This is a genomic window from Halomonas getboli, from assembly GCF_023094245.1.
GTDB classification, from domain to species: domain Bacteria; phylum Pseudomonadota; class Gammaproteobacteria; order Pseudomonadales; family Halomonadaceae; genus Halomonas; species Halomonas getboli.
This window is the reverse complement of record NZ_JALMEW010000002.1, coordinates 393,367-449,467: the sequence shown is the minus strand read 5'-3', so window position 1 is coordinate 449,467 and position 56,101 is coordinate 393,367. Positions and strand designations below refer to the sequence as shown.

Below are 56,101 nucleotides of genomic sequence, written 5' to 3'. Positions count from 1 at the left end.
GCGCTGCAGCTCGATCGGGCCTTCCATGCCGGCCTGGCGAAGCTGACCGCGGGCATTTCGCCGGCGGGGCTCGCCAGCCTCCAGGCGGAGTGGTGGATGCATCTGGCGCTGTCGCCGGGCAAGCAGCTCGAGCTCGCCGAGAAGGCCGGGCGCCAGGCCTGGCGATGGGGCAGCTACCTGCAGCACCTGAGCGTCGATCCCGGTACGCCGCCGTGCATCGAGCCGCTGCCTCACGACCGGCGCTTCAGCGCCGCCGGCTGGCGGCTGTGGCCCTACAGCCTGCACTACCAGGGCTTCCTGCTGACCCAGCAGTGGTGGCACAAGGCCACCACCGATGTCACCGGCCTGCCGGCGCATCGCGAGCGGGTGATCAACTTCGTGGCCCGCCAGTGGTTGGATCGCTGGTCGCCCTCCAACCTGCCGTGGCTCAATCCCGAGGTCGCCTCCCTGACACTGACCACCGGCGGCCAGAATCTCATGCAGGGCTGGGGCAACCTGGTCGAGGACTGGCATCGTGCCCTGGCCGGGCGGCCGCCGGTGGGCGCCGAGGCCTACCGGGTGGGACATGAGCTGGCCACCACGCCGGGCAAGGTCGTCTATCGCAATCATCTGATCGAGCTGATCCAGTACGCGCCGACCACCGAGCGCGTCCATGCCGAGCCGGTGCTGATCGTTCCGGCCTGGATCATGAAGTACTACATCCTCGACCTGCACGCCGGGGCCTCGCTGGTCGAGTACCTGGTCGGCCGCGGCCACACGGTGTTCATGATCTCCTGGCGTAACCCGGATTCCGACGACCGGGACCTGGGCATGGCGGACTATCGCCGCGAGGGGCCGATGGCGGCGTTGGACGTCATCACCGAGATCACCGGCGCCGAGCGCGTGCACGGCGTGGGCTACTGCCTGGGCGGCACCCTGATGTCGATCGTGGCGGCGGCCATGGCCCGGGACGGCGACGCGCGCCTGGCCAGCCTGACGACGCTGGCCACCCAGGTGGACTTCACCGAGGCCGGCGAGCTCTCGCTGTTCATCGGCGAGAGCCAGGTCTCCTACCTGGAGAGCATGATGTGGGAGCGCGGCTATCTGGACGGCTACCAGATGGCCGGCGCCTTCCAGATCCTGCGCTCCAACGACCTGATCTGGTCACGGGTGGTGCACCGCTATCTGCAGGGGCAGCGTCAGCCGATGAACGCCCTGATGGCCTGGAACGCCGACCTGACGCGGATGCCGTATCGCATGCACTCCGAGTACCTGCGCTGGCTGTTCCTCGACAACGACCTGGCCACCGGGCGCTATCACGTGGCGGGCCGGCCGATTGCGATCAGCGACATCCGCGTGCCGCTGTTCAGCGTGGCGACGTCGCAGGACCACGTGGCGCCCTGGCGCTCGGTGTACAAGATCCATCTGCTGGCCGACACCGACGAGGTCACCTTCCTGCTCACCAACGGCGGCCACAACGCCGGCATCATCAGCGAGCCGGGGCATCCGCACCGGCACTATCAGCGCTGCACCCGTCGCGGCAGCGACCGCTATATCGATCCTGACGCCTGGCGCGAGACGGCGCCGAGGGAGGAGGGCTCCTGGTGGCCCGCCTGGCAGGCCTGGCTGGTCGAGCATTCCGGCGGCGAGATCGCGCCGCCGCCGATGGGCAGCGCGACGCACCCGCCGCTGGAGGAGGCCCCGGGGCGCTTCGTGCTGATGCCCTGAGCGCTCGCCGCCGTCAGTGCGACGGGTCCACCAGTCCTCCCAGCGAGGCATTGCGCCGGAACCAGCCGGCGATGCTGGCGCGGGGATAGCGGGTCGGCAGCACCTCGTGGGGCACGCGGTCGGAGAGAAAGCAGACGAAGGTGCCGGCCTCGGGCCGGACCCGGATCAGCTCGCGCTCGGGGTCGTGCTCGTCGAAGATCACCATCTCGCCCTCGCCGTCGTCCGGCCAGTCGGGGTTGAGGTAGCCCACGGTGGAGATCACCCGGTTGGCGCGGCCGCGGAAGCTGTCGAGATGGCGGCGGTAGAAGGCGCCGGGCGGGTACTGGGCGAAGTGTGCCTCGTACTCGAACAGGCCCAGGAACAGCGCCTGGTTGAGCGCCTGCTGCAGCTCGCCCATGGCCTCGAGATAGCGGCGCTGGGCCAGGCTCTCGCGGTCCAGCCAGTGGATGGCGTCGCCGCGGATGTCTCGGCGCAGGTGATGCTCGCTGCCGCGGCCGACGCCGGCGGCCTCCAGGGCCTCGCGGGCGGCCATCGTCTCGAGCTCGGCGAGCAGCGGGGCGTGCAGGGCCTCGGGCAGGAAGTCTTCGCCCAGGTACCAGCCCTGCTCGACCAGGGCGTCGACCAGCTCGGTCAGGCGGGCGGCGGGCAGGTGCGGTCGGATCATGATGGCGTCAGTCGGCGTTCGGGGTGGAAGTGCAGCTTGCCCTCGGGGCGCTGGAAGAGATCGATCGGCATGGCGAAGCCCTCGGCCAGCAGCTCCACCAGCATCATCGAGGACAGGCCCCAGATCACGTGGTCGTCGTGGCGATAGCTCGGCACGTAGTAGTCGCGGCCGTCGACGCGGATCACGTCGGTGTGGGTGCGCCTGTCGTCGAGGAATGCCGCCAGCGGCACCTCGAAGATGGCGTCGAGCTCGCCGGGATCGGGCACGAGCGGCAGGCCCGGGGGAATCAGGCCGACGAAGGGCGTGACCCGGATGCCGTGCAGCGAGATCACGTCGGACAGCCGGCCGAGAACTTCTACTCTCCCGGGCGGCAGGGCGATTTCCTCCTCGGCCTCGCGCAGGGCGGTGGCCAGCAGGCTGTCGTCGCCGTCCTCGCGCTTGCCGCCGGGAAAGGCGACCTGGCCGCTGTGGGTGGAGAGGTGGGCGGCGCGGCGGGTGAACAGCAGCGTCGGTTCGGGGTGGGCCACCAGGGGGAGGAGCACCGCCGCCTGGGGCAGGTCGAGCGTCAGGCGGCGCGGCGCATGCGCTTGCAGGCGCTCGCGAAGTTTCTCTAACATGATGATTCCATCGAGTTTCACCTCTTTTACCCAGTCGCCGCGCGCGGCGTCAAGCCCGGGGCACTCCCGGTGCCAGCCAGTCAGGGAGCGCCATGAACTTTTGCAGTCATTGTGGGCAGCCGGTCCGTTTCGCGATTCCCGAGGGCGACGATCGGCCGCGATTCCTGTGCGACGCCTGCGGCACCATCCACTACCAGAATCCTCGCATCGTCGCCGGGACCCTGCCGGTGTCGGGCTCGCGGGTGCTGCTGTGCCGCCGCGCCATCGCCCCGCGCAAGGGCTTCTGGACCCTGCCGGCGGGCTTCATGGAGAACGGCGAGACCACCCCGGAGGCGGCCGCCCGCGAGACCCGAGAGGAGGCCATGGCCGAGGTGGCCCTGCACGGCCTCTACACGATGATCAACCTGCCGCACATCGACCAGGTGTTCATGATCTTTCGCGGCGAGCTCGACGGCGACTTCGGCGCGGGGCCGGAGAGCCTCGAGGTGGCGCTGTTCGAGGAGCACGAGATTCCCTGGGGCGAACTGGCCTTTCCCACCATCGAGCGCACCCTGCATCACTTCTTCGCCGATCGCCGCGGCGGCGATTTTCCGCTGCACGTCAGCGATATCACGCCCGAGGATCGCGAGCGCTACTTTGGTTCCGCATGACGATGGGCTCGGCCTGATGGTGCTTGCTGGCGGATGAGACAACGCCACGGGCTTCGGCCCGTGGCGTTGTCGTTGCCCGCGTTACAGGTCGGCCAGCTGCCAGACGTCGTAGGCCGGTTCCTCGTAGGGATGGGCGCGCTTCAGGGCGGCCAGGGCCTCGCGGATCAGGGCATCCTCGCACACCAGCTCCACCTTGAGCTCTTCCACGCGCTCCAGGTCGCCGACGCGGCCGATATGCGGGTCGGCGCCGGCCAGCGGGCGGAACTGCCCGGTGCCCGGCGTCTGAAAGCAGCAGGCCTCGTAGTCGCCGATGCGCCCGGCGCCGGTGGCGAAGACGGCGTCCTTGACGGCGTCGGCATCCTCCACGGGCACGAAGAAGGCAAGCTTGTACATGATGGGCTCCAGGCTGGGGGTTCGCCACCGTTGTGCCATAGCGCGGGCCGTTCGTCAGCTGCCAGACGGTCGCGCAGAAAAAACTTGTCCAATTTCTATACAGGGTATATTTTTTTGTATAGGTCGAGTTGAGGCATGTCTCGACCCAGGACATTTCTCGCATCGAGTGCCAGCCGGGATGACCCGGAGGAGCCATCACATGAATGTCATGACGTCACGAATTCCCCATTTCATCGGTGCCGGCCTGGTCGGCCTGGGGTTGAGCCTCAGCGCCACCGTCCAGGCCGACGATCACGCCATGAAGGCGGACATCGTCGATACTGCCGTCGAGGCCGGCCAGTTCGAGACGCTGGTGGCTGCGGTGAAGGCCGCAGGCCTGGTCGAGACCCTCAAGGGTGAAGGCCCGTTCACCGTCTTCGCCCCCACCGACGAGGCGTTCGCGGCACTGCCGGAGGGTACCGTTGACGAGCTGCTCAAGCCGGAGAACCGCGACACCCTGACCGCGGTGCTGACCTACCACGTGGTGCCGGGCAGAATCATGGCCGAAGACGCCATGGCCGCCGACAGCGCTTCCACGGTGCAGGGCCAGGACATCAGCATTACCACCATGGACGGCCAGGTGATGGTGAACGATGCCACCGTGATTCAGCCCGACATCGAGGCCAGCAACGGCGTCATTCATGTCATCGACGGTGTGCTGATGCCCGAGTGACGCCGACGATTTCCCCCGCGATTGCCTCGTGCAATCCCCCTGTTTGCCGCCCACCCCCCGGGCGGCCTTTTTTTGTTGGCCGGTACCGTGTTTGGCCGATACAGCGCACGCGGTTAGGTGACAGGTCGGGGCGCTTTGACAGCGGCTCCCTGCGGGGCGAGGCTCGTCGGACACGATGACGTACGGAGTGCAGCGGATGTTCGATGAGGCTCTCGAAGCACTGCTGAATCGCCTCGGCCTCAGGCCTCGCGGCTCGCTGGAGCCGCTTTCCGGCGGTGATATCGCTGCCGTCTATCGGCTGGAGACCGATCGCGGCGAGGTGGTGCTCAAGCGCGACGACCCGGCGCGGCTGGCCGGCGAGGCCGAGGGGTTGCAGGCCCTGAAGGCGGCGACAGCGATGTTGACGGTGCCCGAGGTCTGGGGCGAGGGCGATGGCTGGCTGGTGATGGAGGCGCTGACCCCGGCCCGGCGCACGGCGGCCGGCGAGCGCACCCTGGCCGAGGGGCTGCGCGAGCTGCATGGGGCGGAACCCGCTTCGGGCGAGGCCCCGCACGGCTGGGCGCGAGACAACGCCTGCGGCGCCACGCCTCAGCCCAACGCGCCGCTCGACGACGGCCGTGCCTTCCAGCGCGAGCGACGGCTGCTGCCTCTGACCCGCGCCTGTCACGACCGTGGACTGCTGGACGCACGTCTTCGAGAGCGGCTGGAGGTCGTGGCCCACGGGCTCGAGGACTGGCTGCCGGATGCGCCGTCGCGGCTGGTGCACGGCGACCTTTGGTCGGGCAACGTGCTCCATACGACTCGTGGGCCGGCGCTGATCGACCCGGCGGTCTATCGTCACTACCCGGAAGTCGATCTGGCCATGCTGACGCTGTTCGGTGCCCCGTCCGAGGCCTGCCTCGAGGCCTACTGGAACGGCGCGGCGCCGGCAGACTGGCCGCGTCGCGAGGCGCTGTTCCAGCTCTACCCGCTGCTCAATCACCTGCTGCTGTTCGGCGGCGTTTATCGCGATGGTGTGGCGCGGACGCTGACACGGGTGGAGCAGGGCGGCTGAGGCCTTCGCATGCCGCGCCCGGGACTTGCTCAACGTTGTCAACTGGCTCAGCCCCGACGCAGTCGGGCCAGGGCGCGTCGCCACCAGGGGATTCCGTCACCGGGGCACTCGACGGCGGGGAAGTCCCGTGTCAGGCAGTCGCCGACCGGGCCCGCCTGCTCGGGGCGGTCGAGCATCGGCGCATGGCCGCAGTCGGCCGCTTCGAGGCTGATCAGGTCCGGCTGGGCCTGGCGCATGCGTTCGACGCTCTCGGCCTCGAGCAATGGCGACTCGGCGCCGCGCACCACCATCAGCGGACAGCGGATCGCTCGCCAGTCGGCCCAAGTGTCGCGCGGCGTGTCGTGGATGAATTGCTCGCCGATGCGCGGATCGTAGTGGTAGGTCCAGCCGCCGTCCGGCAGCCGGCGGGCGCTGCCCAGGGCCAGACGACGCCAGGCGTCGTCGCTGCGCGGGCCGAAGCCGGCATAGTGACGGCGCAGCTCCGCGGCCAGATCGCGGAAGTGGTTGAAGCGATGGGGTACGCCGAAATAGGTGCCCAGGGCGACCAGGGCGTCCGGGTTCAGCTCCGGACCCACGTCGTTGAGCACCAGCCGCTCGATGCGCGCGGCGGTGTCGGCCTTGGCGGCCAGCAGCATGCCCAGCAGTCCGCCCATGGAGGTGCCGACCCAGGGCACCCGCTCGAGAGCGAAGTGATCGAGCACCGCGACTGCTATGGTCATATAGTGCGCATACACATAGTCGTGGGCGGGGTAGAGCGACCAGCTCGACAGGCCGCGCCCCGGCGTGTCCGGCGCCAGGACGCGCCAGTCCGGGCCCAGCAGACGCGCGAAGTCGGCGAAGTCGCCGCCGTGGCGGGCCAGCCCGTGCCAGGCGATCAGGGTGCGGGGCGCGTCGGGATGCCAGACGCGTACGGCGACGTCCAGCTGCCTGACGCGTACGAAGGTCAGGTCGTCCATGGTGGCATGTCCTGAGTGGGTTTATGCTGCCTTGCAGCATAGTCGCTCGGAGGCGATAGCTAGGTAGCGCGATAATTTTCTTGCTAATTACACCAGCGTTGATGGATTGACGCGATAAACATGCGACAATGAATGTATAGTCCATAGCCACTTTGAGAAGGAACTTGCCGATGAAACCGTATCGTCCGGTGCCGTCGGGGCGGTTTGCCCTGTTGCCCTGCCTGCTGGCCGTCTCGCTGGCCGGCCAGGCCCAGGCCGCCGATCTGCTGACCATCACCCGGGATGCCATCGACAACAACGCCAGCCTGGCCTCGGCGCGCGCCCAGCGGAGCAGCGTGGAGGAAGGCCGCAACGTCGAGCGTGGCGATCTGCTGCCCCAGGTCTCGGCTACGGGCCAGGTGGCACATAACCGCCTGTACGACAGCGTTGCTTCGACCCGCACGGCCGGCACCGGCAACGGTGATGACAGCTACAACAGCGCCAGCCTGAGCCTGGAGGCGACCCAGGCGCTGTTCGATGCCGCCAACAGTGCCGAGGTCGATCGGGCCGAGAGCCGGATCGACCAGCAGACCTATCAGCTGGCGGCCACCGAGCAGCAGGTGCTGATCGATGTCTCTTCGGCCTATTTCGATATCCTGCGGGCACACGCCATCCTCGAGGCGCGCCGCGCCCAGGAACGGGCCATCGGCCGTCAGCTCGAGCAGGCTCAGGAGCAGTTCAACGTCGGCCTGATTGCGGTGACCGAGGTGGAGGAAGCCCGGGCCAGCTACGACCAGTCCCGTGCCGATCGCATCGCCGCCGAGAACGAGCTGCAGGTCAGCTTCGAGGCCCTGGAACGCCTCACCGGCCAGCGCTACGAGAGCATCGACGCCCTCCAGGACGCCATGCCGGTGATCCCGCCGCAGCCCACCGGCCGCGACGCCTGGATCGATCTGGCGATGGATAACAGCCCGCTGGTGCTGGCCAGCCAGGCCGGCGTCGAGGTTTCCGAGGACGCGGTGGACATCGCCCAGGCCCAGCGCCTGCCGGTGGTCGAGGCCTTCGCCAACTACGACTACTCCGACAGCGACCAGGACCACATGGAGGGGCACAACTCCCAGAGTCAGCTCGGTGCCCGGGTGAGCCTGCCGATCTATACCGGCGGCCGTACCAGCGCCAGCATCCGCCAGTCGACCTATGACCTGGAGTCCAGCCAGTACGACTTCGAGGACCAGCGTCGCCAGACCGTCCAGCAAGTGCGCTCGCTGTACACCCAGGTCACCAACGACGTGGCCACCGTCGAGGCGCGGGCCCAGGCCATCGTCTCCAATCAGAGCGCGCTGGACGCCACCCGTGCCGGCTACGAGGTCGGTACCCGCAACATCGTCGACGTGCTCAACGCCGAGCAGAGCCTCTACGATGCCATCGCCGACCACGCCGATGCGCGCTTCAGCTACGTGATCGACCTGCTTACTCTGCGCCAGCAGTCGGGCACCCTGAACGTCGAGGCCATCGAGTCGCTCAACGACTGGCTGTCGGCAGAGCAGGGCGTGTCTCTGGCGCTGCCGGACACCCGGGAAGACAGTCGCTACGACGAGGCGATGGACATCGGTCAGCCGCCGCAGCCGGAGTCGTGATCTTTCACTTACGTACAGACGCGAATGTATGTTTATATTCGCGTCTGTCGTGCGATATCCCCTTCTACGTTCGATCCCCTAACGAGATTCAGGCATGAACATAACACTTCAACGCAGCCGCGCAGGGCTGCTGGCCCTGACGGCAGGGCTGCTGCTGTCCGCCTGTGGCCAGGACGAAGCGGCCCAGTCGCAGGGCGGTGGCGCCGAGACGCCGGCACAGCCGAAGCCGGTGGCGACGATGGCGCCCCAGGACATACCGCTGGACAAGTCCTATCCCGCCAAGCTGAGCAGCGACACCGAGGTGACGCTGGTGGCCCGCGTCAGCGGCGTCCTCGAGGAGCGCCTCTTCGAGCCCGGCGATATCGTGGAGAAGGGCGATAGCCTCTATGCCATCGAGCCGGACGTCTATCAGGCGACCGTGGATGAGCGCAAGGCCGACCTGGCCAGCGCCCAGGCGGAAGAGGCCCGCGCCCAGCGCGACGCCAGCCGCTACCAGCGGCTGCTCAACCAGAACTCCGTGAGCCGCCAGGAAGCCGACCAGGCCCAGGCCGACCTCAACGTCGCGCGCGCCAGCGTGGCCCAGGCCGAGGCGGCGCTGGCCAATGCCCGGATCGACCTGGGCTATACCGACGTCACCGCGCCGGTCAGCGGGGCGATCGGCCTCAGCCAGGTCAATGTGGGCAATCTGGTCAGCTCGGGCACCGAGCTGGCCACCATCACCCCGCTGGACCCGCTCGAGGTACGCTTCCAGTTGCCCCAGCGCGACGCCTTCGTGCTGCGTCAGCAGCTGGGCGGTCAGTCGCCCGAGACCATCGCGGCCACCCTGTCGCTGCCGAGCGTCGGGACGACGCTGGAGGGACACCTGGAATTTCTCGGGTCGCGCGTGGACAACGACACCAGCACGGTGCAGGCCAAGGCATCCTTCGCCAATCCCGACGGCGCGGTGCTGCCCGGCCAGTTCGTGCGGATCCAGCTGGCGGGGCTGAAGCGCTTCGACGTGCTGGCGGTGCCGGAGATCGCCATCGGCCAGGGCCTGATGGGGCCGCAGGTGTTCGTGCTCGACGAGGACGACGTGGCGCGCGCCCGCACCGTGGAGCTCGGCGAGCTGGCCGGCCCGTGGCAGATTCTGACCGGCGGCGTGGAGCCGGGCGATCGCGTGATGGTCGGCGACCCGGCGGGCGTCGAGCCGGGCACGCCGATCGAACCGCAGCCGTTCGACGGCGACGCCCAGGCGCTGATCGCCCAGGCCACCGGCCAGCGCCAGGGACAGGCATCCGGCCAGGCTCAGGGGGCGGCGCAGGGCAGCGATAGCGCGCCCGCCGCCGAACGCGCCTCGCCGGCCGAAGAGGACGCGGCGGAATGAATTTTTCCAACTTTTTCATCAAGCGACCGATCTTCGCGTCGGTGCTGGCGATCATCCTGACGGTGGTCGGCCTGATGAGCATGCGGGTGCTGCCGATCGAGCAGTACCCGAGCGTGGTGCCGCCCACGGTCTCGGTCAACGCCACCTTCCCGGGGGCGGATGCCGAGACCGTGGCCCAGACGGTGGCGGCACCGCTGGCGGAGGCCATCAACGGCGTCGAGGACATGCTCTACATGAACTCGACCAGCTCCGACAACGGCACGATGAGCCTGAGCGTGGCCTTCAATATCGGCTCCGACGGCGACATCAACACCATCAACGTCAACAACCGCGTGCAGGGTGCGCTCTCGCAGCTGCCCCAGGCAGTGCAGGACCAGGGCGTGACGGTGGAGCTGCGTTCCAGCTCGATCCTGATGCTGGTCTCGCTGATCTCGCCCGAGGGCGATTACGGCAAGACCTTCATGCAGAACTACGCCTCCCTCAACATCCTCGACGAGCTGCGCCAGGTGCCCGGCGTCGGCGAGGCCGAGGTGCTGGGCGGCGGCGACTTCGCCATGCGCATCTGGATGGATCCGGACAAGCTGGCGCAGTACGACCTGACGCCGTCCGAGGTGGCCAGCGCGATCCGCGCCCAGAACACCGAGGTGCCGGCGGGTAGTCTGGCGTCTGCGCCGCAGTCGGATCCGCGCGCCTTCACCTATACCATCACCGCCGGCGGTCGCCTGACCAACGTCGACGACTTTCGCGACATCTTCCTGCGCACCAATCCCGACGGCTCGGCGCTGCGCCTGGACGACGTGGCGCGCATCGAGCTGGGAGCCTCGTCCTACGGGGTGGATGCGAAGCTGAACGGCGGCACCATGGCGCCGATCCTGATCAACCAGCAGCCCGGGGCCAATGCCCTGGAGACCGCCAATGCGGTCAAGGCCAAGATGGAAGAGCTGTCCGAGCGCTTCCCGCCGGGGCTCGAGTATGCCACGCCATACGACACCACGCTGTTCATCAATGCCTCGGTGGAGACGGTGCTGCACACCTTCATCGAAGCGTTCCTGATCGTCGGCGTGATCCTGTTCATCTTCCTGCAGAACTGGCGCTTCACGGTGATCGCCATGTCGGTGGTGCCGGTCTCGGTGCTGGCCACCTTCGCCGGCTTCTACGCCTTCGGCTTCTCGATCAACCTGCTGACGCTGTTCGCGCTGGTGCTGTCGATCGGCATCGTGGTCGACGACGCCATCCTGGTGGTGGAGAACGTCGAGCGGGTGCTCGGCGAGGACGAGGAGATCACCGTTCTTCAGGCCACGATGCAGGCCATGCGCGAGGTCGGTGGGCCGGTCATCGCCACCTCGCTGATCATGGCGGCGGTGTTCGTGCCGGTGGCCTTCCTGGGCGGCTTCAGCGGGCAGATCTACCAGCAGTTCGCGTTGACCATCGCCGTCTCGGTGGCCTTCTCGGCGCTGATGGCGCTGACCTTCACCCCGGCGCTGTCGGCGATCTTCATCAAGCACGACCTGCATCGCAAGGAAACGGCCTTCATGCGCGCGGTGCGCACGCCGCTGCGCCTGTTCGACCGCCTGTTCGCCGGCGTCACCGCTGTCTACATGTGGGTGGTGAAGAAACTGGTGCGATTCTGGGGCCTGGCGCTGCTGCTCACCGCCCTGGTGGGGGCGGGCTCCTGGTGGCTGTACCAGACCACGCCGTCGACGCTGGTGCCCGAGACCGACCAGGGCATCGTGATCACCTCCGTGCAGCTGCCGGATTCGGCCTCGCTGGAGCGTACCCAGACCTACATGGCCAAGCTCAGCGCGGCCATCGAGAAAACGCCGGGCGTGAAGTATTCCACCGCGGTGGCCGGCTACGACATGCTGACCAGCTCGGTGAACACCGCCCGCGGGGTCATCTTCGTGACCCTCGACCCGTGGGACGAGCGGGATATCACCGCCACCGGCCTGATCGGCAAGATCATGGGCATGGGCGCGCAGATCCCCGGCGGTTCGGCGATGGCCTTCAACATGCCGCCGATCATCGGCCTGTCGACCACCGGTGGCTTCACCGGCTATCTGCAGTCCTATGACGGGGCCTCGCCCGAGGAGCTCTATCAGGCCTCGGTCAAGGTCATGCAGGCGGCCGGCAAGAGTCCGGTGCTGCAGCGGGTGTTCACTACCTTCAACGTCAACGTGCCGTCCTTCCACGCCGAGATCGACCAGCAGAAGGCGCTCAGCTATGGGGTCTCGCTGACGGCGCTGAACTCGACCCTGGGCAATACCTTCGGCAACGGCTTCGTCAACTACTTCAGCTACAAGGGCCGCAACTTCCAGGTCTATCTGCAGAACGAGGACGAGTACCGCGACACGCCCGAGGACATCAACAACGTCTACGTGCGCGGCGGCGACGGCGAGCGGATTCCGCTGTCCGAGTTCGTGACCCTGGATCGCCAGGTGGCACCGGCGGTGGTGACCCGCTTCGGCGTCTACCCGGGCGCTCAGTTCCAGGGCGGTCCCGCCCCTGGCTACAGTTCCGGGCAGGCGATCGCGGCCATGGACCAGATCGTCCAGGACACGCTGGGCGATGGCTGGGGCATGGGCTGGACCGGGACCGCCTACCAGGAGAGCCAGGCCGGTAACGCGGCGACCATCGCCATCGTCTTCGGCCTGCTGATGGTGTTCCTGATCCTGGCGGCCCAGTACGAGAGCTGGTCGCTGCCGCTGGCGGTGCTCACGGCCACGCCCTTCGCCTTCCTGGGCGGCATCGGCGGCATCGCGCTGCGCTCGCTGGATACCAGCGTCTACGTGCAGATCGGCATGCTGGTGGTGGTCGGCCTGGCGGCCAAGAACGCCATCCTGATCGTCGAGTTCGCCGAACTGCAGCGGCGCGAGATGGGCAAGACCATCCGCGAGGCGGCGGTCACGGCGGCCGAGCTGCGCTTCCGGCCGATCGTGATGACCTCGCTGGCGTTTATCTTCGGTACCCTGCCGCTGGCCATGGCCACCGGGGCTAGTGATACCAGCAGTCAGCACATCGGCACCACGGTGGCGATGGGCATGGCGTCCGTGGCGGTGCTCGGCAGCCTGTTCGTGCCGACCTTCTACGCCATGATCGCCGGCGTCACCGACTGGCTGAAGCGCAAGACGCGCGGCGACCAGGCCGGCGAGTCGCAGCCGGCGCTGGAGCAGGACGCGACCCGCTAACGGTCGCGCCCCGCGTCGACGGGCACCGTCTCCCTCGGGAGGCGGTGCCCGTTTTCGTTGGCAGGGACAAACGTGTGAGGCAGGCGGCGATCTGCGACCAAAGTGGGGCGTTGCCCGCCGCCGGCGACCGCTACGCTGAAGGGAGAAAAACACTTTGCCGGCTAATCGGCCGGACGGAGGAGTCGCCATGAACGCTATCGTCTCGCTCGCCCTGAGTTTCCCGCTGATCGTCTTCACGGCGCTGCTGGCGCTGACGGCGATCTACTGGTTGCTGGTGCTGCTGCGCCTGGCGCCCGTGGAGCTGTTCGAGCACGACAGCCTGCGCAACGACAATCTGGCCGGTGCCCTGGTGTCGCTGGGATTCGGCGGCGTGCCGGCCTCTGTGGCGCTCAGCGCGCTGATCGTGCTGGCCTCGGCGCTGGCGCTGGTCGTCGAGCTGGCGATCCTGCGTCCGCTGCCGCTGGGCTTCTTCCGTGTGCCGCTCGGCATGGCGGTGATCTGGGCGGTCTTCGCGCTGGCCTCGCCGCTGGCCTCGTGGCTGTGCCGTCGGCTGCATCGTCGCCTGCATCGTCATCCCACGCTGTCGCGGCGCTGCCTGTTGGGCGAGCGGGTGCGGGTGACCGAAGTCGATGCCGATGGCGCGACCGCGGTAATGGATGACGACCCCGGCCGCGAGGTGCGCCTGCGGGGCAAGGAGGGGAACTGGCCGCGGGTCGGCGAGATGCGCGTGCTGGTCAAGTATCTAACTGACCAGGGCGCTTATCGCTCGGTGATGGAGCAGGACTACCTGGATGCGCGCACGCGGCTGGTGCGGCTGCATCTGCTGGAGCGACATGAGCGCTCCGATGGGGAAGAAATGCGGGGGCATAAAGGGCCGACGTCTTCAGGCTAAGGCGTCTTGCCGGGTGAGCAGCCGCAGCTGGGTGTCGACCATCCTGGTGCCGCGCTCTGCGAGAGAAAAGGCCTCAGTGTCGAGTAACCAGTCGTGGAAAAGGCCCGACAGGGTGGCCTGCAGCAGTAGAGTGGCGTCTTCCGCGGAGATGTCGTCCCTGAGCAAGCCATGTTTCTTGGCCGTGTCGAAGTAGTCCCTCAGGGCGCCGAGACACTCGCTATCCATCTCCTTTTGCATGGCGCAGGGATCGATATCGCTGAAGAACTCGCAGCGGTGCAGCAGGATGGCGCATACGCGCCGATGTCGCGGCTGTTCCAGGCGCCAGAAACCCTGGCGACAGCCCAGGCGAATCGCCTCCAGCGGCGTGGTGGCCTCGACGTCGGTTTCCTTCACCAGTTCCTCGAACGGCATGCGCACCCGGTCCAGCATGGCGCGGAACAGGTCGGCCTTGTTGCGAAAGTGCCAGTAGACGGCGCCGCGGGTCATGCCGGCGTGGCGGGCGATCTGCTCCAGCGAGGTGCGGGCGACGCCCTTCTCGAAGAACACCTCCTCGGCGGCATCGAGCAGAGCCACGCGGGTGGTTTCGGCTTCGGCCTTGGTGCGTCTGGCCATGGTGTTGATCGACTCCGGATGGGTAGGGCGCCATTCTACCCAATGAGCGAGCGGGTTTACATTCATCGGTGAATGCTACGTTGGTCCGGGGTTGCTTGAGGCGTTCGCCGGGATGCGTGAATATGAGGTGGCGCTTATTTCAGGAGGTCGCTTCATGGCTCGCGCTCCGTTCGAACTCGCCGGCGTTCGCGTGGCACCCGGCACCCGACAGCAGATCGACGTGCCGGCGGCCCGGCTCTATACCCATGCCCCGCTCTACATTCCCGTGGAGGTGGTTCACGGCCGCCAGCCGGGGCCGGTGATGCTGGTCTGCGGTGGCATCCACGGCGACGAGATCAACGGCGTGGAGATCGTGCGCCGGCTGCTGCGCTCGCGCCAGCTGAAGGGGCTTCGGGGGACCCTGGTCGGCGTGCCGATCGTCAACGTCTTCGGCTTCGTGCAGCACAGCCGCTACCTGCCCGACAGACGCGATCTCAACCGCTGCTTCCCGGGCAGCGAGTCGGGTTCCCTGGGCAGCCGGATCGCGGCGCTGCTCCGCGAGCAGATCGTCGATCAGGCCACCCATATCATTGACCTGCACACCGGCGCTCTGCATCGCACCAACCTGCCGCAGATCCGTGCCCGCCTGCGTCCCGGCAGCGAGACCGAGCGCATGGCCGACGCCTTCGGCGCGCCGGTGATCCTCAACGCAGAGCTGCGCGACGGCAGCCTGCGTCACTATGCCGAGAGCCGCGATATTCCGGTGCTGACCTACGAGGCCGGCGAGGCGCTGCGCTTCGACGAGTGGGCGATTGCCCCGGGCGTGCGCGGCGTGCTGCGAGTGATGCGCCGGCTCGGCATGCTCGGCGGAGAGAAGCGTCGCCGTCCGCCGCCGGCGGCGGAGGTGGCCGGCGGCTCGAGCTGGGCGCGTGCGCCGATCGACGGCATCCTGCGGCCGCGGGTGCGGTTGGGCGCCCGGGTGGCGGCGGGCGAGCTGCTGGGGCGGGTCGCCGATCCCTTCGGCAACGCCGAGGGTGAGGTGCGGGCCACGGCCGACGGCATCGTGATTGGCATGAGCCGGCTGCCGCTGGCCAACGAGGGCGAGGCGCTGTTCCATATCGCCCGTTTCGACGCCATCGAGGAGGCCGAGAGTGCCGTCGAGACTTTCCAGTCGAGCCTGGAGCCGCCGCCCGACGCGCTCTATTGACGCGTCAGTCGGCCGGGATGGCTTCGCGCGGCGTCGGCACCAGGCCCAGGGCGTCGTCGAACACCGCGAGACCGGCGCCGTCACGGTGGGCATGCTCGGACAGGTGGCGACGGAACTTGCGACCGCCCGGGCAGCCCTGGAACAGGCCGAGCAGGTGCCGCGTCATGTGGTTGAGCTTCGCGCCTTCCTCGAGCCGTTGGGCGATATAGGGGCGGAAGGCCGCGGCGGCGGCGTGGCGGTCGGCCGCCGGGCCGATGTCGCCGTACAGGCGACGGTCGACGTCGGCCAGCAGCCAGGGATTCTGATAAGCCTCGCGGCCGACCATCACGCTGTCGACGTGCTCGAGCTGCGCCTGGCACTCGTCGAGCGTCTTGATGCCGCCGTTGATGCCGATGTGCAGCTCTGGACGGCTGGCCTTCAGTCGGTGTACGCGCGGATAGTTGAGCGGCGGAATGTCGCGGTTCTCCTTGGGCGACAGCCCCTCCAGCCAGGCCTTGCGCGCATGCACGATGAACACCTCGCAGCCGGCGTCTGCGACCCGTTCGATGAAGCGGGCCAGATCGGCATCCTCGTCCTGATCGTCGATGCCGATGCGACACTTCACGGTGACCGGAATCGACACCGCCTCGCGCATCGCCTTGACCGCCGCCGCGACCTTGTCGGGGTGGCCCATGAGGCAAGCGCCGATCAGGTTGTTCTGCACCCGGTCGCTGGGGCAGCCGACGTTGAGGTTGACCTCGTCATAGCCCCAGGCCTCGGCGATCGCCGCGCACTCGGCCAGCGCGCCGGGGTCGCTGCCGCCGAGCTGCAGCGCCAGCGGATGCTCCACGGCATCGTAGCCGAGGAAGCGCTCGCGGGGGCTGCCGTGCAGGATGGCGCCGGTGGTCACCATCTCGGTATAGAGCAGGCTGCGGCGCGTCAGGGTCCGGGCGAACGCGCGGTAGTCGCGGGTCGTCCAGTCCATCATCGGGGCCACGGAGAAGGTGCGGTCGAGATCGGTCATCGGCATCACGGGGTCGTTCGGGAAGCGCGTATTCTACCAGTCATGGCGCGGGGTGCGAGTGCCGGCGGCGATGTCGTCCATACTCGATGAGGCAGCGGTGTGACACGGCAATCGAAGGAGGGCGAATGGACACTCATGATCTCGACGAGTCGCGGCGCGAACTGCTGGCGCGGGTGTTGCAGCATGGCGGGGTGCTGGCCGCACCGTTCGGCCATGCCGGCGAGGATTCGCACCAGCCTCGGGAGCTGGCCGATATCGCGGCTCTGGAGGAGGCGGGGCATCTCGCGGTGCAACGGGATGACGAGGGCCGGCCGAGCCGGCTCGAGCTGACGCCGAGCGGCTATCGCGCCCTCGGGGTCGCCTAACTCGGCAGATAACGCGAGGGAAAGGAGGCGAACGATGAGCGATCGCAAGATCGAGCTGGAGCGGCTGAAGGAAGAGCTCGAGGCGCGCCTGGCCCGCTATCGTCAGCACCGGGAGCGAGCGGCGGGACCGCTGGACAAGGACATGGAGGATCAGCCCCTGGAGACGCGGGACGACGAGGTGGTGGCCTCACTGGAGGCGGAGGCCGCGGACGAGCTGTCCCAGGTCCGCCATGCCCTGGCTCGGATTCGCGAGGGACGAGGCGAGGCGTGTGAACGCTGTGGCGAGCCAATCGATGCGGGTCGCCTGGCGGCGGTGCCCCATGCGACCCTGTGTCGAGCGTGCCAAGATGGCGGGTGACGCCGCTGGGAGCGTGTCTGATCAGGGAGGAGTCGTATGAAGGCATGGCAGCGAGGCGCCTGGGGCATGGCCCTGGTGACAGGGCTGGTAGCCGGCCTGGGCGGCTGCGGCGGCAGCGAAGACGACAAGCCGCCGGCCGATGAGCGACTGGGTGGCGTGGCGCAGCCCGAGACGTCCGCGCAGTCCGCGCCGGCGCTTGACGTTGCGCCATTCGATGCCGAAGTGAGCATCGATATCGATGCCCGGCTGCGCAGCGATCGTCGCCTGCTGGTCGAGGGCGTCACCAACCTGCCCGAGGCGACGCGCCTGCAGGTGCTGGTGGAGCGCGAGCTCAGCGGTGTGCGCTGGCAGGAGCGTACCGTAGTGGAAGCGGGAGGCGGCTTTGCCGCCGGACCGTTCGGCCCGGGCAGCGGGCTGCCGGACGGCGGCTATCGCATCACCGTGAACATGCCGCCCGCCTCGGTGCAGCCGTCGGAGGTGCGGGCGCGGCTGGGGGATAAGGGGCAGCATCTGCGCGGTCCGCTGGTGCAGGCCTCGCGTCACGGGCTGGGTCAGGTGATCAGCGCCAGTCAGCGCTTTCTGGTCGGCAGTGAGCCGCGGCATACCACCGACCAAGTGGAGGTCATGGAAGTGAAGTAAGCGCGCCGGTTCACACCGTCTCGTGACGCCACAGGGCGACGACCTTGCCCAGCAGTCGGCAGTCGGGCGTATAGGGTGTCGGCGCGGCGTCGTCATGGCGCTGGAAAGTCAGTTCACCCTTGGCATCCTGCTGGACCCGGCGCAGTGCCAGCTTGCCGGCTTCCTCGATCAGGTAGAGGCCCGGCTGGCGAAAGATCTCGGTCGGGGCGATGGCCGCCAGGTCACCGGTGTTCAGGTAGTCGAGTGCCTCGCCCGGCGCCGGCGTCGCCAGATGGCAGTCGCCGTCCCAGCGCTGCCCGGGGGTGAGTTCGATCGGCAATTCGATGCCCTTGGCCTCGGTGCCCTCCCAGGGCGGCGGCCCATCGGCCCGCAGGAACAGCGGTGCCGGGCGGCTGGCGTTGTTGTCGAGCAGGGCGGAGAGCGGGCAGCCCAGGGCGGCGGCCAGCGCGACCAGGCGTTCGTGGCCGATCTGCTTGATGGCCCCGGATTCCCAATAGGAGATGGTGACGTCCGAGACGCCGACTCGACGGGCCAGGGCCGCCTTGTTGAGATTGGCCTCCAGGCGAAGCTGTTTGATCCGTGGGCCGAGTGTTTCCATGAACGTCGTCCTGTCTGAGGTCTCTACGAAAGAGAGGAATGGTCTGCGATTGCTGGGAACTGTGCAATAGCGAGCATCAACGTTATGACCATCGTCGCGGCCGAACGTCACCACGCGATGGGCTGGTCGTTCCAGTCCCTGAATTCGCCGGTGTCCGACGGTAAGCGCTCGCTCATCACCGCGAGCAGGCGTTCGGCAACGAAAGACGGCGTGAACAGCTTGCCTTCGGGCACCCGAGACTGGAAGGGGGCCGAGAGAGCGGTGTCGGTGGTGCCGGGGTGCAGGCAAAGGAGGCAGGCGTTGGGGTTCAGGCGCCGCAGCTCCACCGAGGCGGTCTTCATCAGCATGTTATGCGCCGCCTTGCTGGCGCGATAGGCGTACCAGCCGCCCAGGCGGTTATCGTCGATGGAGCCGACCCGCGCCGAGAGGCTGCCGATCAGCGCCGTGTGGTGCCCCTTGAGCGAGGGGGTCAGCGTCTTGAGCAGCAGCGCCGGGGTAACCGCATTGACGTGGAGCAGTCGGCCCAGGGCCACGGCGTCGAGATCGTCGAGCTTCTTCTCGGGTGCAATGCCATCCGTCTCGTCGTGCAGCATGCCCATGGCATTGATCACCAGGTGCAGCGGTTGGCCATCGAGGGCCTTGCCCAGCGCCTCGAGCCCCTGTTCGGTGGCGAGGTCCAGGGTATGGGGAGTGAGTCGCTCGTCGTCGCGGACCACTGGCCGGCGGCTGATGGCGTGCAGGCGCGCCAGGCGCGGCTCGTCCAGCAGGGCGTCGACCAGCGCCGAGCCGATGCCGCCGGAGGCGCCGGTGATCAGGGCGGTGAAGCCGTCGGGCAGTTGGGGCAGCATGACGTTCCTCGCGCTCTAGGGTTCAGCCATGGACCATTTCGCGTTTCGATGATTCCACGGTGCGGCTGCCGGCATCCGGCGAGGCGCGTATAATGCGCCCATTCCTCTGGAGGTCTTGCGGCAGCATGCGGTTTCATGCCCCGGCTGGCAAGGCGGCCAGGATCCATTCCCCGACCGGACCAAGGACGACATGACCGTACGTACCCGTATCGCGCCGTCTCCCACCGGCGATCCCCATGTGGGAACCGCCTATATCGCCCTGTTCAACCTGTGTTTCGCCCGCCAGCACGGCGGCGAGTTCATCCTGCGCATCGAGGACACCGATCGGGTGCGCTCGACCGCCGAATCGGAGCAGATGATCCTCGACTCCCTGCGCTGGCTCGGTCTGGAGTGGGACGAAGGCCCCGACGTGGGCGGTCCGCACGGCCCTTACCGCCAGAGCGAGCGCGGCGACATCTATGCCGAGCATGCGCGCAAGCTGATCGCTTCCGGCCATGCGTTCAAGTGCTATCGCACCAGCGAGGAGCTCGACGAACTGCGCGAGGCCCGCAAGGCCGCCGGCTTGCACCTGGCGCTGAAGCCGGCCGACCTGGCGCTGCCCGAGAAAGAGGTCGCGCGTCGCGAGCGCGAGGGCTGGCCTCATGTGGTGCGCATGCACGTGCCGGCCAGCGGTACCTGCGTGGTCGAGGATATGCTGCGTGGCACCATCGAGGTCGACTGGGCCCAGGTGGACGCCCAGATCCTGCTCAAGTCCGACGGCATGCCGACCTATCACCTGGCCAACGTGGTCGACGACCACCTGATGGGCATTACCCACGTGCTGCGCGGCGAGGAGTGGATCAACTCCGCGCCCAAGCATCAGCTGCTGTACGAGTACTTCGGCTGGCCGATGCCGACGCTGTGCCACATGCCGCTGTTGCGCAACCCGGACAAGTCGAAGCTGTCCAAGCGCAAGAACCCGACCTCGATCAACTACTACCGCCGCATGGGCTTCCTGCCTCAGGCGGTCACCAACTACCTCGGTCGCATGGGCTGGTCGATGCCGGACGAGCGTGAGAAGTTCACCCTCGACGAGATGATGAGCCACTTCGACGTGCAGCGCGTCTCGCTGGGCGGGCCGGTGTTCGACCTGCAGAAGCTGAGCTGGCTCAATGGCCTCTACATCCGCGAGGACCTGGACGACGACGCCTTCCTCCAGGCGCTGCGCGACTGGGCCTTCAACGAGGAATACGTGCGTCAGATCCTGCCGCAAGTGCGCCCGCGGGTGGAGACGCTGTCCGATGTGATGCCGCTGGCTGGCCACTTCTTCTCGGGTGTGCCGGCGATAGAGGAGGGCGACTTCGACGGCGTCAAGCTGGGCCGCGAGGACCTGGTGAAGCTGCTGCAGTTCCTGACCTGGCGCCTCGAGACCGTGCCGGCATGGCACAAGGATGCCCTGCTGGCCGAGGTCAAGACGCTGGCCGCACACTTCGAGCTCAAGATGAAGGACTTCCTGGCCCCGGTCTTCATCGCCATCACCGGCTCCGCCGCCAGCACCTCGGTAATGGATGCCATGGCGATCCTCGGCTCGGACATGACCCGGGCGCGCCTGCGCCACGCCATCGCGGTGCTGGGCGGCGTGTCCAAGAAGCAGGCCAAGCGCTTCGAGAAGGAATACCGCGATCTCTAATTAAACAGGAACACGCTGAAGTTCCGTCGCAAGCGACGATAGGCTGGTCGCCGCCGGAGCACAGCGCCCGGAGTGTAGCCTGCTACATGAGGAGCGCGAGCACCGCCGGCGGCCAGCTTTTCACAAAGAGCGCGAGCGCAGCAGGAAATTCTCGTTTTACCGTTGACGAAGGCGAGGGGAATCAGTATTATACGCCTCGTCTTCACGACACGTGGGGCCTTAGCTCAGCTGGGAGAGCGCAACACTGGCAGTGTTGAGGTCAGCGGTTCGATCCCGCTAGGCTCCACCATAGATGTCATCGAAGGCGATGCGTCCCATTCGTCTAGTGGTCCAGGACACCGCCCTTTCACGGCGGTAACAGGGGTTCGAACCCCCTATGGGACGCCACTACTCTCTTATATCTCCCCGGACGCTTTAGGCGTCTTTTTTTGTCTCCGCCGTCGGCGCCCCGTGGTGCTGTACTGCTTGGGGCTCATGCTTTTCTCCTAGAAAGGGCCGTTCCGGGCCTTGACTTGTCCACTTGAGCGGTTCCTGTCGCAATGCTTGTTCACAGCATCGCGGCGAAAGCCCGTGGTTATGGGGTTTTTAAATTAGTGCTTTAAAATCAAAGGCTTGGATGCGATCAAAATTTGATCAATCTAAGCCCGAGCCGCTATCCATGGCGATTCTGAGCGATTCCCCAACGGTTTTGAACAGGTTTATCCACAGATTGTGTGGAAAACGCTGCGAAACCGCGTCAGTACGATGACGGCGGTGGAAAAGGGGGGTGCTCTGCTCGGCCGTCTCCGCGCGAGGCCGTGAGCGGGGTGGGGCGGGGCGGTCGTCTCAGACGATGCCGGCAGGGTGCAGGGATGGCCGGGAAGGAATGTCGAGATAGTGCGATGGCGTTGAGTCGTTGGTGCTCAGGGCCGCTCTCGAGAGGCCCGGGGCGATGGGGGAATGCAAGAAGGCCGCCCCAAGGGGCGGCCTTCTGCGTCGGAGCGAAGCGTTCGCCGATTACTTGGCGGGGTAGTCGCGCTGGGTGTGGCCGGTGTAGAGCTGGCGCGGACGGCTGATCTTGTAGCTGTCGCTGAGCATCTCGTTCCAGTGGGAGATCCAGCCGATGGTGCGGGACACCGCGAAGATCACGGTGAACATGTTGGTCGGGATGCCCATGGCCTTGAGGATGATGCCGGAATAGAAGTCGACGTTCGGGTAGAGCTTGCGCTCGACGAAGTACTCGTCTTCCAGGGCGATCTGCTCGAGGCGCTTGGCGATCTTGAGCTGCGGGTCGTCGGCCTTGCCGAGCTGGGCCAGGACCTCGTCGCAGGTCTCCTTCATGACCTTGGCGCGCGGGTCGAAGTTGCGGTAGACGCGATGACCGAAGCCCATCAGCTTGAACGGGTCGTTCTTGTCCTTGGCCTTGTCGATGAAGCGCTGGATGTTCTCTTCGGAGTCGTCGCCGATCTCGTCGAGCATGTTCAGCACCGCTTCGTTGGCGCCGCCGTGGGCCGGGCCCCAGAGGGCGGCGATGCCGGCGCTGATGCAGGCGAACGGATTGGCGCCGGTGGAGCCGGCCAGACGCACCGTGGAGGTGGAGGCGTTCTGCTCGTGGTCGGCGTGGAGCATGAAGATGCGGTCCATCGCCTTGGCGAACACCGGATTGATCTCGTAGTTCTCGCACGGGTTGCTGAACATCATGTAGAGAAAGTTCTCTGCATAGTTCAGATCGTTGCGCGGATAGACGAACGGCTGGCCCACGTTGTACTTGTAGGACATGGCCGCGATGGTCGGCATCTTGGCGATCAGGCGGATGGCGCTGATCTCGCGGTCTTCCTGCTTGGTGATGTCGAGGTGGTCGTGGTAGAAGGCGGCCAGACCGCCGACGACGCCGCACAGGATCGACATCGGGTGGGCGTCGCGACGGAAGCCCTTGAAGAAGTTGGCCAGCTGCTCGTGGACCATGGTGTGATGGGTGATGCGGCCGGCAAATTCGTCATACTGGGTCTTGTCGGGCAGTTCGCCGAACAGCAGCAGGTAGCACAGTTCGACGAAGTCGGACTGCTTGGCCAGCTGGTCGATCGGGTAACCGCGGTGCAGCAGTACGCCCTTGCCGCCATCGATATAGGTGATGGCGGACTGGCAAGAGGAGGTGGCCATGAAGCCGGGGTCGTAGGTGAACAGGCCTTCGGCACCCAGGCCGCGAACGTCGATGACATCCGGGCCCGCCGCCCCCGAGTAGACGGGTAGCTCGATCGATTTCTCCAGACCTTCTACCGTCAGCGTTGCTTTCCTGTCAGCCATAACTGGCCTCCTCTCGAGTTCATGGTGGCGCGATAAGTCCTGAATTCGCGGAACTTGCCGGCGAAAAGGTTCGCCCACTATAGAAGCGTCTTTTCGATTGTCAATTCATCCATTGGCGCTCGAAGGTGATCGCGCCAACCGCTTTTGTGTATTTTTTGTACAGCTAATGGTGCTTTGCACCATCGGGGTGCGGTGTGCGCGAAGCCAAGTACATGAAACTGGCAAACCTCCGTGGGGCAGCGTTTTTTTCGCTATTCGGAGGCTGCCACCATGGTCGAGTCGGCGAGCGAGCGATTTGTCATCGATATGGGCATGGCCCTATAATCCAGTCCCGCGACTGGCAGGAAAAGGGAGATCGTGACCCGCAAGGCATGATCGTTCTCCTTCCCGAAACCACCGCCCGTGTCGGGCTCTCCTCGAGTGCCCAGCAGCGGGCCAAGAGAGTGTGTAGAGAGCCGTGAATAGCAAACGACCCGTAAATCTGGATCTGTCCACGATACAGTTCCCCCTCCCCGCCTTGACGTCGATCGCCCACCGGATTACCGGCGTCATTCTCTTCATCGGCCTGATCTTCGGCTTTTGGGCACTGGATGCGTCCTTGTCATCCCCCGAAGGCTTCGCCGCCGTCAGCGGTGCGCTGGCTCACAACTTTCTGGTCAAGCTGATCGCCTGGGGGCTGCTGTCCGCCCTGGCGTTCCACTTCGTGGCCGGCATCAAGCACCTGCTGATGGACGTCGACATCGGCGTGACCCTCGAGGGTGGCGTCAAGAAGGCGCAGATCACCGTCGTGGCAAGCGTGGTCCTGATCATTCTGGCTGGAGTCTGGGTATGGTAACCAACATCACGAACTTCGGGCGCAGCGGGCTGTCCGATTGGCTCGTTCAGCGCGTTTCGGCCGTTATTCTGGCCCTCTACACACTCTTTATCGTCGGCTATCTGCTGGTCCACCCGGGGCTCGACTACGCGACCTGGAGCGGGCTCTTCGGCCAGACCTGGATGCGCATCTTCTCGCTGCTGGCCTTCGTGTCCCTGTCCGCCCACGCCTGGGTGGGTCTGTGGACCGTGACCACCGACTATCTCAAGCCGACCGGCATTCGTGTTGCCGTCCAGACCGTCATCATCCTGGCCATCTTCGTGTTCCTGGTCTGGGGTATTCAAGTCCTGTGGGGAGCCTGATCCATGTCCAACATGCGTAGCCTGACCTTCGACGCCATCATCATCGGCGGTGGCGGTTCCGGCCTGCGGGCCGCGCTCGAGCTGGCCAAGTCCGGCAAGAAGACTGCCGTGCTGTCCAAGGTCTTCCCGACCCGTTCGCACACCGTGTCCGCCCAGGGCGGCATCACCTGCGCCATTGCCTCCGCCGATCCGAACGACGACTGGCGCTGGCACATGTACGACACCGTCAAGGGCGGCGACTACATCGCCGACCAGGACGCCGCCGAGTACATGTGTTCCGAAGGTCCCAAGGCGGTCTTCGAGCTCGAGCACATGGGTCTGCCGTTCTCCCGCTTCGACAACGGTCGTATCTATCAGCGTCCGTTCGGCGGCCAGTCCAAGAACTTCGGCGAAGGCGGTCAGGCGGCCCGTACCTGTGCCGCGGCGGATCGTACCGGTCATGCCCTGCTGCACACTCTTTATCAGAACAACCTGAAGAACAATACCACCTTCCTCAATGAGTGGTACGCCGTCGACCTGGTCAAGAACGCCAATGGCGACGTCGTCGGCTGCATCGCCATGGACATCGAGTCCGGCGAAGTGGTTCACATCAAGTCCAAGGCCACCGTGCTGGCCACCGGCGGCTCCGGTCGCATCTTCGCCTCCACCACCAACGCCCTGATCAACACCGGCGACGGCATCGGCATGGCGCTGCGCGCCGGCTTCCCGATGCAGGACATGGAGATGTGGCAGTTCCACCCGACCGGCATCTACGGCGCCGGCACCCTGGTGACCGAGGGCTGCCGCGGCGAGGGCGGCTACCTGGTCAACAAGGACGGCGAGCGTTTCATGGAGCGCTACGCGCCCAACGCCAAGGATCTGGCCGGCCGCGACGTGGTCGCGCGCTCCATGGTCATGGAGATCCTCGAGGGCCGCGGCTGCGGCGAGAACGGCGACCACGTCTACCTCAAGCTCGACCACCTCGGCGAGGAAGTCCTCGGCAAGCGCCTGCCGGGCATCGTCGAGCTGTCCAAGACCTTCGCTCACGTGGACCCGGCCAAGGAGCCGATCCCGGTGGTGCCGACCTGCCACTACATGATGGGCGGCGTGCCGACCAACGTGCACGGCCAGGCGATCATGCAGGATGGCGACGGCAACGACCACATCGTCAACGGCCTCTACGCCGTCGGCGAGGCGGCCTGCGTCTCGGTCCACGGCGCCAACCGCCTGGGCGGCAACTCGCTGCTCGACCTGGTGGTGTTCGGTCGCGCGGCCGGCATGTTCATCGAAGGTGCGCTCAACGAGGGCGTCGAGTACCTGGCGGCCAGTGAGTCCGATGTCGCCTCCGCCATGCAGCGCATCAACCGCTGGAACGAGTCCGAGAGCGGCGAGACCGTGCCCGAACTCAAGCGTGCGCTGCAGGACATCATGCAGAACGCCTTCGGCGTCTTCCGTCAGGAAGACAACATGCAGAAGGGCGTCCAGCAGCTGGCCGAGCTGCGTGAGCGCATCAACAACGCTTACCTGCCGGACAAGTCCAACACCTTCAACACCGCCCGGGTCGAGGCGCTCGAGCTCGACAACCTGATGGAGGTCGCCGAGGCCACCGCCATCGCCGCCCTCGAACGCAAGGAAAGCCGTGGTGCCCACTCTCGCTACGACTACCCGGATCGCGACGACGTCAACTGGCTGAAGCACTCGCTCTACTTCCCGGCCGAGAAGCGGTTGGGCAAGCGCGACGTCAACTTCGCGCCCAAGACCGTCGACATGTTCGAACCGAAAGTCCGTACCTACTGAGGGGAGTCACGATGTCCACGCTTCAGGTATCCCTGTACCGCTACAATCCCGAAACGGACTCCGCCCCCTACATGGAGGAGTTCCAGGTCGACACCCAGGGTCGCGACCTGATGGTGCTCGACGTCCTGCATCTGGTGAAGGAGCAGGACAACGGCCTGGCCTATCGCCGCAGCTGCCGCGAGGGCGTGTGCGGCTCCGACGGCATGAACATGAACGGCAAGAACGGCCTGGCCTGCATCACGCCGCTGTCCGACGTGGTCAAGAAGGGCAAGCTGACCCTGCGTCCGCTGCCCGGCCTGCCGGTCATTCGTGACCTGGTGGTCGACATGGGGCTGTTCTACCAGCAGTACGAGCGCATCCAGCCGTATCTGCAGAACGACACGCCGGCGCCGGCCATCGAGCGCCTGCAGTCGCCGGAGGATCGCGACAAGCTCGATGGTCTTTACGAGTGCATCCTGTGCGCCTGCTGCTCGACCTCCTGCCCGTCGTTCTGGTGGAACCCGGACAAGTTCGTCGGTCCGGCCGGCCTGCTGCAGGCCTATCGCTTCCTGGCCGACTCCCGCGACGAGGCCACCCGCGAGCGCCTGGAGGATCTCCAGGATCCGTTCAGCGTATTCCGCTGCCGCGGCATCATGAACTGTGTGGCAGTGTGCCCGAAGGGGCTCAACCCCACGCGCGCGATCGGCAAGATTCGCGAGATGCTGCTGGCGAATGCCACTTAAATCGTGGGCCCGGGCTTGTTATCATACGCCCCAGGCTGCGACGTGCTGTCGCAGCCTGGCCCCCGGTGAGACGTCCGAAGCCGGTGCCCTGTGCACCGGCTTCTGATCATCGCAAGAAGGTGTCTGCCCCGCCGGCCGGCTACCTAATGTTGTCGCCACGGGTGAGCCGTGACGGCCGACACCACCCCATCAGTGCAGGGTGACCGAGAGATGCAACAAGGCATAATGGAGTTGATGTGGCGCTCCTCCCATGTCAGTGGCGGTAATGTCCACTATGTGGAAGCGCTCTACGAGCAGTACCTCGATGACCCCTCTGCCGTTCCCGACGAATGGCGTCAGTACTTCGACCAACTGCCGCAGCCCGATGGCAGCGCCACCCAAGACGTTCCGCTTGCCCCGACCCGCGAACAGTTCTATCAGCTAGGCCGCCAGCGCCGCACCGCCCAGACCGCTGCCGCCGCTCCCGAGAGCGACGAGAATCGCAAGCAGGTCAAGGTGCTTCAGCTGATCAACGCCTACCGCTTCCGCGGGCACCAGAAGGCCGATATCGACCCCCTCGATCTGCGCAGCCCGACCCCGGTGCCCGACCTCGATCTGTCCTTCCACCAGCTCTCCAAGGCCGATCTGGATACCGAATTCCAGACCGGCTCGCTGTTCATGGGGGCCGACAAGGCGCCGCTGAAGCAGATCGTCGAGGCGCTGGAGCAGACCTACTGCCGCAGCATCGGCTGCGAGTTCATGCACATCGTCGACACCGAAGAGAAGCGCTGGCTGCAGCAGCGTTTCGAGTCGGTGCGCTCGGCGCCCAAGTTCAGCGATGACGTGCGCAAGCATGTCTTCGAGCGGCTCACCGCCGCCGAGGGGCTGGAGAGCTACCTGGCCTCCAAGTACCCGGGCACCAAGCGCTTCGGCCTGGAGGGCGGCGAGTCCTTCATCCCTATGATGGACGAGCTGATCCAGCGCGCCGGTGGCTACGGCACCAAGGAAGTCGTGATCGGCATGGCCCACCGCGGCCGTCTCAACGTGCTGGTCAACATCCTGGGCAAGAACCCCTCCGAGCTGATCGACGAGTTCGACGGCAAGAAGCTGGTCGAGCGTGGCTCCGGTGACGTCAAGTATCACCAGGGCTTCAGCTCCAACGTCATGACCCCGGGTGGCGAAGTCCACCTGGCCATGTCGTTCAACCCGTCCCACCTGGAGATCGTCGCGCCGGTGGTCGAGGGCTCGGTGCGGGCCCGCCAGGATCGCCGCAACGACGCCGACGGCGGTAAGGTGCTGCCGATCAACGTTCACGGCGACGCGGCCTTCGCCGGCCAGGGCGTGGTCATGGAGACGTTCCAGATGTCCCAGACCCGTGCCTACCGGACCGGCGGCACGGTGCACATCGTGATCAACAACCAGGTGGGCTTCACCACGTCCCATCCGGAAGACTCGCGCTCCACCGAGTACTGCACCGACATCGCCAAGATGGTTCAGGCGCCGATCTTCCACGTCAACGGCGACGACCCGGACGCCGTGTTGCACGCCACCCAGGTGGCGCTCGACTATCGTCAGCAGTTCAAGAGAGACGTGGTCATCGACCTGGTGTGCTACCGCCGCCGCGGCCACAACGAGGCCGACGAGCCGTCCGGCACCCAGCCGATGATGTACAGCAAGATCAAGAACCACCCGTCCTCGCGCGCGCTGTACGCCCAGCGCCTGGTCAAGGAGGGGCTGATCAGCGAAGACGAGGCCAAGGCGACCATGGAAGGCTACCGCGACGACCTGGTCGCCGGTAACCACGTGGCCAACGCCCTGGTGCAGAAGCCCAACACCGCGCTGTTCGTCGACTGGAAGCCCTATCTCGGCCACGAGTGGAGCGGCCACACCGACACCAGCTTCGACATGAAGCGCCTGCAGCACCTCGCGGCGCGCATGTGCGAGGTCCCGGACGGGGTCGAGGTGCAGCGTCAGGTCGCCAAGATCTACGATGATCGGCGCAAGATGCAGGCCGGCGGCATGGCCTGCAACTGGGGCTTCGCTGAGACCCTGGCCTACGCCACGCTGCTCGACCAGGGCCACCCGATTCGTCTGACCGGCCAGGACGTGGGTCGCGGCACCTTCTCTCACCGCCACGCGGTGGTGCACAACCAGAAGGACGGCAGCACCTACGTGCCGCTGCAGCACCTGACCGACGGCCAGCCGTGCTTCACCATCCACGACTCCTTCCTGTCGGAAGAAGCCGTGCTGGCGTTCGAGTACGGCTATGCCGCCACGGCGCCCAACGACCTGGTGATCTGGGAGGCGCAGTTCGGCGACTTCTTCAACGGCGCCCAGGTGGTGGTCGACCAGTTCATCTCCTCCGCCGAGACCAAGTGGGAGCGCCTGTGCGGCCTGACCATGCTGCTGCCGCATGGCTACGAGGGTCAGGGCCCCGAACACTCCTCTGCGCGTCTGGAACGCTTCCTGCAGCTGTGCGCCGAGCACAACATGCAGGTCTGCGTGCCGACCACCCCGGCGCAGATCTTCCATCTGCTGCGTCGCCAGATGATCCGCAAGCTGCGCAAGCCGCTGGTGGTGATGTCGCCGAAGAGCCTGCTGCGTCACAAGGATGCCACCTCCAGCCTCGACGAGCTGGCCGGCGGCAGCTTCCAGATGGTGATTCCCGACCAGGGCCAGCGCGACGCCGACAAGGTCGAGCGCATCATCCTGTGCGCCGGCAAGGTCTACTACGATCTGGCCAACTGGCGCGAGGAGAACGCCCGCGACGACGTGGCCATCCTGCGTCTCGAGCAGCTCTATCCGTTCCCCGAGGCCGAGCTCCTCGAGGCGATCCAGGCCTACACCAACGCCAGCGAGATGGTGTGGTGCCAGGAAGAGCCGCTCAACCAGGGTGCCTGGTACTCCAGTCAGCACCACATGCGCAGCGTGGCGGAGCAGCTCAAGACGGGCCTGGGCGGCAAGCTCAAGTTCGCCGGCCGCCCGGCCTCGGCGGCGCCCGCGGCGGGCTACATGTCCGTGCACACCGAACAGCAGCGCAAGCTGGTGGAAGACGCCTTCAACCTCTAAGGCAGCCCACCGGGACGAGAGAGAACACACAAGGGAAACGACATGGCTACCGAGATCAAGGCACCCACCTTTCCGGAATCCGTTGCCGAAGGCAGCGTGGCCGCCTGGCACAAGAAGCCGGGTGACAGCGTCGAGCGTGACGAGCTGATCGTCGAGATCGAGACCGACAAGGTGGTGCTCGAGGTCGTGGCACCCGAGGCCGGTACCCTGGCCGAGGTGCTGGCGGAAGAGGGCGATACCGTGCAGTCCGAGCAGGTGCTCGGCCGCATCGGCGAGGGCGCGGCCAGCGGCGGCGACAAGGCCGAGGCCGCCAGCGAGGAGAAGAGCGATGCCAAGCCGGAGGCCGCACCGGCCGCCGGCGGCCAGGCGCACGAGGTGAAGGCCCCGACCTTCCCCGAGTCCGTTCAGGAAGGCACCGTGGCCAGCTGGAACAAGCAGGTCGGCGAAGCCGTCAAGCGCGACGAGGTGCTGGCCGAGATCGAGACCGACAAGGTCGTGCTCGAGGTGGTCGCCCCCGCCGACGGCGCGCTGTCCGAGATCAAGGCCGAGGAAGGCAGCCAGGTGGCCTCCGAAGAGGTGCTGGCGATCTTCACCGAAGGTGCTGGCGGCGATGCCACGCCGGCGTCCAGCGAGGGCAAGGCCGCCGCGTCCGCCGACGATGGCGCCAGCGACGAGAAGGTCGGCGACAAGATCCTCGCCCCGGCCGCACGCAAGCTGGTTGCCGAGCATGACCTCGACGTCAGCAAGCTCGAGGGCACCGGCAAGGGCGGTCGCGTGCTGAAGGAAGACGTGCAGAAGGCGATCAAGGACGGCAGCGCCAAGAAGGCCGCCAAGCCGGCCGGTGCCAAGGCCGCCGCGGCACCGGCGCCTGTCGCCGAGGGCGAGCGCCCCGAGAAGCGCGTGCCGATGACCCGCCTGCGCAAGACCATCGCCAAGCGCCTGGTCGAGGCCCAGCAGACCGCCGCCATGCTGACCACCTACAACGAGGTGGACATGGGCGCGGTCATGGAGCTGCGCGCGCAGTACAAGGACACCTTCCTCAAGGCCCACGACACCAAGCTCGGCTTCATGGGCTTCTTCGTCAAGGCGGCCTCCGAGGCGCTCAAGCGCTTCCCGGACGTCAACGCCTCCATCGACGGCGACGACATCGTCTACCACGGCTATCAGGACATCGGCGTGGCCGTGTCCACCGACCGTGGCCTGGTGGTGCCGGTGCTGCGCGATACCGACAGCATGAAGATCGCCGACGTCGAGAAGGGCATCGTCGACTTCGGCAAGCGTGCCCGTGACGGCAAGCTCGGCATCGACGAGATGCAGGGCGGCACCTTCACCATCACTAATGGCGGCATCTTCGGCTCGCTGATGTCCACGCCGATCCTCAACCCGCCGCAGACCGCGATCCTGGGCATGCACAAGATCCAGGAGCGTCCGATGGCGGTGAACGGCAAGGTCGAGATCCGTCCGATGATGTACCTGGCGCTGTCATACGATCACCGCATGATCGACGGCAAGGACGCGGTGCAGTTCCTGGTGACCATCAAGGCGCTGCTCGAGGATCCGGCCCGTCTGCTGCTGGATATCTGATCCGCGCCGGTTAACGCGCACAGCGAAACACTTTTGCAAGGAGCCAACATGGCCGACAAGTTTGATGTCATCGTCATCGGCGCGGGCCCCGGCGGCTACGTGGCCGCCATCCGTGCCGCCCAGATGGGTCTGAAGACCGCCTGCGTCGAGAAGTGGATCGGCAAGGAAGGTAACGTCGTTCACGGCGGTACCTGCCTGAACGTGGGCTGCATCCCGTCCAAGGCGCTGCTGGAAGCCTCCCACAAGTTCGTCGAGGCGCAGCACGACTTCGACGACATGGGCATCCAGGCCGGTGACGTCTCCATGGACGTCAAGAAGATGATGGCCCGCAAGGACAAGATCGTTAAGAACCTGACCGGCGGCATCGCCGGCCTGTTCAAGGCCAACGGCGTGACCGCGCTGGAGGGCACCGGCAAGGTGACCGGCAGCCAGCAGGTCGAGGTCACCGACAAGGACGGCAACGCCGCCACTTACGAGGCCGACAACATCGTGGTCGCCGCCGGTTCCGTGCCGGTCGAGATCCCGCCGACCCCGCTGACCGAAGGCCTGATCGTCGACTCCACCGGCGCCCTGGAATTCCAGGAAACGCCGAAGCGCCTGGGCGTGATCGGCGCCGGCGTCATCGGCCTGGAGCTGGGCAGCGTGTGGAACCGTCTGGGCTCCGAGGTCACCGTCCTCGAGGCCATGGACGACTTCCTGCCGATGGTCGACGGGGCCATCGCCAAGGAGACCCAGAAGCTGCTCAAGAAGCAGGGCCTGGACATCAAGCTGGGCGCCCGCGTCACCGGCTCCGAGGTCAAGGGCGACGAGGTCGTGGTCAAGTACTCCGACGCCAAGGGCGAGCAGGAGATCACCTTCGACAAGCTGATCGTCTGCGTCGGCCGCAAGCCGTACACCAAGGGCGTGATCGGTGACGGCGTGGGCGTCGAGCTCGACGAGCGCGGCTTCATCCACGTCGACGACCAGTGCCGCACCAGCGTGCCGGGCGTCTATGCCATCGGCGACTGCGTGCGCGGCCCGATGCTGGCCCACAAGGCCTCCGAAGAGGGCGTGATGGTCGCCGACATCATCGCCGGCCACAAGGCCGAGATGAACTACGACGCCATCCCCAGCGTGATCTACACCTTCCCCGAGGTGGCCTGGGTCGGCATGACCGAGCAGGAGGCCAAGGCCAAGGGCATCGAGGTCAAGACCGGCGCCTTCCCGTTCGCCGCCAGCGGTCGCGCCATGGCCAACAACGCCACCGAGGGTCAGGCCAAGGTGATCGCCGACGCCGAGACCGATCGTATCCTGGGCATGCACATCGTCGGCCAGCACGCCGGCGAGATGATCGCCCAGGGCGTCATCGCCATGGAATTCGGCTCCAGCGCCGAGGATCTGGCGCTGTCCTGCTATGCGCATCCGACCATGTCCGAGGCCGTCCACGAGGCAGCCCTGGCCGTGGAAGGTCACGCCATCCACATGGCGAACCGCAAGAAGCGCAAGTAAGACAACAAGAGCGCCGCCTTCGGGCGGCGCGTCCCTTCCGGCCTCGTATCGGAGGGGAGCGGTGGTAGCCGCCGCGCTGCGCCGAGTCGGCGCCCGGGCGACTACCGTTCGAGTCACATGCAACCAATGGCATGAATCGATGAACCTTCACGAGTATCAGAGCAAACAGCTGTTTGCCGACTATGGTCTGCCCGTTTCCAAGGGCTTCGCCGTCGACACCCCCGAGGAAGCGGCGGAAGCCTGCAAGAAGATCGGCGGTGAGATGTGGGTCGTCAAGGCCCAGGTCCACGCCGGTGGCCGCGGCAAGGCCGGCGGCGTCAAGCTGGTCAAGAGCGCCGACGAGGCCAAGGCCTTCGCCGAGCAGTGGCTGGGCAAGAACCTGGTGACCTTCCAGACCGACGAGCACGGTCAGCCGGTCGCCAAGATCCTGGTCGAGAACTGCACCGACATCGCCAGCGAGCTCTATCTCGGCGCCGTGGTCGATCGCGCCACTCGTCGCGTGGTCTTCATGGCCTCCACCGAGGGCGGCGTCGAGATCGAGAAGGTCGCCGAGGAGACGCCCGAGAAGATCCTCAAGGCCGAAATCGATCCGCTGGTCGGCGCCCAGCCGTACCAGGCCCGCGAGCTGGCCTTCCAGCTGGGCCTCGAAGGCGCGCAGGTCAAGCAGTTCACCAAGATCTTCCTGGGCCTGTCCAAGCTGTTCCACGACAAGGATCTGGCGCTGCTCGAGATCAACCCGCTGGTGATCACCGAGGAAGGCAACCTGCACTGCCTCGACGCCAAGATCAACCTGGACGGCAACGCCCTGTACCGTCACCCCGATCTGCAGGCCATGCGCGACCCCTCCCAGGAGGATTCCCGCGAGGCCGAGGCCGCGGCCTGGGACCTGAACTACGTGGCCCTGGACGGCAACATCGGCTGCATGGTCAACGGCGCCGGCCTGGCCATGGGCACCATGGATATCGTCAACCTGAACGGCGGCAGCCCGGCCAACTTCCTTGACGTCGGCGGCGGCGCCACCAAGGAGCGCGTGGCGGAAGCGTTCAAGATCATCCTGTCCGACGACAACGTCAAGGCCGTGCTGGTCAACATCTTCGGCGGCATCGTGCGCTGCGACATGATCGCCGAAGGCATCATCGGCGCCGTCGAGCAGGTGGGCGTCAACGTGCCGGTCGTGGTGCGTCTGGAAGGTAACAACGCCGAGCTGGGTGCCGAGAAACTGGCCTCCAGCGGTCTGAACATCATCGCTGCCAAGAGCCTCACCGACGCGGCTCAGCAGGTCGTCAAGGCAGCGGAGGGCAAGTAATGAGCATCCTGATCGACAAGAACACCAAGGTCATCTGCCAGGGCTTCACCGGCGGCCAGGGGACCTTCCACTCCGAGCAGGCGATCGCCTACGGCACCCAGATGGTCGGCGGCGTGACCCCGGGCAAGGGCGGCCAGGAGCACCTGGGCCTGCCGGTGTTCAACACCGTCAAGGAAGCGGTCGAGCAGACTGGCGCCGAGGCCAGCGTGATCTACGTGCCGGCCCCGTTCTGCAAGGACTCCATCCTCGAGGCCGCCAACGCCGGCATCAAGCTGATCGTGTGCATCACCGAGGGCATCCCGACCCTCGACATGCTCGACGTCAAGGTCAAGTGCGATGAGCTGGGCGTGCGCCTGATCGGCCCGAACTGCCCCGGCGTGATCACCCCGGGCGAGTGCAAGATCGGCATCATGCCGGGCCACATCCACCAGCCGGGCAAGGTCGGTATCGTGTCGCGCTCCGGCACCCTGACCTACGAGGCGGTCAAGCAGACCACCGATCACGGTTTCGGCCAGTCCACCTGCGTGGGCATCGGCGGCGACCCGATTCCGGGCTCCACCTTCATCGACATCCTCGAGAAGTTCGAGAAGGATCCGGCCACCGAAGCCATCGTCATGATCGGTGAGATCGGCGGTACCGCCGAGGAAGAGGCGGCCGCCTACATCAAGGAGCACGTCTCCAAGCCGGTCGTGTCCTACATCGCCGGCGTCACCGCGCCTCCCGGCAAGCGCATGGGCCACGCCGGCGCCATCATCGCCGGCGGCAAGGGCACCGCGGACGAGAAGTTCGGCGCCCTCGAGGCGGCGGGCGTCAAGACCGTGCGCTCCCTGGCCGAGATCGGCGATGCCCTGAAGGAAGCCACCGGCTGGTAAGCCGCTGCCTTCGGGACGCAACGCGAAAGGGCACCCCTCGGGGTGCCCTTTTTCGTGCCCGCGTGCAGGCCTCGTTCGCCTTCAGGACGCTCGGCGAGTGCGGTCCCGGCCCTCGCGCTTGGCCACCAGCAGCGCCTGATCGGCGCGTTCGAGGGTGTCGTGGTAGGTCTCGCCGACGCGATGCTCGGCCACGCCGATGCTGGCGGTCACGCTGCTGGGATGGCCCGTGACGTCCAGCGCCAGGTCGAGCCGTCGCAGGCGCTCGCCGAGCCGAGCCAGCAGCGGCTCGGCCTGGTCGAGGCGCATTTCGGGCAGCACCAGCAGGAACTCCTCGCCACCCCAGCGGCCGCACAGGTCGTCGGCCCGCAGCGACTCCGTCAGGGTCTCGGCCAGAGCGACCAGTGCCCGGTCGCCGGCGGCGTGCCCGAAGCGGTCGTTGATGGCCTTGAAGTGGTCGATGTCCATCATCGCCAGGCATAGCGGGCGCCCGTGGCGTTCGGCGCGGGCGACGAGGGCCATCAGCTGCTCGTCGAGGCGACGCCGATTGGCCAGTCCGGTGAGCGGATCCAGCCCCGAGGCGTCCTCGAGCACCTGGTTGCGTTCGACCAGCAGGTCCTGGAAGCGGTCGGCGATGCGCGATAGCTTGCGCTGTCGTCGCTGCTGGCGTTCCAGCTGCTGACGGGTGGCGTAGAGGTCCTCCTGGGCGCCCTGCTGGAAGCCGTCGGCGATGGCGATCATCCGCTCCAGCCGCTCGCCCTGCGTCAGGTGATGACGATAGAGGCGCTCGAGTGCCTGGTGCAGCGGGTGGCCGCGATGGGCCTCGTCCGCGAGCAGCGCCGCGACCTCGGCGAGCAGGGCCTCGTCCCGGGCGCTCACACGCTCACCTCGAGCGGGCGAATGGCGAAGGGATAGCTGCAGTCCTCCTTGAACTCCTCGGCCAGCTCGGCGATGCGCTCGTTGCGCGGGTCATAGCGCCATTCGACGCCGACCTCGCGGCCGCTCTCGTGGGCCTCCTCGAGCAGGTCGAAGATGTCCATCATCGCCTTGACCGAGCTGGTGTTGAGATAGACGAGCTGCAGGTCCAGCGACAGCGGGCGTGACTCCTGGCCGAGGAAGGCCTCGACCCAGGCGATGACCCGGCCGAAGAGGTCGAAGGAGTTTTCCGGGTAGGAATCGCCCTGCATCGCGAGCCGTCCTGCCTGCCAGTCGCTCTGGATGGCGGGAGTGGAGGCGCTGCCGGGAAGGTTCAGATCTTGGCTCATGGGAAAGACCGTTCAGATGGTGGCTGTCAGGCTGAGAAAGCTGCGGCCGGCGGACAGCGGCTGCAGCGAGGCCTCGAGGGGGCGCGACGACTTTCGGGCCATGTCGATCAGCCCCAGGCCGGCGCCGCTCGGTGCTGCCTCGTCGCGGGGGCGGCGCAGCTGCTGTTTGTAGGCGCGCTTGAGCTCGGCGGCATCGAGGCCGGCCAGGCTCTCCACGGCCTCGACCAGGCGCTGGCCGTCGGCGTGCTCCACCAGGTTGCCGGCGGAGACCAGATAGCGGCCGTCCTCGTCCCGGGCCACGGCGACGGTGGCGGTGGCGTCCCCTTCGCCGTAGCCCTGCTCGCGGGCGTAGTGACGGATGTTCTGGGTCATCTCGATATAGACGGCGAACACGTCCATGGCCGAGGAGGGTGCGGCGGACTGGCTGTTCAGGTAGTTGCGCAGCGCATGGCCGATCTCCTCGATCAGGCTGCGCGATATGGGGCCGTTGAAGCACAGCATGATGCGCTGCTGGAGGTAGGTGTCGCGCAGGGTCAGCAGATCCATGACGTCTCCGGGTCAGGTGAACGAGGACGGGGCGTGAGCGAGCGCGCCGTCATCGGGTGGCGTGTCGAAACGGAAGCATAGCAGGGTGATGTCGTCGCGCTGGGCATGGTCGCCGCGGTAGGCGTCAAGCTCGGCCTCGAAGGCGGCGATCTGGTCATCCAGCGGCGCGTCGGCATGGCGGCGCAGCATGGCCTCGAAGCGCCGGTTGCCGAAACCGAAGCCGTGCTCGCCGCCGGCCTGATCGAGGAAGCCGTCGGAGCACAGCGAGTAGGTCCAGCCCCGATGCAGCGGCATCACGCGGTTCTCGTAGGTCATGGTGCGCTTCTGGCCCAGCGCGCGCTTGCCGCCTGGCTGCACCTCGAGCCGTTCGCCGTCGCTGGCGTAGAGCGACATCTTGGCCCCGGCGAAGGTCAGGCGCTCGGCGTCGCGCTCGACCCATACCAGGCCCATGTCCATGTTGGTGGCGATCGAGGCCGGCAGGCTCTCGCGCTGCAGGGTGGCGCGGTTCTGGCGATCGGTCTCGTTGAGAATGGCCGCCGGGTCGTCGGCGCCGACCTTGAGGATGGCGTGGTCGACGATGGCCCGGGCCAGCATGGTCATCAGCGAGCCCGGCACGCCGTGTCCGGCGCAGTCGATCACGCCCATCAGGTAGCCGGTCTCGGTGGCGCGGAAGACGTAGATGTCGCCGCCGACCTGGTCCCGCGGGCGCCACAGTACGGCCTGGTGGCCGGCCAGGTGGGCCTCCAGCTGGTGGCGGGGCAGGATGGCTCGCTGGATGATGCTGGCGTACTCGAGAGAGGCGTCGATCTGGCGCTGGGCGGCGGCCATCTCGGCGTTGGTGGCCTCCAGGTCCCGGGTGCGGCGCCGGACCGTGGCCTCCAGCTCCTGGGTGTGGCGTTCCACCTGGCCGGCCATGTGGGCGAAGGCGCGCGACAGCTCGCCGATCTCGTCGCCGCGCTCGGTGGGCAGCTGGCTGGCGTAGTCGCCGTCGGCGATGGCCTGGGCGGAGTGCTGCAGGCGGCGCAGCGGGCCGAGGATCAGCCGCTCGATGCCGTAGGCCACGCCGGCCATCAGCAGGGCCAGCACCAGCGCCAGGGCGCCCAGCAGCGCCCAGAACCAGCGGCCCTCGAACACCGGCGCGCTCTCCAGATCCAGGGCCGAGACGAACAGCCACTGCAGCTCGGGAATGTAGCCCAGCGTCAGGGTACGCGGCTGGCCCTCGAGGCTGACCTCGAGCTGCTGCACCGTGCCAGGGCGGCGTCGGGCTTCGAGCATGGCATCCTCCAGCCGCTGGCGCTGGGCCGTGTCGTCGACCAGCACCTGAAGGCGTGGCACGTCGCCGTCGAGCCGGCGCTGGGTGGCGGAGTTGAGGGCCAGCCGATCGCGGTCCGGGTGGGCCTGGATGGCGCCGCGGTCGTCGACGATCATCGGCGTCAGCCCCGGGGCTTTGTCGCGCAGGAAGTCGTCGAGGAAGCGGCTCAGGTCGAGTCCGCCGCCGGCCATGCCCAGCGCCCGGTTGCCGTCGCGTATCGCCACGTTCAGCCACACCTTGGCCAGCCCCAGCTTGCCGTCGATATTGACGTTGATGTTGTAGCTGGCGTAGCTGGCCATGGTGTCGAAGTACCAGGCGTCTTCCGGGTCGTCGGGCGATAGCCGATAGCGGGGCAGGCGGCTTTCGGGCGAGTCCGCGTCGTTGTAGTAGTAGTCGCCGCTGGCATCGTCGACCACGAAGTAGGCCTCGCCGCTGAACTGCTCGCGAAAGCCCTCGGCCTCGCGGAAGAAACGGGCTCGCCGTGCGGCGTCGTCCGGGGATGCCAGCCACTCGCGCGTGACTACCGAGTCGGCGAAGCGGCGCGCCAGGGCCAGCTCGCGGGAGACCGGCGCGAGGATCTCCTGCATGTGCAGCAGGGTGTACTGCTCGGCATAGCGGGTGGCGAAGTGGCGACGCACCTCGTCGACGGCCTGCCAGCCGATCAGCAGCGCCGGTATCAGCGCCAGCAGGCAGGCCAGCAGTAGCGTGAGGGTGGACTGGCCACGCAGTCCCCAGCGTTGGGCCATGAAGGAGTTCCTTGCGCGTTCCGACCGGCGGTCGGAGGACGGCTTTGTAATGATTTGTGACTACTATGCCACATCCTGAGTAGCAAGAAACTCGGTAAGAAAGGCAGAAGGCGGGTATCGGGCATGACGCAGGGAACCCGTCGGGCTCCCTGCGGGCGGGCGTGAATGGGAGCGGTAGGCGTGCAGCGGCGCTAGCCCGCCACTTCTTCCACCGCAGTGTTGCCGAGCCCCAGCACCTGGACGTCCAGCGCCTGGCCCGATCCGGTCTCGGCGCTCATCTCGGCGGGCAGCGCGTCGTCGCCGTAGGCCTTGAAGCTGAAGCGCCAGGCCTCGCCCGGGGCCAGGGTGTTGGCGTTGTTGTCCTGCACCCGATAGCCGCCGTCCCCTTCGCCGACGACGCCGTTCCACAGGGTGTCGAGATCGGCAGGCAGATCGAAGCCGACCTGCGGGTCGACGATGTCGTCATCGGAGACGTTCTCGACGAAGACCTCGGCCACGTAGCCCGAGGACCACTGGCTGGTGACGTTGCCGGTCACCAGCAACTCGGCGTCGTCTTCCAGGATGGCGGGCTTCGTGCCGTCGCCGTCGAGGATCTCGCCGGGTTCGGGCGCGTCGATGGCCTCGCCGCGGAACAGGTTGCCCGACGCCGTATGCAGGGTGGTGCCGTCGCCGAAGACCGCGAACTCCACGTCGGTCAGGGTATCCTCGCTGCCCTTGCCGGTGATGATCACGCCGTCGTCGGACATCGCGATCTCGTGATCGTCGAGGTGGCCGGTATAGCGCGCGGTGTCGACGCCCTCGCCGCCGTCCAGACGGTCGTCGCCGTCGTACCAGTCATCGCCCGGCCCGCCCTGGAGCAGGTCGTTGCCGCTGCCGCCGTATAGCCGGTCATGGCCCAGGCCGCCGTTCAGATAGACGCCGTCGTCAGAGCCCTGCACCCCGTCCTCGCGTCGGGTACCGATCAGATAATCGAAGACCACCTCGTTGGCATCGGGATCGGTGGGGGCACCGAAGCTCTCGCCGTCCTCGTTGACGTACAGCGCCGGCGACAGTTCGTCCGCCTCCGGGTCGCGGATCGACTGCCGCACGTGAACGCTGTTGTCATGATCCCGGCCGCCGTGGAAATTGACATCGCGGTCGGTCGAGGCGATCTCGACCTCGTTGCCGGCCGAGGAGCGCCAGGAGGCGAACACCAGGCCGTGACGCATGCCGCTGTCCTCGAGTCCGGAGAAGACGCCGTCGTAGCTCTCGTGAAGCTCGTAGGCGTAGCCGTTGCCGTTGCTGCCCTTGTTGAAGGCGCCATGGGCCTCGAGATCCTCGCCGCGGGTGTCCAGCGCACGGGACAGGCGAAAGGCGGTGGAGGGCCCCTCGATGACCTGAATGTCGTCGAGCCGGGCGTTGACCGTGCCCTCGAGATGCACCGCGTGATAGTCGCTCAGGTCATCCCGGACGTTCTCGAACCGCGACAGGTCGGATTCCCCGAGCTCGAAGCCCAGGCTGAAGCCTTTCAGGGTGACGTTGTCGACGCTGTCGAGGCGTTCGACCCGGGTCTCTCCCGACGAGAAATCGAAGCGTACGCCGCGGTCCAGCGTGACCTGATCGCCGTCGACGTCGGTGACCTTGGCCATGCTGGTGCGCAGCTCGGCGTACTCGACCTTGCGCCAGGAACTGTCGCCGATGTCGTCGAAGAAGGCGTCGTCGTTGTCTTGCCATAGGCGGACGGTATCCCCCACGGACAGGTCGGGATCGTCCTCCAGCGTCAGCCGACGATCGCCGCTGTCGGCATCCGCCGACAGGGTGCCGATGTCGACGTTCTCGCTACCGTCCAGGTGAATTGCCTGGTCGTTGTCTCGTGACAGCGCCTCGTCGGTGAAGGTCAGGCGCGTCTCGTCGGCGCCCGCACCCATCAGGGAGATGTCGGAGCGTTCGACGGTGATCGAGTCGTCGAAGCGATATTCACCCGCGGAAAGTCGAAAGCTCGTGCCGGCGTCGGCGTTCCGGATCAGGCTCTCGAGTTCCGCGGCGGACGTCGATGTGTCTACCTCAATGGTCGAGCTCATGTATTGACTCCTGTTGTCGAAGTGTCGTGATGATGTCGAATATTCATAGGCCGGCTTATCGATAGATTTTTATCGAAATCATGACTCTCTTTTGTCGTCATTAGGAGACATTTTTCCAGGGTTGAACAAAGGGTTTGATACCGGGTATTTTCCCGATGATTGGCGCAAAAGAGGCGCCATTTTCAGTTTTGTACAGGGAAAAAATAGCGTCAATCGGCGTGTTGAAAGTGAGAGGGAAACCAGGGCATGGGAGAGTCAGCGGAGTGTTGAGCCGGCGAAGGAAAGGCCGAGAGAGAGCGGAAGTCGGCGGTCAGGCTCGGGCAGGCGCCGACACGCCGCTGGCCGATGCGCGCGAGGCGTGTCGCCGTTCGCTGCTGTGGGTCGCGGGCTTCAGCCTGTGCCTCAACCTGCTGATGATGACGCCTGCGCTGTACATGCTTCAGGTGTACGACCGGGTGATCCCCTCGGGCAGCGAAGCGACGCTGTTGATGCTGACGCTGCTGGTGATCTTCCTGTACGTGGTCATCGGTGGAATTGAGTGGGTGCGAGCGGGCGTGCTGGTTCGCCTGGCCAACCGCCTCGACGCGTGCGTCGTCGAGCCCCTGCATGCGGCGATGTTCCGCCGCGGCCTGCAGCGGGCGGGCGGCCAGGGCGCCGGGCCGCTGGACGATCTCGCCACCCTGCGTCAGGGGCTGGCGGGAGGCGCGCTGCTGGCCTTCTTCGATGTGCTCTGGGTGCCGGTCTATCTGGCCCTGCTGTGCCTGTTCGATCCCTGGTTCGGCGTCTTCGCCGCTGCCGCCGGCCTGCTGCTGCTGGCGCTGGTGGTGATCAGCGAGAAGGCCACACGCGGCTGGCTGGAGGGTGCCGGGCAGGAGATGGCGGCCGCCCGCGAGCGAGCGGCGGACAACCTGCGCAACGCCGAGGCGCTCGATGCCATGGGCATGCTGTCGAGCGTCGCCGGACGCTGGCTGGCGCACCATCGTCGCGGGCTGTGGCGGCAGTCGCTGGCCAGCGATCGGGCGGCCATGCTGTCGAGCCTCACTCGGGCGCTGCGGCTGCTGCTGCAGTCGATGATCCTTGGGCTCGGCGCCTGGCTGGTGCTCGAGGAGCGGATCACCGCCGGCATGATGATCGCCGGCTCCATCCTGCTGGGCCGGGTGCTGTCGCCGGTCGATCAGCTGGTCGGCAGCTGGCGCAGCGTCGTCGCGGCCCGCGCCGCCTATCGTCGACTCGAGGCGATCTTCCGCGAGGCGCCGCCGCCCGCGTCTCCCATGTCGCTGCCGGCCCCCCGGGGGCAGCTGACCCTCGAGGGCGTGACGGCCGGGGCTCCGGGTGGGAAGCGGCCCATCCTGGCCGGCATCGATCTCGATATCGCCCCGGGGCAGCAGGTCGGCATCATCGGCCCCAGCGCCGCCGGCAAGTCGACCCTGGCGCGCCTGGCGCTGGGCGTGTGGCCGGCCCGGGAAGGCTGTGTGCGGCTGGACGGCGCCGATATCACGCGCTGGGATCGCCGCGCCCTGGGGCCGCACCTCGGCTATCTGCCCCAGGACGTCGAGCTGTTTGCCGGTACCCTCGCCGAGAACATCGCCCGCTTCGCCGAGGTCGACGGCGAGCGAGTGATCGCGGCGGCGCGCCGCGCCGGGGTGCATGACATGATCCTGCGACTGCCCGAGGGCTATGACACCTGGCTGGCGCCGGGCGGCGGCCTGCTCTCCGCCGGCCAGCGCCAGCGCATCGGCCTGGCGCGGGCGCTTTATGGCGACCCGGTGCTGGTGGTGCTCGACGAGCCGAATGCCAATCTGGACCATCGCGGCGAACAGGCCCTGGCCGAGGCCATGGAGGCCCTGCGGCGGGACGGCGTGACCCTGCTGGTGATCAGTCATCGCAGCGGGGTGCTGAAACGGGTCGATCGCCTGCTGGTGCTCGACGACGGCCGGGTGTCGCTGTTCGGCTCCCGCGATCGTGTGCTGGAGCGCATGGCGGCCCGGCGGCATGAACGACGCGAAGCGACCGCTCAGGGAGGCGCCCATGCAGCCGACACATGATGCGCCTCGGCCACCGGTCGATGACCGTCGCCATCGCCTCGCGGGGCTGGCGCTGGTGCTGGTCTGCGTGCTCGGTTTCGGCGGCTGGGCGGTCTCGGCCGAGCTGGCGGTGTCGGTGATCGCCCCCGGCCGGGTCGAGGTGGCCTCGTTCAAGAAGACGGTGCAGCATCTCGAGGGCGGCATCGTGCGCCGCATCGCGGTCGAGGAGGGCGATCGCGTCGAGGAAGGGCAGACGCTGCTGGTGCTCGATCCGACCCAGGTCGAGTCGCGGCTGCAGATCGCGCGCTCCCAATACCTGATCAATCGCGCCGCCGAGGTCCGGCTGATGGCCGAGCAGGCCGGCGAAGACCGCCTGACGTTTCCCGACGCGCTCGATGACGCTGACTCACCGCGCAACGCACAGCTCAAGGCGGTGCAGCGCGGGCTCTTCCACTCGCGTCGCGAGGCGCTCGACGGGGCGCTGGCGTCGCTGGAGGCGCAGAGCGAGCAGCTGCGCCAGCGCATCGAGGGTCGCGAGGCGATGATCCGGGTCAGTCGCGAGCAGCTTGCTTCGCTGCGCGAGGATGCCGAGGCCTATCGCTCGCTGTTCAAGGACGGGCTGGGCGACAACCGCCGGCTGCGAGAGCTGGAGCGCGAGGTGCTGCAGTATCAGGGCGAGATCGAACAGCATCGCACCGAGATCGCTCGGCTGAGGTCGCAGATCAGCGAGAACGATCTCAAGAAGCGGGTGCGCGTGGAAGAGTTCCGCCAGGAAGTGGGCGAGCGCCTGCGCGAGACCCGGCGCCAGATCGCCGATGCCCGGGAGCGGATGACCGCGCTGCGCGATCAGCGGCGGCGTACCACGGTGACGGCGCCGGCCGCGGGCACGGTGGTTGGCCTGGCGGTGCATACCCGCGGCGCGGTGATCGAGCCCGGCACCACGCTGCTGGAGATCGTCCCGGGCGGCGGGGAGTTCGTGGTCGAGGCCCGGGTCGCCGATCAGGACATCGACAGCGTCTATCCCGGCCAGTCGGCGGAGATCCGCTTCAGCGCCTTCAATCGTCGCCGCTCGCGGCTTATCGACGGCACCGTGCAGCGGGTCTCCGCCGACAGCTTCACCGACGAGCGCAGCGGTAAGCGCTACTACGAGGTGCGGGTCCGGGTCGGCGAGGCGGAGCGTGAGGCGATGCCCGAGTCGATGCGGCTGCAGGCAGGCATGCCCGCCGAGGTGCGGCTGCAGGCCGCCAGCCGCACCTTCGCCAGCTATCTGGCCAAGCCGGTGACCGACATGCTGGCGCGGGCCATGCGGGCCGACTGAGCCGGCCTCGCTCGGGGCGCGTTCCGGCCTGGTTCAGCGCGCTCGCTGACGACGGGGCAGGCCGATCATGGCCAGGAACACCGGGGCGCCGGCCAGCAGGTAGCAGTGGAAGGTGACGAAGCGCCAGATCACGATGGCGGCCCCGGCGGTGGCCTGGCCGACCAGCGGGATCAGCAGCATGCCGGTGCCGAGTTCGGCGGCACCGGTGCCGCCGGGCAGCAGGCTCAGCTGGCCTGCGGCCATCGACAGCATCTGCACCAGGAAGGCCCAGCTCCAGGCCACGTCGGCGCCGAGCCCCTTGAGCGCCAGGTAGAGCAGGCTGTAGCGCGTCAGCCAGTGGGCGGCGCAGCTGGCCATGGCCAGCACCAGCACCGGGCGGGGCAGTGCCAGGGTGGCGGTCAGCGCCTGGCGAAAGCCGAGCAGCCGCCGGGCCAGACCGGGGCGCCGCCTTCGTGACCCGCGGCGGCGCAGCAGCGCCGGCAGGTGCCGGATCAGCATCGCCCCCGTCGTCAGCAGCAGGAGCAGGGTGACGATGGCGGCGACCAGCAGCCACTGATGGGGCCAGGGCACGGCCGTGACCAGCGACACCAGCACCAGGGCGGTCAGCGCGGCGAGGAAGAACAGCAGGTCGCAGCACTGGTCGACCATGAACACCGCCGAGGCCCGGGCGGGGCGCAGCCCGCGTCGGGCCAGCAGCGCGAGCAGGGTCGGCAGCCCGCCGCTGCCGCCCGGGGTGGCGCAGATGGCGAACTCGGTGGCCATCACCATCCCCAGGGCGCTGCGCTGGCCGAGCTGGCCGGCGCGCCCCGCCAGCAGCAGCCTCAGGCGCAGGGCGTTGAGGTTCCAGCACAGCACCACCAGCGCCAGCATCCCCGCCAGCCTGCCCGGCGGGAACGCGCCCAGCGCCGTCAGTGCCTCGCGGCCGCCGATCATCAGCGGCACCGCCAGGGCCAGCACCAGCGCCGCGGCCAGCCACCCGCCGTAATGTCGGCGACGCTCAGCCATGTCGAAGGCGCGGGGCCGCGCGCTCGCCGGGCGTGAGGGTGGCGTAGTAGCCGAGCAGGTCATCGATCACCCGGTTCCAGTGGAAGCGACGCTCCACCTGGCGGCGGGCGTGACGGCCGCCGGCGGCGACGTCGTGGCCGAACAGGGCCTCGACCGCCTCGGCCATGGCGCCGTCGTCGTGGGGCGTGCACAACAGCCCGCCGCCCAGCGGCACGTTCTCGATCAGCGCCCCGGCCCGGGCGGCGACCACCGGCAGGCCGCAGGCCATGGCCTCCAGTGCCACCAGGCCGAAGGTCTCGCGGGTGCCGGCGTGCAGCATGGCGTCGGCGCTGGCCAGCGCTCGGGCCACCTCGCGGCGATCGCAGTAGCGCGAGATGGCGGTCACGTTGTCGGGCACCCGGGTCGGCATGCCGGGGCCCATCAGCAGCAGGTGATAGGGGCGACCGAGGCGCCGGAGCGTGCGCAGCAGCACGTCGACGTTCTTCTCCCGCGAGTAGCGCCCGGCGAAGACCAGCAGTCGGGTGTCGGCGGGCAGCCCCAGCGAGGCCCGCCAGGCCGGATCGGCGCGGTCGGGGTGGAAGGTCGCGAGGTCGACGCCCAGCGGCTGCACGCGCACGTCGTCCACGCCCCAGTCCGCCAGCCGCTCGGCCATGGCCCGGCAGGGCGCCATCACGCCGTCGAAGCGGCCGTAGAGGTCGCGCACGTAGCGCTCCAGGCGCCGGCGCACCGCGCCGCCGAAGCGATCGCCCATCAGCCGTGGCAGGTCGGAGTGGTAGAAGCCGACCACCGGCACGCCGAGGCGCTGGCCGGCCTCCAGCGCGGCCCAGGGCGTGACGTAGGGGTCGCCGGCCTCGATCAGGTCGGGGGCGAGCTCCAGCAGCCGCTCGCGCCAGGGGGCGCGGCGCAGCGGGAAGCGATAGCCCTGACCCAGCGGCAGGCGCATCGCCGGCAGCGTATGGCAGTCGTCGAGGGCGTCGCGCTCGGCGCCGGGCACGAGCAGGCTCGAACGCAGGCCGGGAGTCTCGGCGATCCGGCGCCGCTTGGCCTGGAGATAGGTGCGCACGCCGCCGCTCGAGGGGGCGTGGAACATGGTGACGTCGGCGATATGCAAAGGGTCCCTCCCGCGCGGGCCGATGGTTCAGGCCTCACGCTACGTGGGCTTTGCGACAGTTCGGCGACATGGGCGGGGGGCGTGGGTCCGAAGGAGACCCTGAAATGCAGAACGGCGGCCCGAGGGCCGCCGTGCTGCGTGCGAGGGATCGCGCGAGGAGGGCGCTTACTCGGCCGGGCGGCCGACCAGCGAGCGGGTCTCCTCGCGGGCCTCGGTCAGGGCCACGCGGATCACGTCGCCGAGCTTGTAGCGCTCGACGCCTTCGATCTGGATGCGGCCGTCCTTGTCGTCGATCGCCACCTTGTCGCGGTCGCTGTGCATCAGCGGGGCCGGGATGAAGGCGGTGGCGCCGTTGGCGGTCAGGCGCACGCGCATGCCGCCGCGGTTGATGGCGATGATCTCGGCCTCGAAGCTCTCGTTGGCCTCGGCGGACGGCGTCAGGTAGCGCACGTAGAGCCAGTCCTTGACGTCACGCTCGGCCAGGCGGTTGAGGCGGCGACGCTCGGTGAGCTGCTCGGTGAGCGCCTGGCTGGCCTCGGCCGGGGCCTGCTCGCCCTTGAGCACGCGCTTGATCAGGCGGTGGTTGACCATGTCGCCGTACTTGCGGATCGGCGAGGTCCAGGTGGCGTAGGCGTCGAGCCCCAGGCCGAAGTGCGGACCGGGCTGGGCGGACATGTTGGTGAAGCCCTGGAAGCGGCGCAGGCGCGCGTCCAGCCAGGCGTCCTCGCGGCCCTCGAGCTCACGCTTGAGCTCCCTGTAGCGGGGCAGCTCGGTGAGCGCCTCGAGCTCGACCTGGATCTCCTGGCCGGCCAGGAATTCCTGGGCCGCCTCGGCCTTGTCGGCCTCGAAGGCACGGTGGACGTTGAAGATGCCGTGGCCCACGTGCTGGCTCAGCAGGTCGGCGCAGCAGGCGTTGGCCGCGATCATCGATTCCTCGATCATGCGGTTGGCGATGCGGCGTTCCTCGGTGCGGATGCCCAGCACGTTGCCGGCCTCGTCGAGGTCGAACACGTAGTCCGGACGGTCCTTGAACACCAGGGCGTGCTTGGCGCGCCAGTCGGCGCGGGCCTCGGTCAGCTCGCGCAGCGCCTTGAGCTGCTCGCCGATGGCCTCGGACGGCGCCCAGTCGCCCTGGCCCTCGAGCCAGTCGGAGACGTGGTCGTAGACCAGCTTGGCGTGGGAGCGCGCGGTGGCGGCGAAGAAGCGGTACTCGCCCAGGCTGCCGTCGGCCTCGATGTTCAGCGCGCAGGCCAGCACCGGGCGGTCGCGGTCTTCCCACAGCGAGCACAGGTCGTCGGCCAGCGCCTGGGGCAGCATGGTGACGTTCTGGCCCGGCAGATAGACGGTGAAGGCGCGGGTGCGGGCCTCCAGGTCGGCGGCGTGGCCTTCCTCGACGTAGGCGGTCGGGTCGGCGATGGCCACGGTCAGGGTCCAGCCGCCACCCTCGCGACGCTCGACGCGCAGGGCGTCGTCCATGTCGCGGGTCTTTTCGCCGTCGATGGTGAAGAACGGCTCGGCGGTCAGGTCCTCGCGCTCGAGGCCCTCGTCGCGCAGCGGCCAGTCGTCGCCGGCATCCGGGCATTCCTGCTCGAGGGCGTGGCGCGCCAGGGTCACCCGCCAGGGCACCGCCGGGTTGTCGGTCTTGGCCACCAGCTCATCGATCTGGGTGAAGAAGCCGCGATCCTCGGGCTTGAGCGGGTGCCGCACCAGGCGCACCACGACCCAGTCGCCTTCGCCCAGGCTTGCCTCGTCGAGGCTGCGCTTGACCCGCGCCTTCAGCGGGGCATTCATCGACGGATGATCGGGGATCACCGACAGCCGCCCGTCGCGCTTCTTCACGCGGGCGATGAAGCGTTCCATGCCGCTCTCGATCAGGGTGTCCGGCTCCACGGACTTCTTCTCGCCCTCCTCGTGGAGGATGGCCTCGACCCGGTCGCCGTGGAGCACCTTCTTCATGGCGGGGGGGGGCACGAAGTAGGACTCGCCGTCGTCGGTCTCGAGGAAACCGAAGCCGCGGTCGGTGGCCTTGATGACCCCTTCGACGCGGGGCGTGTTGTCGCGGATCTGTTGCTTGAGCTGAGCAAGCGCCGAGTTGTTCTGCAGCATGGTCACGATCGATTGGCGGGATAGGGGGGCCACTATACGTATTCCGCCAGCCGGCGCCAATCGGGCGTGGGGCCGAAGCCGGTGGCGTGTCGCCATGCTGTTGACGGATGCGCCCACCGTCGCCCATGCGGGCTCAGACCAAGGTGCAAGGTCATTGGTATTTTATTGGTATTGTTGTTGGTCTACATTGGTTATATCAAGACGCCAGCATGAGGCCGCCCATGGATCCCCGTCTGCAACAGCTACATCTCAACACGGCGCTGCCCACGCCGCTTTATCACCAGCTGGCCAGCGGGCTCGAGTGCGCCATCGAGGCCGGCGCCTGGCTGGCCGGCGAGGCGTTGCCTTCCGAGCGGGCCCTGGCCGAGGCGCTGGACGTCTCGCGTATCACCGCCCGCAAGGCCCTGGATCGGCTGGCCGAGCTGGGTCTGATCCGCCGTACCCGCGGCTCCGGCACCTTCATTACCCCGCGTCTCAACCAGCCGCTGACCCGGCTGGTGAGCTTCACCGAGATGCTCTCCCAGCGCGGTTTCACGCCGAGTTCGCGCTGGCTATCGCGCACCCTGTCCTCGCCTACCGCCGAGGAGAGCCTGCGACTGGGGCTCGCCGGCGATGCGCGCGTTGCCCGGCTCAAGCGCCTGCGCCTGGCCGACGGCGTGGTGATGGCGGTGGAGGAGAGCTGTCTGCCCCAGGCGATTCTCGCCGATCCCGGCGCCGTCGAGCGCTCGCTCTACGCCACCCTGGATGTTGCCGGACATAGCGTGGTGCGGGCTCTACAGCATGTCAGCGCGGTCAATGCTGGCCCGGAGCTTTCACGACTGGCCGAGGTGCCCGAGGGCCAGGCGCTGCTTGAGGTGACGCGGCTGGGCTACCTCGCCGACGGCACGCCGGCGGAGCTGACCGTGACCTACTGCCGCACCGACTACTACGACTTCGTCGTCGAACTGACCCGCTCATAGGACCCTCACCATGCTTTACGGCAATGTGCTGACCCCTTGCGGCTGGCGGCTCGGCGAGCTGCAGTGGCGCGACGGGCGCCTCACCGTCCTGCCCGAGACGCCGGTGGACCCCGATGACAACGACCTGCCGCGTATCCTGCCCGGCTTCCTCGACCTGCACGTCCACGGCGGTGGCGGGGCGGACGTGATGGAAGGCGGCGCGGCCCTGGCTACCGTGGCGCGCACCCATGCGCGCTTCGGCACCACCGGCCTGCTGGCCACCACCATGACCGCGCCGGACGCGGAGATTCGCCGCGTGCTCGGCGACATCGGCGACTACCTGCGCGATCCGGCGCCGGACGCCGCCGGTGTATTGGGCGTGCACCTGGAGGGCCCCTACATCAATCCCGGCAAGCTCGGCGCCCAGCCCTCCCACGCCCGCCCCGGCGTGCTCGAGGACATCGAGGCGCTCGGCCGGCTGGCGCCGATCCGCCTGCTGACCCTGGCCCCGGAGCTGGCCGGCCACCTGACGTTGATCCGCCAGCTCAGCGAGCGTGGCATCCGCGTGCAGCTCGGCCACACCCTGGGCAGCTACGAGGATGGGGTGGCGGCGCTCGAGCACGGCGCCTGCGGCTTCACCCACCTGTTCAACGCCATGAGCGGGCTGCATCACCGCAAGCCCGGGATGGTCGGCGCGGCCCTGGCCCACGCCGACTACGCCGAGCTGATCCCCGACCTGCTGCACGTGCATCCCGGCGCCATCCGCGCCGCCCTGCGCAGCATTCCCCGTCTCTACGCGGTCACCGACTCCACCGCCGCCGCGGGCATGCCCGACGGCGACTATCGGCTCGGCGAGCAGGCCGTCACCAAGTGCCTGGGCGGGGTGCGCCTGGCCGACGGCACCCTGGCCGGCAGCACCCTGACCATGGACCAGGCGCTGCGCAACCTGGTGAGCCTCGGCCTGACGCTGGCCGAGGCCTCGGACCGGCTGTCGCGCTTTCCCGCCGACTTCCTCGGCCGCCAGGACCTGGGTCGCCTAAGCGAGGGCGCCCGGGCCGACCTGGTGGTCCTGGACCCCGACCTCAACCTGCAGGCCGTCCACGTGGCGGGCCGGCGCATCGAAGGAGAATTCCATGTCACTGATGCTTGATGAAGCCCGCAACGCCCCCGAGCGGATCCGCGGCCAGCTGCAGCGCAATGCCGAGGTCCTGGCCTATCTGGGCGCTCGTCTGCGTGAGGCGCCACCGCATGGTGCTCTGACCGTGGCGCGCGGCAGTTCGGATCATGCTGCGGCCTATCTGGCGTATCTGATCATGAAGCACCTGGGTATCCCGGTCGCCTCCCTGCCGCCGTCGCTGTCCGATGCTCCCTGGCGGCTGTCCGGCCAGCTGGCGGTGGCGATCTCCCAGTCGGGCCAGAGCCCCGACCTGATCGACGCTCAGCGTGCTATGGCCGCCGGTGGGGCCCGCACCCTGGCGCTGGTCAACACTCCCCAGTCGCCGCTGGGGGCCGCCAGCGACGACGAGGTGGCGCTGTTCGCTGGAGAGGAGCGCAGCGTGGCGGCGACCAAGAGTTATATGGCGACGCTGTCCGCCGGCGCCCAGCTGGTCGGCCACTGGGCCGGCGACGAGCGGCTTCTCGCGGCGCTACAGGCGCTGCCCGAGCGACTCGTGGAGGCCGCCGAGCAGGACTGGACGCCGGCCGTCGAGGCGTTGGTCGGTGTCGAGCGGATGATGGTGATCGGCCGCGGCCCGGGGCTGGCGGTGGCCCAGGAGGCGGCTCTCAAGCTCAAGGAAACCTGCACCCTTCAGGCCGAGCCGTTCAGCGGAGCCGAGGTGCGCCACGGTCCCATGGCGTTGATCGAGGAAGGCTATCCGGTGCTGGTGTTCGCGCCGCCGGGCCCCGAGCAGGCGGGGCTGCTGGAGCTGGCCGAGTGGCTCGAGGGCGTGGGTGCCCAGGTGCTGCTGGCCGCGGATGCGGGCGTCTCCCGGCGTCACCTGACGCTCGTCGACGCCGGCCACGACGACCTGCAGCCGCTGTCGGTGATCCAGAGCTTCTACACCATGGCGGCAGGGCTCGCCGCGGCCAGAGGCAGCGATCCGGATCATCCGCGGCATCTACGCAAGGTGACGCTCACCGCCTGATCACCGGGCGTCGAATGCCGCCGTCGAGCACAATAACAACTCCGTGGAGACTTCCATGCCTACCCCATCCCTGATCCTGCAGGCGCCGTGCGACGGCGTGCTGCTGTCCCTGGACGCGGTGCCGGACCCGGTCTTCGCCGGCCGAGCGCTGGGCGAGGGCGTCGCCCTGGATCCCCTGGGCGACACCCTGCATGCCCCCTGCGACGGCGAAGTGGTGCAGTGTGCCCGGACTCGCCATGCCGTGACCCTGCGCACCGCCGAGGGCGTCGAGCTGCTGCTGCACCTGGGCCTGGATACCGTCGAACTGGACGGCGAGGGCATCGAACTGGTCGTCACGACCGGCGATCGGGTGGCCGCCGGCCAGCCGCTGTGTCGCTTCGCCCCCGACCTGCTGGCGCGGCGGGCCAAGGCCCTGATCACCCCGCTGGTGGTCACCGAGCCCGCCGGCTTCCGGCTTGCGCCGGTCGAGCGGGCCAGCGGGCAGCACGTGGCCCAGGGCGACGCGCTGCTGACCCTGGTCCCGACGCAGCAGCACGCGGCGGCCGCCGTGGCCGACGGGCCGACCCGCTCTCGCGAGCTGGTCCTGGCGCTGGCCGCCGGCCTGCACGCCCGGCCTGCCGCGCGGCTGCGCGCCATTGCCCGGGAACATGCGGTGAGCCTGACGGTCGCCGCGGCGCAGGACGAGGCCGCCGCCGACAGTCTCAGCGCGTTGATGAACCTGGGGGGCGTGGAGGGCACGTCGCTGACGCTGACGGCGCGGGGCGAGCGGGCCGAGGCGGCCCTGGACGCCGCCCAGCGGCTGCTGACCACGCCCGAGGCCGCCGAGCCTGCCCCGGCACCTCAGGCGAGCCTCGCCGAAGTCACCGACGGCCAGTATCCCGGCCTGGTAGCCAGCGCCGGCCTGGCGATCGGCCCGCTGGTTGCCTACACCCCGGCGCTGCCGCGGGTGCCGCGGGACGGCGAGGGCCAGTCGGTCGAGGCGTCGCGCCTGACCCGAGCCCTGGAAACGGTGGGCGACGCCCTCGATGCCGAGTATCGGCGCGCCCGGGCGGCCGGTCAGGAGGCCGAGGCGGATATCTTCGCCGCCCACCAGGCCTGGCTGGAGGATCCCGACCTGCGCCGGGCGGCAGACGATCGTCTCGCCGCGGGCCGCAGCGCCGGACAGGCCTGGCGTGAGGCACTGGACGCCGAGGCCGAGCGCCTGGCCGGCAGTGGCAACCCGCTGCTCGCCGGACGCGTCGCCGATCTGCGCGACCTGCAGCGCCGGGTGATGGCCGAGTTCGCCGAGGCCGAGGCGTCAGTGCCCGAGGTGCCCGCCGGGGCCATCGTGCTCGCCGGGGATCTCACCCCCTCGGAGCTGGTGGCCCTGGCCGAGGCCCGCCCGGCCGGGCTGTGTCTCGCCGCCGGCGGTACCACCTCCCACGTGGCGATCCTGGCCCGGGCCCGCGGGATTCCCTGCCTGGTGGCCATGGGCCAGTGCATCGGCGAGCTCGACGGCGAGCGGGCCGTGCTCGATGCCGAAGCCGGGCGGCTCGAGCCGGCACCGAGCGCCGCGCGCCTGGCCGAAGTCGAGGCGGCCATCGCCGAGCGCGCCGAACGCGCCGCCCGGGAGCGGGCCGCCGCCCATGAGTCGGCCGTCACCCGCGACGGTCGCGAGATCGAGGTGGGCGCCAATATCGGCTCCGCCGACGAGGCGCGGCTGGCCGCCGAGGCGGGCGCCGACGGCATCGGCCTGATGCGCAGCGAGTTCCTGTTCCTCGAACGGTCCGCGGCACCCAGCGAGACCGACCAGCGCGGCGAGTACCAGGCCGCGGTGGACGCCCTGGGCGGCAAGCCGGTGATCATCCGCACCCTGGATATCGGCGCCGACAAGCAGCTGCCTTACCTGCGCCTGCCCCAGGCGCCCAACCCGGCGCTGGGCCTGCGCGGCTCGCGGCTGTGGGAGAGTCATCCCGAACTGCTCGATGCCCAGCTGCGCGCGCTGCTCGGCGTCACGGCCCCGGAGCGGGTGCGCATCATGGTGCCGATGATCGGCGATGCCGGCGAGCTGGCCCGGGTGCGCGAGCGCCTCGAGCGTCTCGCCGAGGGGCTGGGCGTGATCCGACTGCCGGCGCTGGGCGCCATGATCGAGGTGCCGAGCGCGGCCCTGTGTGCCCGGCGTCTCGCCGCCGAGGCCGACTTCCTGTCCATCGGCACCAATGACCTGACCCAGTACACCCTGGCCATGGATCGCGAGGATCCCGGGCTGGCGGCCCGCGCCGACGTGCTGCATCCGGCGGTACTGACGCTGATCCACACCACCGTGGAGGGCGCCGCCGGGCGCTGTCCGGTCGGGGTGTGCGGCGCCGCCGCCGGCGACGATCTGGCCGCGCCGCTGCTGGCGGCGCTGGGCGTCGACGAGCTCTCGGTGGAGCCGGCCCGGGTCCCGGCGATCAAGGCCGCGCTGCGTCGCCTGGACGTCGCGGCCCTTGCCGGGACGATCCCCGAGCTGCTGGCCCTCGACGACGCCGCCGCGGTGCGCGAGCGCCTGGCGGGATGGTTCGACGCGCAAGCCACCACCACAACAACAACTCACGAGAGGATGCCCTCATGAGCACCACCCTCGGTTCCCGACTCATGGCCGGCCTGCAACGGCTCGGCCGCTCGCTGATGCTGCCCATCGCCGTGTTGCCGGTGGCCGGCCTGCTGCTGCGCCTGGGCCAGCCGGACCTGCTCGACATCGCCTTCGTCGCCGAGGCCGGCAATGCCATCTTCGCCAACCTGGCGCTGATCTTCGCCATCGGCCTGGCGGTGGGCTTCGCCGACGACAGCAACGGTGCCGCCGGCCTGGCCGGGGTGATCGGCTACCTGGTGCTGGACGCCGTGCTCAAGACTCTCAACCCCGACATCAACATGGGAGTGCTCGCCGGGGTGATCATCGGCAGCGTGGCGGGGCTGCTCTACAACCGCTACAAGGCGATCCAGCTGCCGGACTACCTGGCCTTCTTCGGCGGTCGGCGTTTCGTGCCCATCGCCACCGGGCTGGCGGCGGTAGGGCTCGGCATCGTCTTCGGCTGGGCCTGGCCGGTCATCCAGTCCGGCATCGATGGCCTGGGCCACTGGCTGATCGAGGCCGGAGCGCTCGGCAAGTTCGTCTACGGCGCGCTGAACCGGCTGCTGATCGTCACCGGCCTGCACCACGTGCTCAACAGCTTCGTGTGGTTCGTGTTCGGCAGCTTCGACGGTGCCACCGGCGACCTCAACCGTTTCTTTGCCGGCGACCCCTCCGCCGGGGGCTTCATGGCCGGCTTCTTCCCGGTGATGATGTTCGGCCTGCCGGCGGCGGCGCTGGCCATGTACCACGCCGCGCCCCGGTCGCGACGCGCTCAGGTGGGGGGCCTGCTGATGTCGCTGGCGCTGACCGCCTTCCTGACCGGGGTGACCGAGCCCATCGAGTTCACCTTCATGTTCCTGGCGCCACTGCTCTATGGCTTCCATGCGGTGATGACCGGGGTGTCCATGGCCCTGATGCAGTGGCTGGACGTCAAGCTCGGCTTCACCTTCTCTGCCGGCGCCTTCGACTATGCACTGTCCTACGGACTGTCGACCCACGGCTGGCTGATGCTGCCGGTGGGACTGGCCTACGCCGCCCTCTACTACATGGTGTTTCGCTGGGCCATCGTGCGCTTCGATCTGCCGACGCCGGGCCGTGAGCCCGAGGTTGAGGCCGCCAAGGCGGCGCCGACGGCCGCCGGTGAGCGTGGGCCGGCCTTTGTCGCCGCCCTCGGCGGGGCGAGCAACCTGCAGAGCGTCGGCGCCTGCACCACCCGGCTGCGGCTGGTGCTCGCCGATGCCGAGGCGATCGATGAAGCATCCCTCAAGGGGCTGGGGGCCCGCGGCGTGCTCAAGCTGGGCGGAGGAGGCCTGCAGGTGATCCTCGGTCCGATCGCCGACGGCGTGGCCGATGAGATTCGTGTCGCCCTGGCGGCCGAGGGCGTGGCCGCCCCCGGCGATGCCTCGCCGGGCGACGCCTCATCGGTCGCCGCCGAGACGGTGCCGGCGCCGGACGCCGAGCGAGTCGGCCGCTGGCGCGAGGCGCTGGGCGGGGCGGACAACCTGCGTCGCCTGGAGGCCCTGGCCCATAGCCGGCTGCGCGTCGAGCTGGCCGACGAGGCCCGGCTGGACGTCGCGGCCCTCGAGGCCCTGGG

At 68.1% G+C, this 56,101-nt stretch carries 46 protein-coding genes and 2 tRNA genes (2 of these 48 running past the window's edge); 31 read left to right on the top strand and 17 right to left on the bottom strand.

All coding sequences use genetic code 11. From position 1 onward, the window contains the following. Window positions 1–1,707: the 3' portion of a PHA/PHB synthase family protein gene (locus MYL53_RS07040; RefSeq protein WP_247852906.1), read on the top strand. It extends 60 nt beyond the left edge of the window; only the last 1,707 of its 1,767 coding nucleotides appear in the window; its start codon lies off the left edge, out of view; it ends in the stop codon at window positions 1,705–1,707. A gap of 13 nt (window positions 1,708–1,720) precedes the next feature. Here MYL53_RS07040 and MYL53_RS07035 read toward each other — a convergent pair whose 3' ends face one another. Next, a complete protein-coding gene (locus MYL53_RS07035) occupies window positions 1,721–2,371 on the bottom strand; it encodes a 2OG-Fe(II) oxygenase (RefSeq protein ID WP_247852905.1) in 651 nt (216 codons plus the stop codon). Continuing rightward, window positions 2,368–2,988 (bottom strand): CoA pyrophosphatase, encoded by a 621-nt coding sequence (locus tag MYL53_RS07030; protein ID WP_247852904.1) that lies wholly within the window; start codon window positions 2,986–2,988, stop codon window positions 2,368–2,370. The genes MYL53_RS07035 and MYL53_RS07030 overlap by 4 nt, the downstream gene beginning before the upstream one ends. 92 nt (window positions 2,989–3,080) lie before the next feature. On the opposite strand from MYL53_RS07030, the gene MYL53_RS07025 reads away from it, so the two are divergent. Then, window positions 3,081–3,638: an NUDIX hydrolase gene (locus tag MYL53_RS07025; RefSeq protein WP_247852903.1), complete on the top strand. Its 558-nt coding sequence runs from the start codon at window positions 3,081–3,083 to the stop codon at window positions 3,636–3,638. A gap of 81 nt (window positions 3,639–3,719) precedes the next feature. On the opposite strand, the gene MYL53_RS07020 is transcribed toward MYL53_RS07025, so the two are convergent. After that, window positions 3,720–4,031, bottom strand: a complete 312-nt coding sequence (locus MYL53_RS07020; protein ID WP_247852902.1) for a YqfO family protein — start codon at window positions 4,029–4,031, stop codon at window positions 3,720–3,722. A gap of 199 nt (window positions 4,032–4,230) precedes the next feature. Here MYL53_RS07020 and MYL53_RS07015 point away from each other — a divergent pair, with 199 nt between their 5' ends. Both MYL53_RS07015 and MYL53_RS07010 read left to right on the top strand, forming a co-directional pair. Further along, on the top strand, window positions 4,231–4,743 hold the full coding sequence (locus MYL53_RS07015; RefSeq protein WP_247852901.1) for a fasciclin domain-containing protein: 513 nt from the start codon (window positions 4,231–4,233) through the stop codon (window positions 4,741–4,743). 196 nt (window positions 4,744–4,939) lie between these two features. Then, window positions 4,940–5,797, top strand: a complete 858-nt coding sequence (locus MYL53_RS07010) for a fructosamine kinase family protein (protein ID WP_247852900.1) — start codon at window positions 4,940–4,942, stop codon at window positions 5,795–5,797. Between the two features lie 47 nt (window positions 5,798–5,844). On the opposite strand, the gene MYL53_RS07005 is transcribed toward MYL53_RS07010, so the two are convergent. After that, window positions 5,845–6,753: an alpha/beta fold hydrolase gene (locus MYL53_RS07005; protein ID WP_247852899.1), complete on the bottom strand. Its 909-nt coding sequence runs from the start codon at window positions 6,751–6,753 to the stop codon at window positions 5,845–5,847. 170 nt (window positions 6,754–6,923) lie between these two features. Here MYL53_RS07005 and MYL53_RS07000 point away from each other — a divergent pair, with 170 nt between their 5' ends. From MYL53_RS07000 to MYL53_RS06985, 4 genes are all read left to right on the top strand, one after another. Continuing rightward, window positions 6,924–8,369 carry a TolC family outer membrane protein gene (locus MYL53_RS07000; RefSeq protein ID WP_247852898.1) on the top strand — a complete coding sequence of 482 codons (1,446 nt, stop codon included), beginning with the start codon at window positions 6,924–6,926 and terminating at the stop codon, window positions 8,367–8,369. Between the two features lie 94 nt (window positions 8,370–8,463). Next, entirely contained in the window at window positions 8,464–9,732 is a 1,269-nt protein-coding gene (locus tag MYL53_RS06995) for an efflux RND transporter periplasmic adaptor subunit (RefSeq protein ID WP_247852897.1), read from the top strand. After that, window positions 9,729–12,917, top strand: a complete 3,189-nt coding sequence (locus MYL53_RS06990; RefSeq protein ID WP_247852896.1) for an efflux RND transporter permease subunit — start codon at window positions 9,729–9,731, stop codon at window positions 12,915–12,917. Before MYL53_RS06995 ends, MYL53_RS06990 begins: the two co-directional genes overlap by 4 nt. A 187-nt stretch (window positions 12,918–13,104) precedes the next feature. After that, window positions 13,105–13,809, top strand: coding sequence for a hypothetical protein (locus tag MYL53_RS06985; protein ID WP_247852895.1), 705 nt, complete (start codon window positions 13,105–13,107; stop codon window positions 13,807–13,809). Here MYL53_RS06985 and MYL53_RS06980 read toward each other — a convergent pair. Then, complete coding sequence (locus tag MYL53_RS06980; RefSeq protein ID WP_247852894.1) at window positions 13,801–14,421, bottom strand: TetR family transcriptional regulator; 621 nt, start codon at window positions 14,419–14,421, stop codon at window positions 13,801–13,803. The two genes, MYL53_RS06985 and MYL53_RS06980, sit on opposite strands and share 9 nt — an antisense overlap. A gap of 154 nt (window positions 14,422–14,575) precedes the next feature. Between MYL53_RS06980 and MYL53_RS06975 the strand changes: the two genes are divergently transcribed. After that, complete coding sequence (locus MYL53_RS06975; RefSeq protein ID WP_247852893.1) at window positions 14,576–15,607, top strand: succinylglutamate desuccinylase/aspartoacylase family protein; 1,032 nt, start codon at window positions 14,576–14,578, stop codon at window positions 15,605–15,607. Between the two features lie 4 nt (window positions 15,608–15,611). Here the strand turns inward: MYL53_RS06975 and dusA are convergent, their stop codons facing one another. After that, entirely contained in the window at window positions 15,612–16,610 is a 999-nt protein-coding gene (gene dusA / locus MYL53_RS06970; RefSeq protein ID WP_247853002.1) for a tRNA dihydrouridine(20/20a) synthase DusA, read from the bottom strand. A 125-nt stretch (window positions 16,611–16,735) separates the two neighbouring features. Between dusA and MYL53_RS06965 the strand changes: the two genes are divergently transcribed. Genes MYL53_RS06965 through MYL53_RS06955 form a run of 3 tightly spaced genes read left to right on the top strand, consistent with a single transcriptional unit; the run spans window position 16,736 to window position 17,972 of the window. Next, window positions 16,736–16,975, top strand: coding sequence for a hypothetical protein (locus MYL53_RS06965; RefSeq protein ID WP_247852892.1), 240 nt, complete (start codon window positions 16,736–16,738; stop codon window positions 16,973–16,975). 34 nt (window positions 16,976–17,009) lie between these two features. Continuing rightward, the gene (locus MYL53_RS06960) at window positions 17,010–17,333 is read left to right on the top strand and encodes a TraR/DksA family transcriptional regulator (RefSeq protein WP_247852891.1); all 324 of its coding nucleotides are present in this window, start codon (window positions 17,010–17,012) and stop codon (window positions 17,331–17,333) included. A gap of 36 nt (window positions 17,334–17,369) precedes the next feature. Then, window positions 17,370–17,972, top strand: coding sequence for a hypothetical protein (locus tag MYL53_RS06955; protein ID WP_247852890.1), 603 nt, complete (start codon window positions 17,370–17,372; stop codon window positions 17,970–17,972). Window positions 17,973–17,982: 10 nt separating this feature from the next. On the opposite strand, the gene MYL53_RS06950 is transcribed toward MYL53_RS06955, so the two are convergent. Together MYL53_RS06950 and MYL53_RS06945 are read right to left on the bottom strand one after the other, a co-directional pair. Then, window positions 17,983–18,570, bottom strand: a complete 588-nt coding sequence (locus MYL53_RS06950; protein WP_247852889.1) for a helix-turn-helix domain-containing protein — start codon at window positions 18,568–18,570, stop codon at window positions 17,983–17,985. Between the two features lie 107 nt (window positions 18,571–18,677). After that, window positions 18,678–19,418 (bottom strand): SDR family NAD(P)-dependent oxidoreductase, encoded by a 741-nt coding sequence (locus tag MYL53_RS06945; protein ID WP_247852888.1) that lies wholly within the window; start codon window positions 19,416–19,418, stop codon window positions 18,678–18,680. A gap of 190 nt (window positions 19,419–19,608) precedes the next feature. On the opposite strand from MYL53_RS06945, the gene gltX reads away from it, so the two are divergent. The 3 genes from gltX (at window position 19,609) to MYL53_RS06930 (ending at window position 21,474) form a co-directional block, all read left to right on the top strand. Beyond that, window positions 19,609–21,087, top strand: coding sequence for a glutamate--tRNA ligase (gene gltX, locus MYL53_RS06940; RefSeq protein ID WP_247852887.1), 1,479 nt, complete (start codon window positions 19,609–19,611; stop codon window positions 21,085–21,087). Between the two features lie 213 nt (window positions 21,088–21,300). Beyond that, a tRNA-Ala gene (locus tag MYL53_RS06935) sits at window positions 21,301–21,376 on the top strand. A 22-nt stretch (window positions 21,377–21,398) separates the two neighbouring features. After that, window positions 21,399–21,474: transfer RNA gene (locus MYL53_RS06930), tRNA-Glu, on the top strand. A gap of 609 nt (window positions 21,475–22,083) precedes the next feature. Here the strand turns inward: MYL53_RS06930 and gltA are convergent. Continuing rightward, complete coding sequence (gene gltA / locus MYL53_RS06925) at window positions 22,084–23,370, bottom strand: citrate synthase (protein ID WP_247852886.1); 1,287 nt, start codon at window positions 23,368–23,370, stop codon at window positions 22,084–22,086. A 457-nt stretch (window positions 23,371–23,827) separates the two neighbouring features. Here gltA and sdhC point away from each other — a divergent pair, with 457 nt between their 5' ends. The 9 genes from sdhC (at window position 23,828) to sucD (ending at window position 35,342) form a co-directional block, all read left to right on the top strand. Then, the gene (gene sdhC, locus MYL53_RS06920; protein WP_247852885.1) at window positions 23,828–24,205 is read left to right on the top strand and encodes a succinate dehydrogenase, cytochrome b556 subunit; all 378 of its coding nucleotides are present in this window, start codon (window positions 23,828–23,830) and stop codon (window positions 24,203–24,205) included. Continuing rightward, window positions 24,199–24,546: a succinate dehydrogenase, hydrophobic membrane anchor protein gene (gene sdhD, locus MYL53_RS06915; protein WP_247852884.1), complete on the top strand. Its 348-nt coding sequence runs from the start codon at window positions 24,199–24,201 to the stop codon at window positions 24,544–24,546. The genes sdhC and sdhD overlap by 7 nt, the downstream gene beginning before the upstream one ends. Before the next feature lie 3 nt (window positions 24,547–24,549). Then, window positions 24,550–26,322, top strand: a complete 1,773-nt coding sequence (gene sdhA / locus MYL53_RS06910; RefSeq protein ID WP_247852883.1) for a succinate dehydrogenase flavoprotein subunit — start codon at window positions 24,550–24,552, stop codon at window positions 26,320–26,322. A gap of 11 nt (window positions 26,323–26,333) precedes the next feature. Continuing rightward, window positions 26,334–27,044 carry a succinate dehydrogenase iron-sulfur subunit gene (locus tag MYL53_RS06905; RefSeq protein WP_247852882.1) on the top strand — a complete coding sequence of 237 codons (711 nt, stop codon included), beginning with the start codon at window positions 26,334–26,336 and terminating at the stop codon, window positions 27,042–27,044. Window positions 27,045–27,254: 210 nt separating this feature from the next. Further along, window positions 27,255–30,092: a 2-oxoglutarate dehydrogenase E1 component gene (locus tag MYL53_RS06900; protein WP_247852881.1), complete on the top strand. Its 2,838-nt coding sequence runs from the start codon at window positions 27,255–27,257 to the stop codon at window positions 30,090–30,092. 42 nt (window positions 30,093–30,134) lie between these two features. Then, the gene (gene odhB / locus MYL53_RS06895; RefSeq protein ID WP_247852880.1) at window positions 30,135–31,676 is read left to right on the top strand and encodes a 2-oxoglutarate dehydrogenase complex dihydrolipoyllysine-residue succinyltransferase; all 1,542 of its coding nucleotides are present in this window, start codon (window positions 30,135–30,137) and stop codon (window positions 31,674–31,676) included. Between the two features lie 48 nt (window positions 31,677–31,724). Then, window positions 31,725–33,164, top strand: a complete 1,440-nt coding sequence (gene lpdA / locus MYL53_RS06890) for a dihydrolipoyl dehydrogenase (RefSeq protein WP_247852879.1) — start codon at window positions 31,725–31,727, stop codon at window positions 33,162–33,164. Window positions 33,165–33,303: 139 nt separating this feature from the next. Beyond that, entirely contained in the window at window positions 33,304–34,470 is a 1,167-nt protein-coding gene (gene sucC, locus MYL53_RS06885) for an ADP-forming succinate--CoA ligase subunit beta (RefSeq protein WP_016856036.1), read from the top strand. Continuing rightward, window positions 34,470–35,342: a succinate--CoA ligase subunit alpha gene (gene sucD / locus MYL53_RS06880; RefSeq protein WP_247852878.1), complete on the top strand. Its 873-nt coding sequence runs from the start codon at window positions 34,470–34,472 to the stop codon at window positions 35,340–35,342. The genes sucC and sucD overlap by 1 nt, the downstream gene beginning before the upstream one ends. Window positions 35,343–35,423: 81 nt before the next feature. Here sucD and siaD read toward each other — a convergent pair whose 3' ends face one another. The 5 genes from siaD to MYL53_RS06855 form a co-directional block, all read right to left on the bottom strand. Then, the gene (siaD, locus tag MYL53_RS06875; protein WP_247852877.1) at window positions 35,424–36,218 is read right to left on the bottom strand and encodes a biofilm regulation diguanylate cyclase SiaD; all 795 of its coding nucleotides are present in this window, start codon (window positions 36,216–36,218) and stop codon (window positions 35,424–35,426) included. Continuing rightward, complete coding sequence (gene siaC / locus MYL53_RS06870) at window positions 36,215–36,604, bottom strand: biofilm regulation phosphoprotein SiaC (protein WP_247852876.1); 390 nt, start codon at window positions 36,602–36,604, stop codon at window positions 36,215–36,217. The genes siaD and siaC overlap by 4 nt, the downstream gene beginning before the upstream one ends. Window positions 36,605–36,616: 12 nt before the next feature. Beyond that, entirely contained in the window at window positions 36,617–37,150 is a 534-nt protein-coding gene (gene siaB, locus MYL53_RS06865; protein WP_247852875.1) for a biofilm regulation protein kinase SiaB, read from the bottom strand. Window positions 37,151–37,162: 12 nt separating this feature from the next. Beyond that, window positions 37,163–39,208 carry a biofilm regulation protein phosphatase SiaA gene (siaA, locus tag MYL53_RS06860; RefSeq protein WP_247852874.1) on the bottom strand — a complete coding sequence of 682 codons (2,046 nt, stop codon included), beginning with the start codon at window positions 39,206–39,208 and terminating at the stop codon, window positions 37,163–37,165. A gap of 191 nt (window positions 39,209–39,399) precedes the next feature. Beyond that, on the bottom strand, window positions 39,400–41,268 hold the full coding sequence (locus MYL53_RS06855; protein WP_247852873.1) for a cellulose binding domain-containing protein: 1,869 nt from the start codon (window positions 41,266–41,268) through the stop codon (window positions 39,400–39,402). A gap of 263 nt (window positions 41,269–41,531) precedes the next feature. On the opposite strand from MYL53_RS06855, the gene MYL53_RS06850 reads away from it, so the two are divergent. Together MYL53_RS06850 and MYL53_RS06845 are read left to right on the top strand one after the other, a co-directional pair. Then, on the top strand, window positions 41,532–43,313 hold the full coding sequence (locus tag MYL53_RS06850) for a type I secretion system permease/ATPase (protein WP_247852872.1): 1,782 nt from the start codon (window positions 41,532–41,534) through the stop codon (window positions 43,311–43,313). After that, a complete protein-coding gene (locus tag MYL53_RS06845; RefSeq protein WP_247852871.1) occupies window positions 43,297–44,610 on the top strand; it encodes an HlyD family type I secretion periplasmic adaptor subunit in 1,314 nt (437 codons plus the stop codon). The genes MYL53_RS06850 and MYL53_RS06845 overlap by 17 nt, the downstream gene beginning before the upstream one ends. A 33-nt stretch (window positions 44,611–44,643) precedes the next feature. Here the strand turns inward: MYL53_RS06845 and gpgF are convergent, their stop codons facing one another. From gpgF to MYL53_RS06830, 3 genes are all read right to left on the bottom strand, one after another. Further along, the gene (gpgF, locus tag MYL53_RS06840) at window positions 44,644–45,615 is read right to left on the bottom strand and encodes a glucosaminyl phosphatidylglycerol flippase (RefSeq protein ID WP_247852870.1); all 972 of its coding nucleotides are present in this window, start codon (window positions 45,613–45,615) and stop codon (window positions 44,644–44,646) included. After that, window positions 45,608–46,726, bottom strand: a complete 1,119-nt coding sequence (gene gpgS / locus MYL53_RS06835) for an N-acetylglucosaminyl phosphatidylglycerol synthase (protein ID WP_247852869.1) — start codon at window positions 46,724–46,726, stop codon at window positions 45,608–45,610. Before gpgS ends, gpgF begins: the two co-directional genes overlap by 8 nt. A gap of 165 nt (window positions 46,727–46,891) precedes the next feature. Further along, window positions 46,892–48,832, bottom strand: a complete 1,941-nt coding sequence (locus MYL53_RS06830; RefSeq protein WP_247852868.1) for an exoribonuclease II — start codon at window positions 48,830–48,832, stop codon at window positions 46,892–46,894. Window positions 48,833–49,053: 221 nt separating this feature from the next. Here MYL53_RS06830 and MYL53_RS06825 point away from each other — a divergent pair, with 221 nt between their 5' ends. The 5 genes in view from MYL53_RS06825 to nagE are tightly spaced (at most 55 nt apart) and all read left to right on the top strand, a layout consistent with a single transcriptional unit that may run on beyond the window. Continuing rightward, window positions 49,054–49,791 (top strand): GntR family transcriptional regulator, encoded by a 738-nt coding sequence (locus MYL53_RS06825; protein ID WP_247852867.1) that lies wholly within the window; start codon window positions 49,054–49,056, stop codon window positions 49,789–49,791. A gap of 10 nt (window positions 49,792–49,801) precedes the next feature. Next, a complete protein-coding gene (nagA, locus tag MYL53_RS06820) occupies window positions 49,802–50,920 on the top strand; it encodes an N-acetylglucosamine-6-phosphate deacetylase (RefSeq protein ID WP_247852866.1) in 1,119 nt (372 codons plus the stop codon). Then, window positions 50,904–51,914 (top strand): SIS domain-containing protein, encoded by a 1,011-nt coding sequence (locus MYL53_RS06815; protein ID WP_247852865.1) that lies wholly within the window; start codon window positions 50,904–50,906, stop codon window positions 51,912–51,914. The genes nagA and MYL53_RS06815 overlap by 17 nt, the downstream gene beginning before the upstream one ends. 55 nt (window positions 51,915–51,969) lie before the next feature. After that, entirely contained in the window at window positions 51,970–54,507 is a 2,538-nt protein-coding gene (gene ptsP / locus MYL53_RS06810; protein WP_247852864.1) for a phosphoenolpyruvate--protein phosphotransferase, read from the top strand. Then, window positions 54,504–56,101: the 5' portion of an N-acetylglucosamine-specific PTS transporter subunit IIBC gene (nagE, locus tag MYL53_RS06805; protein ID WP_247852863.1), read on the top strand. Its footprint extends 94 nt past the window's final position; 1,598 of the gene's 1,692 nt are visible here — the first part of the coding sequence; the start codon lies at window positions 54,504–54,506; its stop codon lies off the right edge, out of view. Before ptsP ends, nagE begins: the two co-directional genes overlap by 4 nt.

What these genes read in the sequence shown, in the direction of transcription:
- dusA (WP_247853002.1), bottom strand. Translation starts at nt 16,610, where the DNA reads ATGACCGATCTCGACCGCACCTTCTCCGTGGCCCCGATGATGGACTGG.
- MYL53_RS07035 (WP_247852905.1), bottom strand. Translation starts at nt 2,371, where the DNA reads ATGATCCGACCGCACCTGCCCGCCGCCCGCCTGACCGAGCTGGTCGAC.
- siaC (WP_247852876.1), bottom strand. Translation starts at nt 36,604, where the DNA reads ATGAGCCAAGATCTGAACCTTCCCGGCAGCGCCTCCACTCCCGCCATC.
- MYL53_RS07020 (WP_247852902.1), bottom strand. Translation starts at nt 4,031, where the DNA reads ATGTACAAGCTTGCCTTCTTCGTGCCCGTGGAGGATGCCGACGCCGTC.
- siaB (WP_247852875.1), bottom strand. Translation starts at nt 37,150, where the DNA reads ATGGATCTGCTGACCCTGCGCGACACCTACCTCCAGCAGCGCATCATG.
- MYL53_RS06945 (WP_247852888.1), bottom strand. Translation starts at nt 19,418, where the DNA reads ATGCTGCCCCAACTGCCCGACGGCTTCACCGCCCTGATCACCGGCGCC.
- gltX (WP_247852887.1), top strand. Translation starts at nt 19,609, where the DNA reads ATGACCGTACGTACCCGTATCGCGCCGTCTCCCACCGGCGATCCCCAT.
- ptsP (WP_247852864.1), top strand. Translation starts at nt 51,970, where the DNA reads ATGCCTACCCCATCCCTGATCCTGCAGGCGCCGTGCGACGGCGTGCTG.
- gltA (WP_247852886.1), bottom strand. Translation starts at nt 23,370, where the DNA reads ATGGCTGACAGGAAAGCAACGCTGACGGTAGAAGGTCTGGAGAAATCG.
- MYL53_RS06995 (WP_247852897.1), top strand. Translation starts at nt 8,464, where the DNA reads ATGAACATAACACTTCAACGCAGCCGCGCAGGGCTGCTGGCCCTGACG.
- lpdA (WP_247852879.1), top strand. Translation starts at nt 31,725, where the DNA reads ATGGCCGACAAGTTTGATGTCATCGTCATCGGCGCGGGCCCCGGCGGC.
- MYL53_RS06830 (WP_247852868.1), bottom strand. Translation starts at nt 48,832, where the DNA reads ATGCTGCAGAACAACTCGGCGCTTGCTCAGCTCAAGCAACAGATCCGC.
- MYL53_RS06965 (WP_247852892.1), top strand. Translation starts at nt 16,736, where the DNA reads ATGGACACTCATGATCTCGACGAGTCGCGGCGCGAACTGCTGGCGCGG.
- sucD (WP_247852878.1), top strand. Translation starts at nt 34,470, where the DNA reads ATGAGCATCCTGATCGACAAGAACACCAAGGTCATCTGCCAGGGCTTC.
- sdhA (WP_247852883.1), top strand. Translation starts at nt 24,550, where the DNA reads ATGTCCAACATGCGTAGCCTGACCTTCGACGCCATCATCATCGGCGGT.
- MYL53_RS06985 (WP_247852895.1), top strand. Translation starts at nt 13,105, where the DNA reads ATGAACGCTATCGTCTCGCTCGCCCTGAGTTTCCCGCTGATCGTCTTC.
- MYL53_RS07005 (WP_247852899.1), bottom strand. Translation starts at nt 6,753, where the DNA reads ATGGACGACCTGACCTTCGTACGCGTCAGGCAGCTGGACGTCGCCGTA.
- sucC (WP_016856036.1), top strand. Translation starts at nt 33,304, where the DNA reads ATGAACCTTCACGAGTATCAGAGCAAACAGCTGTTTGCCGACTATGGT.
- MYL53_RS06900 (WP_247852881.1), top strand. Translation starts at nt 27,255, where the DNA reads ATGCAACAAGGCATAATGGAGTTGATGTGGCGCTCCTCCCATGTCAGT.
- MYL53_RS07015 (WP_247852901.1), top strand. Translation starts at nt 4,231, where the DNA reads ATGAATGTCATGACGTCACGAATTCCCCATTTCATCGGTGCCGGCCTG.
- MYL53_RS06845 (WP_247852871.1), top strand. Translation starts at nt 43,297, where the DNA reads ATGCAGCCGACACATGATGCGCCTCGGCCACCGGTCGATGACCGTCGC.
- MYL53_RS06815 (WP_247852865.1), top strand. Translation starts at nt 50,904, where the DNA reads ATGTCACTGATGCTTGATGAAGCCCGCAACGCCCCCGAGCGGATCCGC.
- MYL53_RS06980 (WP_247852894.1), bottom strand. Translation starts at nt 14,421, where the DNA reads ATGGCCAGACGCACCAAGGCCGAAGCCGAAACCACCCGCGTGGCTCTG.
- MYL53_RS06905 (WP_247852882.1), top strand. Translation starts at nt 26,334, where the DNA reads ATGTCCACGCTTCAGGTATCCCTGTACCGCTACAATCCCGAAACGGAC.
- MYL53_RS06855 (WP_247852873.1), bottom strand. Translation starts at nt 41,268, where the DNA reads ATGAGCTCGACCATTGAGGTAGACACATCGACGTCCGCCGCGGAACTC.
- siaA (WP_247852874.1), bottom strand. Translation starts at nt 39,208, where the DNA reads ATGGCCCAACGCTGGGGACTGCGTGGCCAGTCCACCCTCACGCTACTG.
- odhB (WP_247852880.1), top strand. Translation starts at nt 30,135, where the DNA reads ATGGCTACCGAGATCAAGGCACCCACCTTTCCGGAATCCGTTGCCGAA.
- MYL53_RS07010 (WP_247852900.1), top strand. Translation starts at nt 4,940, where the DNA reads ATGTTCGATGAGGCTCTCGAAGCACTGCTGAATCGCCTCGGCCTCAGG.
- MYL53_RS07030 (WP_247852904.1), bottom strand. Translation starts at nt 2,988, where the DNA reads ATGTTAGAGAAACTTCGCGAGCGCCTGCAAGCGCATGCGCCGCGCCGC.
- MYL53_RS06960 (WP_247852891.1), top strand. Translation starts at nt 17,010, where the DNA reads ATGAGCGATCGCAAGATCGAGCTGGAGCGGCTGAAGGAAGAGCTCGAG.
- MYL53_RS07025 (WP_247852903.1), top strand. Translation starts at nt 3,081, where the DNA reads ATGAACTTTTGCAGTCATTGTGGGCAGCCGGTCCGTTTCGCGATTCCC.
- sdhD (WP_247852884.1), top strand. Translation starts at nt 24,199, where the DNA reads ATGGTAACCAACATCACGAACTTCGGGCGCAGCGGGCTGTCCGATTGG.
- MYL53_RS06990 (WP_247852896.1), top strand. Translation starts at nt 9,729, where the DNA reads ATGAATTTTTCCAACTTTTTCATCAAGCGACCGATCTTCGCGTCGGTG.
- MYL53_RS06975 (WP_247852893.1), top strand. Translation starts at nt 14,576, where the DNA reads ATGGCTCGCGCTCCGTTCGAACTCGCCGGCGTTCGCGTGGCACCCGGC.
- nagA (WP_247852866.1), top strand. Translation starts at nt 49,802, where the DNA reads ATGCTTTACGGCAATGTGCTGACCCCTTGCGGCTGGCGGCTCGGCGAG.
- gpgF (WP_247852870.1), bottom strand. Translation starts at nt 45,615, where the DNA reads ATGGCTGAGCGTCGCCGACATTACGGCGGGTGGCTGGCCGCGGCGCTG.
- MYL53_RS06950 (WP_247852889.1), bottom strand. Translation starts at nt 18,570, where the DNA reads ATGGAAACACTCGGCCCACGGATCAAACAGCTTCGCCTGGAGGCCAAT.
- MYL53_RS06955 (WP_247852890.1), top strand. Translation starts at nt 17,370, where the DNA reads ATGAAGGCATGGCAGCGAGGCGCCTGGGGCATGGCCCTGGTGACAGGG.
- MYL53_RS06825 (WP_247852867.1), top strand. Translation starts at nt 49,054, where the DNA reads ATGGATCCCCGTCTGCAACAGCTACATCTCAACACGGCGCTGCCCACG.
- MYL53_RS07000 (WP_247852898.1), top strand. Translation starts at nt 6,924, where the DNA reads ATGAAACCGTATCGTCCGGTGCCGTCGGGGCGGTTTGCCCTGTTGCCC.